Genomic DNA, 44,593 nt, shown 5'->3' with positions numbered 1-44,593 from the left:
ACGGCTGAAACCGGTGCGGAGTTATGCCGCGACGGCGAGTTTCCCGCCGAGGTGGCCGAGATACCCACGGACGTCGTCGGCACTCTTATCAGGAAGACCGAAGACCACCTCGGTGACGCCGAGGTCGGCCCAGCGGGCGAGTTGCTCGGCATCGTGACGACCGGCCAGCGCGATCACCCTCGGGGTGCCCTCGCGGCCCGCGTCCTTCCAGACCCGGTGCAGAAGTTCGACTTTGGCGCCCAGGTCACCTTCGGTCGGGGTGGTGATCCAACCGTCCGCATTGGCCGCCAGCCAACCGAACGATTTCTCGGTACCGCCCGCTCCGAGCAACACCGGAACCCCGGCCCGCACCGGCTTCGGCCAGGACCAGCTCGGCCCGAACTTCACGAAGTCACCGGCGAATTCGGCTTCCTCCTGCGACCACAGTGCCCGCATCGCGTCGAGGTTCTCGCGCAACACCGTGCGTCGCTTGTTCGCGGGAACGCCGTGGTGGGCGAGTTCATCGGTGTTCCAACCGAATCCGACACCCAGCTCCACCCGCCCACCGGACAGGTGATCGAGGGAGGCGATGGTCTTGGCGAGGGTGATCGGGTGGTGCTCGGCGGGCAACGCCACCGCCGTCGACAGGGTGATCCGCTCGGTCACCGCGGCGGCGGTGGCCAGCGCGACCCACGGGTCGAGGGTGCGCAGGTACCGGTCGTCGGGCAGCGAGGAGTCCCCGGTCTGCGGATGGGCCGCGGCGCGCACCACCGGAATATGGGTGTGCTCGGGGACGTAGAACGCGTCGAATCCCGCATCCTCGGCGGCCTTCGCCGCATCGGCGGGCGTGATGCCCCGGTCACTGGTGAACAACACAACCCCGTACCGCACGTCCAGGCCCTCCGACTTCGACAGCAAAACTGAAACAAGTTCTATAAGCTGAAACAAGTTCTACCAGTCTTGCGGCCCGACCGGAAGGCCACAGCTGCGATGACCTTTCCCCGGCCATGCCTGGGGAATAGGCTGGGGTTCGTCCTAGCATCACTTTCGACACGGAGGTATCCGATGTCTGATGTTTCACCCTTCCCTGACGGTTATCCGCGGATCTGTCCCGGGCTGGCGTGCGCGGGAGCGGCTGCGGCGATCGACTTCTACACCGCGATCTTCGGCGCGACCGTGCGCATGAAGATGGATGGCCCCGGTGGTTCCATCGTCCACAGTGAACTGCTCGTCGGCGACTCGGTACTGATGGTCGGCGACCCGGTCCCCGAGATCGGCTTCATCGACCCGAAGGCCGTCGGCGGTTCCCCGGTGAACCTGATGGTCTACGTCGCCGACGCCGACGCCGCCTTCGCCGCGGCGCTCACCGCGGGCGCAACCGCGACCACCCCCATGACCGACCAGTTCTACGGCGACCGCAGCGGCGCCTTCGAAGACCCGTGGGGCCACCGCTGGACCGTGGCCACCCACATCGAAGACGTCAGCCCCGAGGAAATGGAACGCCGCATGTCCGAAATGATGGACGCCGCAGGCTGATCGCATCGCCACACCCGCACCGGCGGCGATGCCGCGGTGCGGGTGTGGTCTGCGTTCGGGTTACCCGGGAACGATCGAATCTCCCTCGACGCGAACAGGTTTGGCGGGTAGCGGCGCGGTTGCGGGACCACCGCGCACCGCCCCGTCGAGCCCGAATCTGCTCCCGTGACAGGGGCAGTTGATGGTGCCGTTCGCCACGGTGGCGACCTTGCATCCGGCGTGGGTGCAAGTCGATGAGAGCCCGACGAAATTGCCCGCGGCCGGCTGGGTGACGACGGTGTCGCCGACGATCACTCCGCCGCCCACCGGCACATCCGCCGCCTTGATCAGCGCGCGGGCGGGTTTCCCGAGTCCGGGTGCCCCGACGGGTGCCACGTCGTTCTTCTCGTAGGTACCGCACGCGGTCAGCGTCCCCGCGGCGGCCAGTACACCCGCGCCCACGACGACGGCGCGGCGGTTCAGCGAGAAATCGTTGATGGTCATCGGTGGTTCTCCGATTCAGTTGGTGAGGCCGCCCGGTCCGCGACGCACGCCGACCGGCTCCTTCCTTGTCAACGGCCCACACCCCCTCCCGGTTCGACCGAATCCGATGTCGAGCGAGGCACTTATTAAAGGTTGACTGATAAACTTTAATAAGGAGGTGTGAGTTGGCCGAGTTACTGTCCTGTCGTTGGGAGAGTGCCCTTGATCGTGGCGGGCTGTCCCGTCGGGACCGAAGCGCCGGTTCTTTTGATGCCTACCTACCGGATCCGCTGATGGGCAGGGCATTCACCTTCGATGGCGCAACGGCCGCCGATGTCGCGGATGCCGAGATCGCCATTGCCCGGCTCGATCGGGACGCGACGGCGTTGTCCGATGCCGAGGTGCTGTCGCGACTGCTGCTGCGCGCCGAGGCTGTCGCCTCCTCTCGCATCGAAGGCCTCGAAATCGGCGCACGACGGTTGCTGCGCGCCGAGGCCGCGGCGTCCTTCGACGGAGTGTCCACGGACGTCACCGCGGTGGAAGTGCTGGCGAACATCGACGCGATGGCACTGGGCGTACGTTCGGTGTCGCGCGGTCAGGAAATCGCCGCTGAGGTGCTGACCGACGTGCATCGGCGGTTGATGCTTGGCACGCACCTCGCCTCTCACGGCGGCAGGTACCGGGATCAGCAGAACTGGATCGGTGGCAGTTCCTACAACCCGCGTTCGGCTGCGTATGTGCCACCACCGGCGCGCTTCGTCGCGGAGTTGATAGCGGACCTGATCGCGTTCGTCAACACCGACGACCTGCCCGCGGTCGCGCAGGCAGCGATCGCCCACGCCCAGTTCGAAACGATCCACCCCTTCGTCGACGGCAATGGGCGTGCGGGACGTGTTCTGATCCACCTCGTGCTCCGTCGCCGAGGACTCTCCGAGCGAGTGATCGCGCCGGTTTCGCTCGTCTTGGCCACGGCGACCCGCAGCTACATCGATGGCCTCACCGCGTTTCGTCACCTCGGTCCACCCGATACCGCCGCGGCTACGGAAGGCGCCAATGCCTGGATCGGCAGGTTCGCCGCGGCGTGTACACAGGCAGTCGTCGACGCCACAGTATTCGAGGCGAGAACCGCCGCCTTGTTGACGCGATGGCGCGCGCGAGTCGCGCCATTACGAGCGGATTCAGCTGCCGCCCTATTGCTTCCGCATCTCGTCGGCGCGCCGATCATCACCGTCGCCACCGCCGCGGCCCTTGTCGAGCGCAGCTTTCCCGCCGCCAACACCGCGATCGAGCGGCTCATCGACGCCGGAATCCTGCGGCAATCGACGGTCGGACGCCGTAACCGTGCCTTCGAAGCTCCCGAAGTTTTCGAAGCGTTCGGCGCCCTCGAACGGTGTTTGGCCAATCCTGCGGGCGAGACACGTTCGCCGCAGCGTCCGGTGCCTCGCGGCTAGACCGAGCACGCTCGCGAAGATCGTGATCTACCGCGTCGGCGAGCTGACCCTACACTTCTACACGACCGCCTGAATGAGCCTCGTAGTCCCCACATTCTGCTGCCTGTCAACCGGTGGGTTCCCCCACGATCTCGTGCATGCATCACCTCTCCTAACGCTGCGGCGGTGACGGGCTCACCGTCTGAACCTCGCAGATTGACCTGCCGGTTCGGCCAACCATCGTCATCGAGTTCGACGAGGAGCCAGATGCCCTCGTCCGCGTAGTTGTCGCGAATCCACCGAATCCGGCGAGTATTTCGGCTTGGTATTCACCGAGGCAACGTACTGCGATGCCGCATATCGCGCCGATGGAACCGACCATGGTCTCCGGCGGGGGCCCGTTATCATTCCCCCGATGCCGCTCTCACCTGATGACGAGATCATGACCAGAGCCGAGTTCGCGGCGTGCGTCGGCGACCTTCGAATCAACCTGCTCGAACATCGCGATCGGTGGAACAACCTCACCCTCGAGTCGTTCTTGGAGGCGTTGGGTGCATGGGTGGACGACTCGAATGGCTGGTACCAGAACCACGGAAAAGAGTTGCCCCGCAACGGTGACTGGACCTTCTTCGCTCGCGCTCTGAACGCGGCGGCGATTTACGAATAGCGCGGTGTTCAGCGTTCCGGGCTTACCCAACGCACCCGCAGGCCGCGCGTTCGCGAAGGTTCGCTCATGCCGAATCGAGGACCACCGCGACAGTGGGCCTGGCGTCCGTCGTACTCGTCTAGATGTTCTCATCGAGCAGCGTGGCGACCAGAGTACCGCCGAGAAGTCCGGCGGCGGTCGCCATCGTCCAGGCTTTGTTCGTCAGTGTCGGCGGTAATTCGCTGCGGTTGCGTGCGATTGCCGTGAGTTCGACAGCTTCGACCGCGGTGCCGATCAGGAACCAATGGCGTATGGGCCTGCCGGTCGCCAGTGCCCAGAGCGTGCCGACACCGAGAACGGCGTCGCGCACTGCGAAGGCCGGTCGCAGCACCGTTGCCGAGCCGTTCTCGGTCGCGCCGACCCAGGTGTCCGCGACGGCAGGTCTTGCGAGGATGCTGATTCCGATCGCGGTTCGGGTTGCCGCGTGCGACCACGCGGTGGCCCGGACCAGCGGCTGTACTCGCTGTCGAAGGTTTCGGTTGCTGTTGATCGTTACTCCTCATGCGGCAGTATCTACTACTACTACTACTACTTGTAGTATAGATACGGACCCATTGTCACGACCCGTGATCGAGGATCGAATGGAATGGTCGTCCTTGTGGTTCGCACTCTCATGCCGCGACGCGCGCGATCCCGAGGGCTGCGGCACCAGCCGATGAACGCACTCAACTGCCGAATATTGGATGTGTAGCCGGTGTGATTGTCGTGCTTCTCCTCCGGCGTACGACGCGCGGCTGACCTCGACAACGGGAATGGTTCGCATCGGTGCCCGTCACCACGGCACTGTTCCGGCATCGTCGAAGAATCCGCCGGTCGGTCCGTCGTCGGGCAGGGTCGCGAGGTGAATCGCGATCGCCGCCCCCTGTTGTGGTGTGCGGACGCCTCGGAAGCCGTTGAGGTCGGTGGCGGTGAAACCGGGGCAGCCGGAGTTGATCAGGATGTCGGTGTCGCTCAGTTCCTTGACGTAGTGGATGGTGACGGCGTTGAGGAAGGTCTTCGATGCCGAGTACGCCACTGGAACCGGGCCCATGTCGATGCCGGGCGTGGTCTGCACGGCGAGCGAGCCCACGCTGCTGGACATGTTGACGATTCGCGGTGACGCCGAGCGGCGCAGCATCGGCAGCATCATGTTGGTGACCCGGATGACGCCGATCACGTTGGTTTCCACGACAGCTCGCACGGTCGCGGGTTCGACCGTGGTGGGTGTCTGTGGCATACCGCCGGTGATCGCGGCGTTGTTGACCAGGACGTCGAGCCCTCCGGCATGGTCGGCGATCAGGTCGGCCGCGGCGGCGACGCTCGCGTCGTCGTTCACGTCCAGTGGCACGCCGAACGCATCGGTTCCGGCCGCGCGCAGCTTCTCCACCGCGGTCTCGCGGCGTTGTCGATCCCTCGCGCCCACACCGATTCGCCAGCCGAGGGCGCCAAGGCCCGCCGCGATCTCGTATCCGATGCCCTTGTTCGCGCCGGTCACCAGCGCGATAGTCCGTTCACTCATGCCGTTGATCATGTTGCGAACTCGGGTGGGGCGTCCAAGACCGATCGGGTGGGCGGCGATACCGCACGGGTATTGGTGGTGGTGAGCGCCGGATACGATGACATGGTGGAGACGCGGGAGTTGCGATACTTCGTCGCCGTCGCCGAGGAGTTGCACTTCGGGCGGGCGGCACAACGGCTCGCGATGGCGCAACCACCGCTGTCGCGGGCGATCCAGCAGCTGGAACGGCGGCTCGGAGTCGTTCTGCTGCACCGTAATTCCCGCGCGATCATATTGACCGAGGCCGGGTCGGTGCTGTTGCGGGAGGCCCGGCTCGCTCTCGAAGCGGTCGAAGCCGCGCAGCGCCGCACCCGCCGCGCCGCTGCCGACCGTCCCGGTGTGGTGCTGGCCGCCAAGGCCGGGGCGTCCAGCGAGCTGTTGTCGAAGCTGCTGAACGCCTACGCCGCCGATCCCTGCGCTGTCGCAGTCGAGGTGGTGCTGTGCGGGCCCGGCGAACCGGAAAGCCTGCTCCGCGACGGACGTGCCGACGTTGCTCTGCTCCACCGGCCCTACGACACGACGGCCGGATTCGACACCGAGGATCTACACACCGAACAGCAGATCGTGGTCCTGCCCGCAGGGCACCCACTCGCCAACCGACCGCACCTGTCGATGGCCGAGGTCAACGCGATAACGGACCTGCCCCTGCCGCGCTGGCCTCGACCGGATGGAAGTTATCCGGACGGCCCCGGCCCACAGGTTCGCGACCATACCCAGTTGACCCAGCTGATCACGCTCGGACGGGCCTGCGCGGTCATGCCGGAGTCGCTCCGAGCCCAGCTCCGCGACGATCACGCCATCGTGCGCGTGCCGGACGCACCGACCGTGACGACTGTCATCGCCTGGCCACCACACAGCAGATCCAAAGCCGTCGCCGACCTCGTCCGTACGGCGATTCGCCCCTAGCCGTCAACATCCGCGAATGCCGCATATCGCGCGGTCGCGAACGTCCGTATCTGCCGATGAGCGGACACTCCCGAGACGGTCCGAATCACACCGAAGCAGCGGAACTACTTGCCGAAGGGGCGGCATATGGTCGAGCAGGCGACGGCGTGACCTGCCCCGCCGATTCGGTCCGGCCTGCGACAAGGTGGCGATCAGCCACACCTTGGGTTCCTGGTGTGGAGCGCCGCTCCGGACGATGGTTTACCTATGAGTGGCATGAAATCGACCGCCGAGGCGTGGCGGGAGAAGTTCCGGGCCCGCGGCCGGACCAAGTTCATCTTGGCTTGCGCAGTGCTCCTCGCGGGCACGGCTGCCGTAGTCATCGTCATTCCCCGACTTGCGTCTGCGATGTCCGGTATGGATGTCTCCACCATGCTGATCTGGCTGGCAATTCCGGTCTTTATCGTCGCCGTTGTGGCGGAGTTCGTGTATCTCGAGCGTCACGGCAAGCCGTACGACTACCGCGACTCAGCTACCTCCATCGCCGCCGGTCTGGGGTACCAACTCCTCAACATTCCGTGGGCGCTGGCGGAACTCGCGATCTTCGCGTCTGTTTCTTCGCTGGTGCCGTGGCACCTCGAGGGTTGGGTCGCGTGGGCCGTCGCACTCATCGGGGTCGACTTCGCTTACTACTGGTTTCACCGCGCCCACCACGAAATCCGGGTGTTTTGGTCAGTCCACGTCGTGCACCACTCGAGCGAGAGCTTCAACCTCACCACGGCACTACGTACGCCTTGGCTGGTTGTCACGTCCCTGCCGTTCCTCGCACCACTGGCACTGTCGGGAATCGATGGCAAGATCATCGCCGCCGCTTACGCGATCAACCTGCTGTACCAGTTCGGCATCCACACCGAGGCCATCGACAAACTCTGGGCGCCTATCGAATTCGTGTTCAATACGCCGAGCCACCACCGCGTGCACCACGGCTCCAACACTGAATACCTCGACCGCAACTACGGTGGTGTGCTCATCACCTGGGACCGCATCTTCGGCTCCTTCGAGCCGGAGGGCGAGCGGGCGATCTACGGCCTCACCAAGAACGTCAACACCTACAACATCGCAAAGATCAACGCCCGCGAGATAGTCGCGATCTGGCAGGACGTCAAGAACGCGGCGAAATTCTCGCACAAGCTCGGCTTCCTGTTCCGAGGTCCCGGTTGGCAGCCACAGGCGACCTGAGAGACCAGCTCCACGACGTCCGAACATGCCGCATGCCGCATCTTCTGCAGCTATGCCCGAGCGACCTCGTCACCTCGGGAAATGGCCTGCTCATCGCCCGGCGGGAACTGCATCTGCGGGAGAACGCTGTGGCGGATGCTGTATGAAACCTGCGTCCCACCTGCGAGTGCGGCCGATACCGGGGGCATCACAGCAGGCGGAACTCCATCATCGCGATCGCGTCGTCGACGGAGGTGGACAGCGTCGCGAGTCGAGTGTGTGGATCCGGGGCGGACAGGGCCGATTGGCGGTCGGTCGGGCCGATCGGTAGTCGAGCGGCCAGTTCGTAGGAGCGGGTGGTGGGATCGTCGGGCAGGTCGTCCAGCGATGCCGAGGGTGGCGGGCGGCGGATGCCGTTGCGGCGCGCGAACTGGGCCGTCAGGTCGTGCAGGCGGTCCGCGCGTTCGCGCAGATCCGCCAGCAACGCGCTGTCGTCGGCGCCGGGGCCGTCCGGCCAGAGCGCGGCTTCGGCCTGGGGGTAGGGGGCGTCGACGAGCCACTTCTCGATGCGAATGCGGTCGGTTCCCTTGCAGCGCAGCCGGTATCGCGAATCGGGCAGTTCGATGACCTCGGTGATCCGGGCGACGGTGCCCACCTCCGTGCGCACCTCACCACCGCCCACCTCGTGCCCGCGCGCGATCAGCACGACCCCGAATTCCGGCTCCCGCCGCCCATCCATGCAGTCCTCGATCAGCGCCACATATCGTGGCTCGAAGATCTGCAACGACAGCGACTCGCCGGGTAGCAGCACCGCACCCAGCGGGAACATAGGTATCTCCACCGTCCCAGCATGCCCGGTGTCGCGCGGGCTTGGTCCATCCGGCGCGCTCACGCGGTGGCGATCGACTCGAACACCGTCGGGTCGACCAGGGTCGAGGTATCGCCGAGTTCGCGTCCTTCGGCGACGTCGCGCAGCAGTCGCCGCATGATCTTGCCGCTGCGCGTTTTGGGCAGCTCCGGCACGATGTGGATCTCGCGCGGCCTGGCGATCGGACTGATCTCCAGCGAGACCGCCGCCTTGAGCTCGGAGACGAGTGCCTCGGCCGCACCGGCCGACCCGGTGAGGATGACGAAGGCGACGATCCCTTGACCGGTGGTCTCGTCGGAAGCGCCGACCACGGCGGCCTCGGCGACGGCCGGGTGCCCCACGAGCGCGGATTCCACCTCGGCGGTGGAGATGCGGTGACCGGACACATTCATGACGTCATCGACGCGTCCCAGGATCCACAGATCGCCATCGGCGTCGAGCTTGGCGCCGTCCCCGGCGAAATACCAGCCTTCGGAAGCGAAACGCTGCCAATAGGTTTCGCGGTAGCGGTCCATGTCGTTCCAGATGCCGCGCAGCATCGACGGCCACGGCTGATCCAGGACGAGCAGACCGGATTCGTCGGAACCCAGCGGCGTACCTTCGTCGTCGACGACCTTGCTGGAGATCCCCGGCAGCGGGCCCATCGCGGCACCAGGCTTGGTGGCCGTGACGCCGGGCAAGGGGGAGATCATGATGGCGCCGGTCTCGGTCTGCCACCAGGTGTCGACGATCGGAGTCTTGTTCGCGCCGATCACGTCCCGGTACCAGCGCCATGCTTCGGGGTTGATCGGTTCGCCGACGGAGCCGAGCAGTCGCAGGGTGCTCAGATCGTGGGCGTCGGGGATCTCGCGGCCCCATTTCATGAACGTGCGGATCAACGTGGGCGCGGTGTAGTAGATGGTGACGCCGTATTTTTCGATGATCTCGAAATGGCGATGCTCATCGGGGAAGTTCGGCGTGCCTTCGTAGACGACTTGGGTGGCGCGGTTGGCGAGGGGCCCGTAGACGATGTAGCTGTGGCCGGTGACCCAGCCGATATCGGCGGTGCACCAGTAGACGTCTTGTCCGGCTTTGTGGTCGAAGACGTTGTGGTGGGTGTAGGCGGTCTGGGTGAGGTATCCGCCGGTGGTGTGGAGGATTCCCTTGGGTTTTCCGGTGGTTCCAGAGGTGTAGAGGATGAACAGCGGGTGTTCGGCGGGGAAGGCTTGCGCTTCGTGGGAAGGCGAAGCGACAGCGACGGTTTCGTCCCACCACAGGTCGCGAACTTCGGTCCACGGCACGTCCAGGCCGACCCGGCGCACCACCAGCACATGTTCGACGCTCGACGGGTCCGAACCCAGTGCCTCGTCGACGGCGTACTTCAGCGGGGCGGGCTTCCCGCGACGCCACTGTCCATCGGTGGTCACGATCAACTTGGCTTGCGCGTCGTCGACCCGCTGACGCAATGCGGTGGGGGAGAACCCGGCGAACACCACCGAGTGGGTGAGGCCGAGCCGCGCGCACGCCAGCATCGTCACGATGGCTTCGGGCACCATCGGCATGTAGATCGCGACCCGATCACCGGCCACGAGGCCTAGCGCGGTGAAAGTGTTGGCCGCCCGGCACACTTCCTCGAGGAGCTCCGCGTAGGTGATCGCCCGGGAGTCGCCGGGTTCGCCCTCCCAGTGGATGGCGACCTGGTCGCCGTGCCCGTCGATGACGTGGCGGTCGACGCAGTTGTAGGAGACGTTGAGTTCGCCGTCGCCGAACCAGCGCGCGACCGGGGCGTCGGCCCAGTCGAGCACCTCGGTGAAGGGTTTGTGCCAGTGCAACCGGTGTGCCTGCTCGGCCCAGAAACCGTCGCGATCGGCGCGCGCCCGCTCGTACAGCAAGGCATCGGCATTGGCCGAGGCGACGAACTCGGAGGCGGGCGGGTAACTGGTCACGAGAGATTCTCCTTCGAAAAACGTGGGGGGTACAGCCCGTGCCGGTGGGGCGAACCACCGGCACGGGCAGGGTTGGCGCTAGTGCGAGATCGCCTTCTCCGCACCGACGCCGGTCAGCGACCGGACTTCCATCTCCGCGGCCTTGGCTTGCTGCTCGCCACGTCCACCGAGGAAGGTGCCGAGCACGCCGAGCGCGAATGCCAGCGGAATGGACACGATGCCCGGGTTGGACAGCGGGAAGTAGTCGAAATCCGCGCCCTTGATCATCGCGGTCTTGTTGCCCGAGACCGCGGGCGAGAACACGATGAGCACGATGGTCGAGATCAGGCCGCCATACATCGACCACAGCGCGCCGGTGGTGTTGAAGCGCTTCCAGAACAGCGAGTACAGGATCGTCGGCAGGTTCGCCGCCGCCGCCACCGCGAACGCCAGCGCCACCAGGAACGCGATGTTCTGGCCGTTGGCGAGGATGCCGAGACCGATCGCGAGCACACCGATCACCACCGCGGTGATCCGCGAGACCCGCACCTGCTTGACCTCGTCGACCTCGCCCTTCTTGAGCACGCTGGCGTAGATGTCGTGGGCGAACGAGGCCGACGCGGTGATGGTGAGTCCGGCCACGACCGCGAGGATCGTCGCGAACGCGACCGCCGAGATCACCCCGAGCAGGATCACCCCGCCGAGTTCGAACGCCAGCAGCGGTGCCGCCGAGTTCTGGCCACCCGCCGCGGCGAGAATCTTGTCCGGGCCGACGATGGCCGCCGCGCCGTAACCGAGCACCAGGGTGAACAGGTAGAAGGCACCGATCAGGCCGATCGCCCAGACCACCGAGCGCCGAGCCTCTTTCGCGGTCGGAACCGTGTAGAAGCGCATCAGCACGTGCGGCAGACCCGCGGTGCCGAGCACCAGGGCCAGACCGAGCGACAGGAAGTTCAGCTTGGACATCTCGCTGCCGCCGTATTGCGCTCCGGGAGCGAGCACATCGCGCGCGGCGACCGCCTTGCTGGTGGAATCACTCACCGATTCCTGTGCGGCACCGAGGATGTCGGAGAAGTTGAAGCCGAACTTGGCCAGCACCATCACCGTCATCAGCGCGGCGCCCGCGATCAGCAGCACCGCCTTGATGATCTGCACCCAGGTGGTGCCCTTCATGCCGCCGACCAGCACGTACACGATCATCAGCACGCCGACGGCCGCGATGACGACGGATTGTCCCGCGCGACTGGAGATATCGAGCAGCAGCGCGACCAGGCCACCGGCGCCCGCCATCTGCGCGAGCAGATAGAACAGCGAGACGGTGAGGGTGGTCAGCGCGGCCGCGGTGCGCACCGGGCCTTCCTTCAGCCGGAAGCTGAGCACGTCGGCCATGGTGAACTTGCCGGTGTTGCGCAGCATTTCGGCCACCAGCAGCAGCGCGACGAGCCAGGCGACGAGGAACCCGATCGAATACAGGAACCCGTCGTAGCCGTAGACGGCGATCGCGCCCGCGATGCCGAGGAAGCTCGCGGCCGACAGGTAGTCACCGGCGATGGCGATGCCGTTCTGCGGGCCGGAGAAACCGCGCCCACCGGTGAAATAGTCCGCGGCACTGGCATTGTTGCGGCTGGCCCGGATCACCACGACCATGGTGACCGCGACGAACAGCAGGAAAATAGCGATATTGGCGATGGGGTTGCCCACCGTATCGGACGCGGCAAGGGTGACGCTCATGCCCGGGCCCCCTCGAGTTCTTCGCGAATGGCCGCGGCGCGCGGATCCAGCTCACGGTTGGCGAAACGGACGTAGAGCCCGGTGATGAGGAACGTGGAGACGAACTGCCCGAGGCCGAGCAGCAGGCCCACATTGACGTTGCCGAAGACCTGCTTGGCCATGAAGTCGTGTGCGTAGGCGCCGAGCAACACATAGCTCAGGTACCACACCAGAAACAGTGCGGTCATCGGGAAGATAAAGCGGCGCAGCCGGTTTCGCAGATCTTGGAACTGTGGACTCGCTTGTACCGCGAGCCATTCGTCGGCACTCGGCGTGCGCGGATCTGGCGCCTCGGTGTCGGTTTGGGTCATGCCGGTCGTCCTAGCGTGAAGGGGGTCGTGCGTGGAGATGACGGTAAGGGGCCGGACGTGCCCGCATGATGGTGTGGCGTGGGTCACTCGGTGAAGGTGGCCGCCCGTGCGGTGAGCGGTCGGTGTGGTGCGACGAACGGTCGTCGCAAGATCACCGGTGGGCGGTGGTTTCGGGGTCGCGGTCGGCGCTCATCCCGAGCCGTTCGGGGGCGTGCATGCGCAGGAAGACGCCCGCTACCGCTCGGGGATCCTGGCCCGTGGTGGCGAGGCTCACCAGGATGGTCACCGCGAAGGCCAGTGGCACGCTGACCGCGCCCGGATAGTCGACGATCGCGGCGGGCCAGCCGTTCGCCAGGTCAGGGGAGACGCCGCCGAGCACCGCCAGCACGGTGGCCCCGCCCGAGGTGATGCCGCCGGTGAGCATGCCGGCGGCCGCGCCGGTCGCGGTGAGTCCACGCCACCAGATGCCGAGGACGAGCAGTGGGCACAGGGTCGACGCGGCCACGGAGAAGGCGAGGGCGACGGTGCGCGACAGATCAAGGGACGCGACGGTCACCGCGAGCGTCAGCGGGACCACGCCGGCGACCAGAGCGGCCAGCCGGAAGTCCCGGATGCGCCCGCGCAGCACGTCGGTGCTGAGCACGCCGGCCAGGCTGACCAGCAGCCCCGACGAGGTGGACAGGAACGCCGCGATCGCCCCGGCCGCCGCCAGCGCGGCCAGCAGCTTTCCGCCGAGTCCGCCGAGCACCGCGCCGGGCAGCAGCACGACCGCCGCGTCGGAGGCGCCGGTGATCAGCAGTTGTGGCACGTAGAGGCGGGCGAAGACGCCGAGCAGGATCGGGAACAGATAGAAGGCCCCCACCAGGCCGATCACCGTCAGCGCGGTCCGGCGAGCCGACGGGCCGTCGCGGTTGGTGTAGAAGCGGACGAGCACGTGTGGCAGTCCCATGGTGCCGAGGAACGTTGCCACGATCAGCGAAAACACCTGGTACTGCGGATGTTCCCCGCCGAAACCGCCGCCGGCCGCCACCCAGCTCGCACCGTCGGCCGGTGCTCCGGCCACCACCGGAACGGCCGCACCCGGCGCGAGGATCAACTCGCTACCTTCGGCGAGGGTGTGATCGCCCGGCGCCAGCTCGACCGGACCAGCGATGGAGTACCCGTCCAGCATTCCGGTGACCGTGACCTGCTGTGAAATATCGAGGTGCACTACGACATCGGTGGAGATGTCGACGGTGGTGCGCTCGTCGACGGTCGGCGGCACGGGTGTGGCGACCGGTCGTTCGTCGGCGAGGAAGTGCATTCCGAGCACCAGCGCAGGCACCGCCACTGCCGTCAACTTCAGCCAGTACTGGAATGCCTGCACCAGGGTCACCGACCGCATTCCGCCGCCGATCACATTCGCCGAGACGATCGCGCCCACCGACACCGCGCCCACCCAGGCGGGCACCCCGAGCAGAATGTGCAAAGTGAGTCCGGCGCCCTGGAACTGCGGGATCAGATACACCGCGCAGACCAACACGACGAGACCGGCAGCCATGCGCCGCAACCGAATCGACCCCAACCGGAATTCGGCGAAGTCCGGCACGGTGTAGGCACCGGACCGGCGCAGCGGCGCGGCCACGAACATCAACAGGCCCAAATAGCCCGCGGTGAATCCCACCGGATACCAGAGGGCGTCGGCGCCGTATTTGGCGATCAATCCGGCGACACCGAGAAAAGAAGCCGCGGAAAGATACTCACCGGAAATCGCCGCCGCGTTCCAGCGCGAACCCACCGTGCGTGAGGCGACAAGGAAGTCGGAAGTCGTGCGGGACAGCCGCACTCCGTAAAAACCGATGCCGACAGTGGCAAGCGCGGCCAGCAGCAGTGCGGCGACCGTGAGCGCGGGGGTGTCGGAGCTCAATGGATCAGTCCCCGGCCAATTCCAGGAAGTCGTCCTCATTGCGCTGAGCGAGGCGAACATACAGCCACCCCACCGCGTAGAGCACCGGGAACGCGACAACGCCGAGAATCAGCCACGGCAGCCGAATACCGAGCACCGCGGCCTCGGCGATCGCGTCGACGCGGAACAGCACCGGCAGCGCGCCGAACCCGATCGCCACCACCAGCCCGAGGCGCAATGCCAGACCGAGCTGCGCCCGAATCAACCCGCCGATCAACGCCGCACCCAGATCGGTCTGCTCGACCATCTCCGTGCGAGTGCGCGCCTGACGTGCTCCCCGCCGCTGCGCCAGCACCACCCGTTCGCGCGGGGGCCGCTGCGGACCTGTCACCGCTGCGACCAGTTCTGCCGGGGCCCGTGCACGAGCCGCTGCTTGAGTTCGCGCACCTGCCGCCGGCTCACCGGCAACTCCACCGCGCCCGCCGCCCCCTCGGCCCGCAAACACACCACAGTCCCATTCCCCGCACTCCGCAACCCGGTCACCATTCGCAACGCCACCAGATACGACCGATGCACCCGGAGGAAACCGGCGTCCTCCCACCGTGATTCCAGCGCCGACAACGGAATCCGCACCAAATGCGACCCACTCCCGGTATGCAATCGCGCGTAATCCCCATCCGCCTCGACCCACGCCACATCGGCCCGATTCACCAACGTGGTCACCCCACCGAGCTCCACCGGAATCACCTCACTGGGATGCGCGGACTCCGCGACCACCGCGGTGGGCACCGAAACCCGCCCCGCCAGAATCCGCCGCACCGCCTCGCCCAACCGAGCCCCCCGCAACGGTTTCAGCAAATAATCCACCGCCCCCAAATCGAAGGCGGCCACCGCGTGATCGTCGTGCGCGGTCACGAAAACCACCGCGGGCGGCTCCGCGAACTCCGACAGAATTCCCGCCAGCTCCATCCCCGTGAGCCCCGGCATATCGATATCGAGAAACACCGCGTCGATCGGATGCGCCCGCAACAACCGCAACGCCGCGGTCGCCTCACCCGCCCGATGAATCTCACCGACTCCCGCCTGCGTGCTCAGCAGATACACGAGCTCATCCAGCGCCGGTTTCTCATCATCGACGGCGAGCACCCGCAGAGCGGTCGAGGGTTCTTCAGTGTTCCAAGTCACAACCTATCCATCGTAACCGGCGCCCTCGGTGCCGGTGTCGAACGCTGCCCTGCGACGCGAATCAAGCGCGGATGCCGGCGCGGAACTTCGGGACCCGCATGCTGACCTTCGTGCCCGCTCCCGGCGCGGTTTCCACGACCAACCCGTAGTCGTTGCCGAAGGCGGCACGCAGGCGGTCGTCGACATTGGCCAGGCCTACGTGGGCGGCCTCGCCGGTGCGGGCCGGGCCGGAATCGGTGGCGACGGCGTCGAGGGCGCCCGAGCGCAGGAGATCGGGGTCCATGCCGATGCCGTCGTCTTCGACGCTGATCAGGCAGTCGGTGCCCGCGTCGCTGGCGACGATGCTGAGCTGGCCGCCTCGGCCGCCGCCTGCGAGGCCGTGCCGGACCGCGTTCTCGACGAGTGGCTGCAAGGCGAGGAAGGGCAGGACGACGCCGAGGACTTCCGGTGCGATGCGTAAGCGCACGTCGAGGGCGTCGCCGAAGCGGGCCTGTTCCAACGCCAGATACCGCTCGATATTGCGCAGTTCGTCGGCGAGGACGGTGAATTCGCCTGCGGCGCGAAAGGAATAGCGGGTGAAGTCGGCGAATTCGAGGATCAGTTCGCGGGCCCGGTCCGGGTCGGTGCGGACGAACGAGGCGATCGTATTGAGCGCGTTGTAGATGAAGTGTGGGCTGATCTGGGCTCGCAGCGCCCGCAATTCGGCCCGGTCGACCCGAGCCCTGGAAGCATCCAGCTCGGCGAGTTCCAATTGCCCACACGCGTACCGCGCGACCTCCGCGGCCGCCCCGAGCATGCCCGGTCCCGGCTTGCCGGTCGTCACCATGCCGAGCACTCCGACCGCCGCCCCCGTATCGATCGGCAAGGGTTGCGCGATCAACGTGTGCTCGTCACCGGTGACCAACACCGGCCGCTCATCGGCGACCGCCCGCCGCGCCGCATCGGCGAACGACGCGAGCATTCCCGTCTGCGGACCGTCCCACGCCAGCAGAGTCCCCTCGGCATCGGCCACACCCAGCGCCTCCGCGCCGGCGAGGGCCCGCAGGTGTGGCGCCGCCTCATTCGCGGACTCCTCGGTCAGCCCACGACGCAACGGCACGGCGGCCAGCGACGCGGTGTGCAGCGCTTGGTGGACGGCACGCTGGGCGGGTGTGGTGACGACACGCTGGGTCCGCCGCCACACCAGCAATGCCACGACCAGGAGGGCAGCGACCACCGCGGCCACGATGAAGGTGGTCAACGGGTGGGCCGATCGGAGTGCACCCACCGATTATGTCGGTGTCGGCACCTGAATCGGATCAGGTCGTCTTCTTCGCGATGTCGAGTGCTCGTCGGTGACCTTCACCACGACACGCCGACCCACACCGAGGTGCGGTCTGGGGCGCGCGCGCCGAGTGCGAAATCTGTCGGACCCCCGTGCATAGAATGCCAAGGCCAACCCCCGCCGACTCTATGGGAGGAAGGACCGTCTTGGCTCCGTCCGGATCGTTCGTTCACCTGCACAACCACACCGAGTACTCGATGCTCGATGGTGCGGCGAAGATTTCGCCGTTGTTCGCGGAGGCGGATCGGTTGGGCATGACCGCGGTCGGCATGACCGACCACGGCAACATGTACGGCGCCTCGGAGTTCTACAACTCGGCGAAGAAGGCGGGCATCAAGCCGATCATCGGCATCGAGGCCTACATCGCGCCGGGCTCGCGCTTCGATACCAAGCGGGTGAAGTGGGGCGATCCGGGTCAGAAGGGCGACGACGTCTCCGGTTCGGGTGCCTACACCCACATGACGATGGTGGCCGAGAACGCGACCGGTCTGCGTAACCTGTTCAAGCTGTCGAGTCTGGCCTCGATCGAGGGTCAGCTGGGCAAGTGGGCGCGTATGGACGAGGAGATCATCGCCCAGCACGCCGAGGGCATCATCGCGACGACGGGCTGCCCGTCGGGTGAGGTACAAACCCGGCTGCGCCTGGGCCACGATCGCGAAGCGCTCGAAGCCGCCGCGAAGTGGCAGGAGATCTTCGGCGCCGACAACTTCTTCCTCGAGGTGATGGACCATGGTCTGTCGATCGAGCGCCGGGTCCGCGAGGGCCTGATCGAGATCAGCAAGCAGCTCGGTATCCCGCCGATCGCGACCAACGACTGCCATTACGTCACCAAAGATCAGTCGACCAATCACGAAGCGTTGCTGTGTATTCAGACCGGTAAGACGCTGTCGGATCCGACCCGGTTCAAGTTCGACGGTGACGGTTACTACCTCAAGTCCGCCGCGGAGATGCGCGCGATCTGGGATGCCGAGGTCCCTGGCGCGTGTGACAACACCGAGCTCATCGGTGAGCGGGTGCAGTCCTACGACGATGTGTGGGCTCACCGTGACCGGATGCCGATCTTCCCGGTGCCCGAAGGCCACGACCAGGCCAGCTGGTTGCGCAAGGAAGTCCTCGACGGTCTCGATCGCCGCTTTCCGGACGGTCCCTCGCGCGAATACCTCGACCGCGCCGACTTCGAACTCAAAGTCATCTGCGAGATGGGTTTCCCGGCCTACTTCCTCGTCGTCGGCGACCTGATCACGCACGCCCTGGAAGTGGGCATCCGGGTCGGTCCCGGCCGTGGTTCGGCCGCCGGTTCGCTGGTCGCGTACGCGATGGGGATCACCAATATCGACCCGATCCCGCACGGTCTGCTGTTCGAACGGTTCCTCAATCCCGAGCGTGTGTCGATGCCCGATATCGATATCGACTTCGATGATCGCCGCCGCGGTGAGATGGTCCGTTACGCCACCGAGAAGTGGGGCAGCGACCGTGTGGCCCAGGTGATCACCTTCGGCACCATCAAGACCAAGGCCGCGATCAAGGACTCGGCGCGAGTGTTGTTCGGCCAGCCCGGTTTCGCTATCGCCGATCAGATCACCAAGGCGCTGCCGCCGCCGATCATGGCCAAGGACATCTCGGTCTCGGGCATTACCGATCCCGATCACGAGCGGTATAAGGAAGCCGCCGAGGTCCGCGAGCTCATCGGCTCCAACCCCGACGTCGCCAAGATCTACGAGACCGCGCGTGGCCTGGAAGGTCTGATCCGCAACGCGGGCGTGCACGCCTGCGCGGTCATCATGTCCTCGGAGCCGCTGACCGACGCGATTCCGGTGTGGAAGCGTGCCCAGGACGGCGCGATCATCACCGGCTGGGACTATCCGTCGTGTGAGGCCATCGGCCTGCTGAAGATGGACTTCCTCGGTCTGCGCAACCTCACCGTCATCGGTGACGCCCTGGAGAACATCAAGGCCAATCGCGGCATCGACCTCGACATGGACAAGCTGCCGCTCGACGACCCGGCGACCTACGAAATGCTCGCCCGCGGCGACACCCTCGGCGTGTTCCAGCTCGACGGCAGCGCCATGCGCGACCTGCTGCGCCGCATGCAGCCCACCGGCTTCGGCGATATCGTCGCCGTCCTCGCGCTGTATCGCCCCGGCCCGATGGGCATGAACGCCCACAACGACTACGCCGACCGCAAGAACAACCGGCAAGAAGTCAAACCGATCCATCCCGAGCTCGAAGAGCCACTGAAAGAGATCCTGGCCGATACGTTCGGCCTGATCGTCTATCAGGAACAGATCATGCAGATCGCGCAGAAGGTGGCCGGGTACTCACTCGGCCAAGCCGATATCCTGCGCCGCGCCATGGGTAAGAAGAAGCTGTCTGTCCTGGAAGAGGCCTATGCGGGCTTCCGCGACGGCATGCTGGCCAACGACTTCTCCGAGCCCGCCATCAAAGCGCTGTGGGACACGATTCTCCCCTTCGCCGGCTACGCGTTCAACAAATCGCACGCCGCCGGCTACGGCCTCGTCTCGTTCTGGACCGCCTATCTCAAGGCCAACTACCCGGCCGAATACATGGCGGGCCTGCTCACCTCCGTCGGTGACGACAAGGACAAGGCCGCGATCTACCTGTCGGATTGCCGCAAGATGGGCATCACGGTGCTGCCGCCGGACGTCAACGAGTCGGAGCTGAACTTCGCCTCCGTCGGCACCGATATCCGGTTCGGCCTCGGCGCGGTCCGCAATGTCGGCACCAACGTGGTCGGCTCGATCATCACCGCGCGCCGGGAGAAGTCGAAGTTCACCGACTTCTCCGACTATCTGAACAAGATCGACGCGATCGCCTGCTCCAAGAAGGTCACTGAATCCCTCATCAAGGCAGGCGGTTTCGACTCACTCGGGCATCCGCGTAAGGGCCTGCTGCTGATCCATTCCGATGCGATCGACGCGGTGATGTCGACCAAGAAAGCCGAGGCGATCGGCCAGTTCGACCTGTTCGGCGGCCTCGACGACGGCGACGACTCGATGGCGTCGGTGTTCAACGTCAAGGTCCCCGAAGACGAATGGGAGACCAAGCACAAGCTCGCTCTCGAACGCGAGATGCTGGGCCTCTACGTGTCCGGGCATCCGCTCAACGGCGTCGAGCACGTGCTGGCCGCCCAGGTCGACACTCCCATCCCGGCGATTCTGGAAGGCGACGTCAAGGACGGCGCGCAGGTAACCATCGGCGGCATCCTCGCCTCGGTGAACCGCCGCATCAACAAGAACGGCCTTGCCTGGGCCTCGGCCCAGCTCGAGGACCTCACCGGTGGTGTGGAAGTGCTGTTCTTCCCACAGTCGTACTCGGTGTACGGCATGGATGTGGTCGAAGACGCCGTGGTGCTGGTGAAGGCCCGCGTCTCCGTGCGTGACGACCGCATCTCGCTGATCGCCAACGATCTTGTCGTGCCTGATCTTTCGGCCATCGGCGTGGCCAAGCCGGTGGCTGTCGTGATGACCACACGCATGTGCACGCCCGACAAACTCGGTGAACTCAAAAAGGTTCTCACCCGCCATCAGGGCACCTCGGATGTCTTCATCCGCCACGTCGGTGCCCGCGAGAAGACCACCATGCTCAAACTCGACGACGCCTGGCGGGTCTCCCCGTCGTCGGCTTTGATGGGCGATCTGAAAGCACTGCTCGGTCCGGGCTGCCTGGGCTGAGCAAGCCGGAAACGGGCGAAACCACCCACATTGCCGCGGGTGGTTTCGCCGTTCCAGGTCTACTGGCGGGTGAACTCGCGCACGCGAGGCTCGGAAGTAGCAGCGGCCGTGCGGGGTTCACGTTCCAGCCGGTGGGACAGAGCCACAGTGGCGAGCATGGCCAGGCCGAGGGCGGCGCCGATCCAGCCGACCGAGGCGAAGCCGAGCCCGGCACCGATGGCAAGTCCACCGAGCCACGGGCCGACCGTGATCCCCACGTTGAACGCCGAGTAGTTGGTCGCCGCGGCCAGCGTCGGCGCGCCGTCGGCCAGTGCGAAGACGCGGGTGTTCAACGCGGGGTTCGTGGCGAATCCGGAAGCGCCGAGCAGCACGACGAGCGCGATCATCGCCGCGGGGGAGTGCGCGGTGATGGCGATCGCGGCCGCGGCGACCGTCATCCCGGCGGCCCCCACATACAGGGTGCGGAACGGGTGCGCGTCGGCGAAGCGCCCACCGATCATGATGCCGATCAACCCGCCGACACCGTACAGACCCAGCACCGCCGGAACCCACACCGCCGCAATGCCGGTGGTATCGGTCAGCATCGCGCCGAGATAGGCGAAAGTGACGAACGCCGAACCCGTCGACAGTGCGGTGGCGCCGTAAGAAACCCATAGTCGCGGGTTCGCCATCACACGCAATTCGCCGCCGAGCGCCGCGACTGTGGTGGGCCGACCGCCGGGAATCTTCGCGAACACACCGAGCATGGTCAGCGCCGACAGTCCGGCGACCGCCCAGAAGGCCGCGCGCCAGCCCCAATGCTGGCCGATCACGGTGCCTGCGGGCAACCCGACGATGGTGGCGATGGTGAGTCCGCCTGCGACGATGCTCATCGCCCGTCCGCGTAACCGCGGCGCCACCAGGCTCACCGCGGTCGCCGCCGCCAGCGCCCAGAACCCGGCGTAGACAAAGGCACTCACCACTCTCGTCCCGAGGATCACCCAGTAGTCGCCGCTCAGCGCGCCGACGACATGAGCGGCCACGAAGATCGCGAGGAAGGCGAGCAGTGCGTCGCGGCGTGGCCACCGCAGCGTCACCACGGCCAGCAGTGGCGCGCCGACCAGCATGCCCAGCGCGAAGGCCGAGATGAGCAGCCCGGCACTGGGTATGGACACGCCCAGGTCGGCGGCCATGTCGGGGAGCAGGCCGGCGAGCATCAGCTCGGAGGTGCCCTGGGCGAAGATGGAAAGGCCCAGGATGTAGATAGCGGTCGGCATGACGAACCCTTCTTATTTTGAATCAATCAGTCCAAAATTGAGGCATGGCGAAAGACGGCTCGGGTCAGGGGATCTCAGAGGCAGCGCAGCGCGGTATCGGCGATGGCGGTGAGGGTGGTGCGGTCCGCACCGCCGCGTGCCGCGACCCGCATGCCGCTGATGGTGGCGGTCAGGAATTGGGCGATGGCGCGTGCGTCGCGGTCGAGGGCGAATTCGCCCGCGCGCTGGCCGCTTTCGATCGTCGCGGTGAGCGCGTCGAGGCGGTGCTCCTCGTCGGCGCGCAGGCTGGCCTTGGCGGCGGCGTCGTGCGGCGCGAGTTCGACAATCGAGTTGACGACGAGGCAGCCCGCCGGTTCGGTATCGGGTGCGTCGGCGGCGCGGTGCAGCACGGCGCCGATTCGCTCCCGGGCCGGTGCGTCGCTGTCGAGGATTTCGAAGAGGGGCGCGTTCTTCGTGGTGATGTAGTGCTGCAGTGCGCGATCGAACAGCTCGCGTTTGCTGGTGAAGGTGTTGTAGATGCTGCTGCGACCCAAACCTGTTGCGTCGCAGAGATCCTGGGTGGAGGTCGCCTCGTAGCCCGCGGACCAGAACGCCCGCATCGCGGCATCCACCGCGCGGTGCTCGTCGAATTCCTTTGGCCGGGCCATGCCGATGACCGTAGCACGTTTTGAACAGATCAGTCCAAAAATGTCTGTGTGCGGGCACGGACCATCGGCGCCACCCCTATGGTGGGTCGTGATGGCCGCCCCGCGAACTACGAGCTAGCGTCGAGAGACGTGACGTCCGTGCCGCTGCTCGACTCGCCACCGCACTCCCGTGACTTGTTACGGGCGGTGCCGTGGCGGATGTCGGGGCGAAGCGTGCTGCTCGTCGCGGCGGCGCTGATCGCGGCGCAGCTGTTACTGCGCGGCTGGGTGGCCGCGTCGGGATTCTTCTACTGGGACGATTTCCTGCTGATCGGCCGGGTGAGCAGTCAGCCGGTGTTGTCGGCGGAATTGCTGTTCACCAGTCACGACGGGCACGTGATGCCGCTCGCCTTGGTGCTGACTTGGCTGGTCACCGCGGTGGCGCCGCTGGACTGGACGGTGGCGGTCGTGGTGCTGGTGGCGTTGCAGGTGCTCGCGTCGCTGGCCGTGTTGCGCCTGCTCGTCGTGCTGCTCGGAGTTCGGGCGCGGATCCTGGGGCCGTTGGCGTTCTACCTGTTCGTGCCGTTGACGGTGCCCGCGTTCGCCTGGTGGGCGGCCGCGGTGAACGCGCTGCCCCTGCAGATCGCCCTCGCCTGGGTGAGCGCGGACGCGGTGCGGCTGGTGCGGACCGGGCGGCGCGGGTATGCGGTGTCAGGGGCTGTGGTGTTCGCGGTGGCGTTGCTGTTCTTCGAGAAGGCGGTGGTCGTGCTGCCGGTGGCATTCGTGGTCACGGTGCTCGCGGCACACGTGTCGGGCGGGTCGGTGCGTGACGCCGCTCGCCGTGGGGCCGCGCTGTGGACGTCGGGCGGCGCCGTATTGCTCGCATGGTCGGCGTGCTTCCTGCTCGTCATCCAACGTCCCAGGGGGCTCTCGGCTCCCGAACATCCCGGGTCCCTGTGGAGTAGCGCGCTGTCCGACGGCTTGGTGCCCGCGCTGTTCGGCGGCCCATGGCGCTGGGAACGGTGGCAACCCGCCACGCCGTGGGCTGACGCACCGGGTGTGCTGGTTGCGCTGAGCTGGATACTGCTGATCCTGTTCGCGGTGTGGGCAATTCACGCTCGTGGCCGGGTCGCCGCGGTCGGGTTGTGCACCGTCGCCTACGCGGTGGTCACCATCGCACCTGTCGTCCTGTTGCGCGACGGGCCGAGCACCGCGGGGATACTTCTGCAGTCCATCCGCTACTTCGCCGACTTCGCCGTCGTTGCCACCATCGCGCTCGCACTGATCGGTTCGGCACCCCGCCGGCGCCGACCGAGGCGACAGCTGGCGGGTATCGCGGCGATCATCGCGTTCGTCGCGAGCAGTGTGTTCTCGACGATCACGTTCACCAGGTCCTGGGAACCCAGCCCGGCCCGCACCTATGTCAGCGGGGTGCGCGCCGCTCTCCCGGGCGCTGCCGACGCGCCATTGCTGCCCCAAGAGGTTCCGTGGAATGTCTTGAACCCGTTGGCTTTCCCCGAGAACATGACCGACCGTGTCTTCGCCCCGATCTCAACCCCCGGCACGTTCGCCCGCTCGACCCCGCGCTTGCGGATGATCACCGATGAAGGTGCCATCGTCGACGCGCAGGTCTGGTGGAACCGCGCCATCGTGGAGGGCCCCGAACCTCGCTGCGGGTACCGCGTGCACGGCGCCACCGGCACCAACCTCCCACTCGACGGCCCCATGCAGATCCGCGACTGGACCGCCCAGGTGAACTACCACGCCGAACGTGACGGCCGGATCGCCGTGTCCTTCGAAGGCGAGACCGAGACGATCGCCGACGTGCGCGCGGGCTTGAACACCGTGTACGTCCGGCTGCTCGGCGGCGGCGACACCCTGCGGATCAGGTCCCTCGACGAGCGGCAGTCGCTGTGTATCGGCGCCGGACCGGTCGGGGTCACCGCGCACGCGCGGTGATTCGTTGATCGAGCACACCGGCGCGGGGCATGCGATGCTGGGCCGATGAGGCAGTTTCGGGTGTGGGCACCGGAGGCGGGAGCGGTGCGGCTGCAACTGGACGGGGTCGAGCACCCGATGCGAAGAAACGGCGGCGGCAACTGGTCGGTGCGCGTCGACGCAGGTCAGGGGGCTCGCTACGGGTTCCTGGTCGATGACGATCCGACAGTATTGCCCGACCCGCGCTCACCCCGCCAACCCGATGGCGTGCACGAAACCTCCGCGGTCCACGACCTCGACCAGACGGCCTGGACCGACCGGAACTGGACCGGCAGAGCACTGGCCGGCTCGGTGTTCTACGAACTCCACATCGGTACCTTCACCGTCGACGGCACCTTCGACGCGGCGATCGCCCATCTCGACCACCTCGTCGCCCTCGGCGTCACCACCGTCGAACTCATGCCGGTCAATGCCTTCGACGGCACCCACAACTGGGGCTACGACGGCGTCCTCTGGTACGCGGTGCAGGAGAGCTACGGCGGCCCCGACGGCCTGCAACGCTTCGTCGACGCCTGCCATGCCCGCGGCCTGGCCGTCTGCCTCGACGTGGTCTACAACCACCTCGGCCCCTGCGGCAACTACCTGCCACGCTTCGGCCCTTATCTCACCACCGGCCGCAACACCTGGGGGCAAAGCCTCAACCTCGATGGCCCCGGCTCGGACGCGGTCCGCGCCTACATCATCGACAACGCCCTGCGCTGGCTGCGCGAATTCCACATCGACGCCTTGCGCATCGACGCCGTCCACGCGCTGGTCGACCGTACCGCCACGCACCTGCTCGACGAGCTCACCGTCGAAACGACCGCGCTGGCCGCACATCTGGGCCGACCGCTCAGCTTGATCGCCGAGAGCGACCTCAACGATCCCCGCCTGATCACCCCGCGTGCGGCAGGCGGCTACGGGCTGACGGGTCAGTGGAACGACGACCTGCACCACGCCGTCCACACGGCTGTCTCCGGCGAAAGGCAGGGATACTACGCCGATTTCGGCTCTCTGGCTTGTCTCACACAGACGCTCACGCACGGGTTCTTCCACGCCGCAACGTATTCCAGCTTCCGCGGCCGCACGCACGGTGCTCCCATCCCGCGCGACCTGATCCCCGGCAGCGCCCTGCTCGGCTACACCTGCAACCACGATCAGATCGGCAATCGCGCGATCGGTGATCGTCCCAGCGACTACCTCACCCCCGGCCAACTCGCGGTGAAGGCGGCACTGGTGCTGCTCTCGGCGAGCACCCCGATGCTGTTCATGGGGGAGGAGTGGGGCGCGCGCACCCCGTTCCAGTTCTTCACCTCCCACACCGACCCGGTGGTCGCCACGGCCACCGCCACCGGGCGTCGCGCCGAATTCGCCGAGCACGGCTGGTCCACCGAGGAGGTGCCCGACCCGCAGGATCCGGCCACCTTCACCCGCTCCAAGCTCGACTGGGCCGAGGTCGGTCGCGAACCGCACGCTCGGTTGCTCGCCTGCTATCGGGGCCTGCTCGCCCTGCGCAAGTCGAGGCCGGAGTTCACCGACCCATGGCTGGAACGAGTTTGGGCCGACTACGACGAGGCGGCGCGCTGGTTCATCCTGCGGCGTGGCCGAATCTCGGTGGTGTGCAACCTCGCCGAGGACGAAGTGCTGATCCCGGTGCACGGTCGGGTACTGCTGGCCTGGTCGCCCGCCACCGAAAGTGGTGCGGGAACGCTCATTTCGGGTCACAGTTTCGCGGTGCTCGAGGAGGGTGACGGCACGGGCGCGGTGGTCACCGAGTGATGACGTCGGGGCACGGGTCGGCCACAGTCCGAAACGCGGCATTGCCGAATAGGCATAACGCCGTATATTCAGATGATGAGCAACGACGCTTACGGGCAGGAAAGCGCTGCCCTCCCGGCCGGTGTGGGGGGCTACGCCCCGGCCGGATTCGGCCCGCTGGTGCGCGCATTCGCCGCCTTGATCGGCCATCGCCGCGACGCGGGCGGTGCCATCGCCATCTATCGGCACGGTGAACCCCTCGCCCATTTCTGGACCGGCAGCGGGGGCGACCGGCCGTGGAACGCCGATACCGGTGCGATCGTGTTCTCCGCGACCAAGGGCGTCACCGCCACCGTTATCCACCGGCTCGCCGATCGCGGACTGATCGATTACCAGGCGCCGGTCGCCGAGTACTGGCCGCGCTTCGCCGCACACGGCAAGGGTTCGATCACCGTCGCCGACGTGCTCACCCATCGCGCCGGACTGTCGTCGCTGTCCGCGGTCGCGAACACCGCCGCGGAAGCCCTCGATCACGAGCTCATGGAGGACCGCCTCGCGCTGGCCACTCCGGACCGCATGCTCGGCACCCCGACCTATCACGCCCTGACCTACGGCTGGCTGCTCGCCGGCCTGGCCAGGGGTGTGACCGGGCGGAGCATGAGCGAGCTGATCCGCAGCGAGGTCACCGATCCGCTCGGTATCGATGGCATCCATCTCGGGCGGCCCGCCGCGGACTCGTCGACCGAATACGCCCGGCTGGCCGGCGCGCACATGAGCTTCGCCGCGCACCCGATCGCCGCGGGTTTCCTGTCGAAGGTCGGATTCCGGCTGCCCGGACCGCTCGGTGCGGCCGCTCGCTGCCTGTTCGTGCCCGGCCTCGACGGCATCCTCGACGGTGACGACCCGACGATCCTGAACACCGAGATGCCCGCGGGCAACGGTGTCGCCACCGCCGCCGGGCTGGCGAAGATGTACGCCGCGCTGGCCGACGGCGTCACCGTCGACGGCGCACCGTACCTGCGGCCGAGCACGCACGCCGCGATCCGCCGGGTCCAGACCTACCGGCTCGACCACGCGCTGTTCTACCTCCCGATGATGTGGCACCTGGGCTACCACTCCCTGCCCGTCCCCGGCGCACGGCACGGCTTCGGCCACATCGGGCTGGGTGGTTCGTTCGGCTGGGTCGACCCGCAGTCGGGCCTGTCGGTGGCCTACGTCCACAACCGCCTCGACCAGATACTGCTGCCCTACGACCAGGTCGCCATGGGCTGGCTGCTGCCGCTGGTCCTGTCGAGCGTGCGCGCGAGCCGCGAATCCGGATCCCGCGTCGACCGCGCGGCGGCTTAGCCGCTACCGGGTGTGGGTCAAGTACGCCACCCTTCAGGGTGGTGAAGGTCAACGTGGGAGGCCGACAGGGCAGAGCGTGCCCTGAACGCGATGGTCCTGCACGGCTTTCGGGATCAGGTGTTTCCCGGTGGCTGGTTTGTTGTCGTACCCCGGTGTCACACTGTCGGTTATGCAGTTGCGATATAACTTCCGCCTCTACCCCACTGTGGGGCAGCAGCAGTCGTTGGCGCAAGCATTCGGTTGTGCCCGGGTCGTGTTCAACGACGCCCTGGCCATCCGGCAGCAGGCGTTCCGGGAGGGCCGTCGGGTTACTGATGCGGAACTGTCGAAGTTGTTGACGGAGTCGAAGAAGACCCCGCAACGATTGTGGCTGGCAGAAGTGTCGGCGGTGGTGCTGCAGCAGGCCCTCGCCGACCTGAACACCGCGTACCGCAACTTCTTCGGCTCGGTCACCGGCGTACGGAAGGGCGGTAAGGTCGCGCCACCGCGTTTCCGGTCTCGCAAGGACAATCGGCAGGCTATCCGGTTCACGAAGAACGCCCGATTCGCGGTCACGACCGGCCGAAAGTTGCGTTTGCCGAAGATCGGTGATGTCGCGGTTCGCTGGTCGCGGGATCTGCCGTCGGATCCCTCGAGTGTGACCGTGGTGAAGGACGCGGCAGGCCGGTATTTCGCGTCGTTTGTGGTGGAGGTGGACGGGCAGCCGTTGCCTGTGTCGGATTCCGAGGTCGGTATCGATCTAGGTTTGACGACGTTCGCGGTGTTATCGAACGGTCAGACGATCGATAATCCGAGGTTCTTGCGCCGGGCGGAACGCAAGCTCGGCAAGGCGCAACGAATGTTGTCCCGCAAGGAGAAAGGCTCGAGGAATCGGGCCAAGGCGCGTGTCGAGGTCGCTCGGGCGCATGCGAGAGTGGCTGATACGCGTAGGGATTGGGCGCACAAGCAGTCCACGATGATCATCCGTGACAACCAAGCGGTGTTCGTCGAGGATTTGTGTGTGAAAGGTCTCGCGCGCACCCGGTTGGCGAAGTCGGTCCATGATGCCGGGTGGGGCATGTTCACCCGCATGCTCGAGGAGAAAGCGGCTCGGTACGGTCGGGTCTTTTCGAAGGTGGACCGGTTCTTTCCGTCGTCTCGGCTGTGTTCGGTATGCGGGGTGGTGGATGGCAAGAAGCCGTTGCATGTGCGGGAGTGGTCGTGCGTGTGTGGCACTGTCCATGACCGGGATCTCAACGCTGCGATGAATATTCACGCCGCAGGACGTGCGGAGTGGTTAAACGCTTGCGGAGGGACCGTAAGTCCCTCCGCGTAGCGGAAGGCAAGTCCCGGTGAAACAGGAACCCACCAAGAGCGCCCGTCAGGGCGTTGGTAGGAATCCCTGGCCTTCAGGCCGGGGAGGACGTCAAGTGAGGTAGCGGTAGGCGGGGGAGCCCGGTTCCAGGCGTTCGGCCTGGATCGGGGACTCCTCGATGCGGTGCATCAGCGAGGCCAAGTCGTCGGTGGCGCCGAGTTCGATGCCGACCAGCGCGGCCCCGGTATCGCGGTTGTTGCGCTTGACGTACTCGAACATGGTGATGTCGTCGTCGGGGCCGAGGACATCGTCGAGGAAGCGGCGCAGTGCACCGGGTTCCTGCGGGAAGTCGACCAGGAAGTAGTGCTTGAGGCCGCGGTGCACCAGCGAGCGTTCGATGATCTCGCCGTAACGCGAGACATCGTTGTTACCGCCCGAGACCAGCACCACAACGGTGCTGCCGGGCTCGACGTCGATCTCGGTCAGTGCCGCGGTGGCCAGTGCGCCCGCGGGCTCGGCGATGATGCCTTCGCTCTGGTAGAGGTCGAGCATCGCGGTGCAGATGGCGCCCTCGTCCACCAGCATCACCCGGAAAGGTGCTGTGCCGGTGTGGGTTTCGGGTGTGGTGAGCAGTGGCAGGGAGGCGTGCGAGACCATCCGCCCGCCGAACGAGGCCGCCGCCCGGTAGGGCAGGTCGCCGATGCGGCGCACGGCGGCACCGTCGACGAACGGGTCGATCTCGGGCAGCGTCACCGGAGCACCGGCGACCAGCGCGGCGGTGAGCGAGGCCGCGCCCGCGGGTTCGGCGCCGAGCAGACCGGTGTGCGGTGCTCGTTCGCGCAGGTAGGTGCCGATGCCGGCGAGGCAGCCGCCGCCGCCGACCGGGACGATCACCAGGTCGGGCGCGCTGCCGAGCTGCTCGAGGAATTCCGCGGCGATGGTGCCTTGACCGGCGGCGGTGCGCGGGTCGTCGAACGGCGGCACCATGGTGGCGCCGGTGCGGGCGACATCGTCGGCGGCGGCCGCGGCCGCGGCGTCGTAGGTCTCGCCGACGGCGATCAGCTCCACGAACTCGCCGCCGTGCACGCGGATGCGGTCGCGCTTCTGCTTGGGGGTGGTGGTCGGCACGTAGATGCGCCCGCGCACACCCATCGCCTGACAGGCGAAGGCCACACCCTGCGCGTGGTTGCCCGCGCTGGCGGCCACCACACCGGCCGCGCGCTCGGCGGCGGTGAGCTGCACCATCAGGTTGTAGGCGCCGCGCAGCTTGTAGGAACGGACCGCGGTCAGATCTTCGCGCTTGAGGTAGACCTGCGCACCGGTGCTCGCCGACAGTCGCGCGCTGTACTGCAGCGGAGTCGGCTCGATGATGTCGGAAATTCGCTTGGCGGCGGCGTCGATCTCGTCCGCGGTGAGCGGCGGACGGATTACGGACACGTCGGCGACGTCAGCGATGGGGGACACCCGGACAATGCTACCGAGGCGGTTCGGGTGCTCGGTGAGCGGAACCACCCGCCGTGGCAGCCACGGCGGGTGTGCTCGGACCTGCGGGTTCAGTGCGGGGTGAGGACGAAGACCGGGATCACGCGATCGGTCTTCTTCGTGTACTCGTGGTAGTCGGGCCACACGGCGACCGCGCGCTCCCACCACTGCGCTCGCTCGTCGCCGACGACCTCGCGTGCGGTGTAGTCCCCGGTGGTGGTGCCGTCGCGCAGTTCGACGTGCGGATCGGCCTTGACGTTGTAGTACCAGACGGGGTTCTTCGGCGCCCCGCCCAGCGAAGCGACGACGGCGTACTCACCGTCGTGCTCGACCCGCATCAGCGGCGTCTTGCGGAGCTTGCCGGACTTGGCGCCCTTGGTGGTGAGCAGGATGACGGGCTTTCCCTGCAGCGAAGTGCCCTCGGCGCCGCCGGAATTCTCGTAGGTCTCGGCCTGTTCGCGTGCCCAGTCCGAGGTGCTCGGTGCGTACTCTCCTGTCAGTGGCATGACCTGCACAACGAATCGACGCTGTGTGATGTTCCCGACAGGGTGAGCCGGGAAAGTTCGGTGGCCCGAACTTCGATGTGCGCCTATCCTGGTCTGCATGGCAGTACTCACCTCATCGGCAGCATCCGCGACCGTCGACATCGCGGGTAGCGCTTGGCCGGTCTACAAGCTCGAGGCGCTCGTCGCCGCGCTCGTGGTCGGTGCGCTGTTGCTGCTGATCGTCGGGTCGCCGCAGGTCGCGGTGCTGGCCGCGGCAGCAGTCGCCGCCCTCCGCTGGACCGTGGGCGCGACCCGCACCGCCTCGCTTCACTGATTCGGCCCGCCGTGGCGGAGTCACTCCGTCAGGTCGAGCGCGCTCAATTCGCCGCGCGACAGCACGCCCAGCTTCGGATATGCCTTGTACAGGTGATGGCCGACCGTGCGGTGGCTGAGGAACAACCGCGCCGCGATTTCCCGGTTCGACAAGCCCTGCGCCGCCAGCCGCACGATCTGTGACTCCTGCGGGGTGAGCAGGCGCAGCGGGCCGCCGCTCGCGCGGGCCCCGGTGCCGACGCCGAGCGCACCCAATTCGGTGCGGGCGCGCTGGCTCCACGGTGTCGCGTCGAGCCGATCGAACACGTTCATCGCCTGCTCCAGTTGCGCCCGCGCGTCGACCTTGCGTTTGTCGCGGCGCAGCCACTCGCCGTAGAGCAGCCGGGTGCGGGCTTCGTCGAACGGGCGATTCGCGGCGAGCGCGGCGATGAAGTGCTGCTCGGCGTCCGATCCGTCGGCCAGCAGCGCACGTCCGCGGGCCGCCAGCGCCGCGATCCACTCCTGTCCGGCCCGCTGCGACCAGTGGGTGAGCCGATCCAGCGCGTCGGTCGCACGGTCGGTCTCGCCGAGGCGAACCGCCACTTCGATCTGATCAGGGAGCGTGCGCAGGCCGATCACGTGATGTCGAGCCGGCTCGATCGTCATATGCGCGAGCTCTGTCCGTGCCTGCTCCAGTCTGCCTTCCCCGAGTGCGAGCAGCGCCATGGCCGCGTGCGCCCACGACGCACCGACCGCGCCCGGCCCACCGAGTTCCTCGGCCACCGCACGATCGGCGTGGTCGCGGCAGGATGTCGAATCACCGTGCAGTGCCGCGAGATAGGCGAGAAACGCGTGGATCTGACTGACCCACTGCGCCTGCCCGATGTCGCGTGCGATCCGCAACCCCTCCTCGGCCGCGATCCGGCTCTCCCGCGGGCGCCCACCGAACGACAACCCCTCGGATCGGAAGAACAACAGTGGCGCCAGCAACCCGATCCGCCCCTGCTCCCGGCATTCCCTGATCAACTCACCCGACAGCTCCTCGACCTGCTCGTCTTGGCCGACGACCAAGCCGCTGCCACACAGTTGCACGAGGTCGGCCGGACTGTCCGCCCCGCTTGCCTTCGCCGCGGCCGCCGCGTCCCGCAGGTCGGCGACCCGCTGTCCCGCCACCGACCCGGACAGGTACCGCACAATCGGCGTCGCGGGATCGTCCTCCACCAGCCGCAGCGTGGTCAGGACGGCGGCGACCTCGTCGAGTTCATCGGATCCGAGGTACCACGCGGTGTGTACGGCCTTGGTCAGAATGCGGGCAGCGCCGCGGGGATCCGTCGCGCGCGCTGCGACGGCCGCCGACATCAGCCGCCGATGCGCGGAACCCGGTTTACCACCGGCGAATTCGGCCTGCGCGCGCACCAAGTCCAGCCGCAGCTCGAACTCGGTCTCCTCGGACCCGAACGTCGCTCCTTCGCCCGGCCGGCTCGTCGGGTCGGTCTCCGCTCGGTCGAACTCGCGCTTGGCGGCATCGAATTCAGTTCTGTGGGACAGTGATTCGGCCCGATCAGCCAGTCGCTCGGCTCGGTCGCCGAGGCCGGCTTCGGTCGCGGTCTCAGCGGCGAGAACGAGTCTGCGTACCCGTGCACCGGCGTCGGTGCTCAACGCCGCCGCGCGATCGTAGGCGGTCATCGCGCCGTGGTAGCCGTGGCGGCGACGGGCGCGATCGGCCGTTCGCTCCAGCGCGGTCGCGGTGTGCTCGTCGGGACCTGTTGCCGCGCAAGCGAGGTGCCACGCGCGCAGGTCGGCGGCGTCGTCGTCGACCAGCGCGTCGGCGAGCGCACGATGGGCGGCGAGGCGGTCGGTGAGCGCTGAGCCCTGGTAGACCGCGGAGCGCAACAGTGGATGGCGCCAGGTGAGCGACTGACCGTCGGTGGCGACCATGCCCGCGTCCTGCGCGGGTTGCAGGTCTTGGAGTGACGTGCCGAGCGCGGACGCGGCACGCAGCACCGGAGCGAGGTCTGCCGCGCCGGCGGCCGCGGCGACCAGCAGCACGGTTCTCGTCGCCGCGGGCAGTCGGGTGACCCGCCCGTGGAAGGCCAGCTGCAACCGTTGCGTCAACGGCAGCGGATTCGTCTCGCCGACGATGCCCGCGCCGACGACGGACGGAAGTTCCAGCAGCGCAAGCGGGTTGCCGTCCGATTCGGCGAGCAGCCGATACCGCACGGCCGGACTCAACGGGGTCGTACCGGCATCGAGCAGTGCCGCCGCCGCGTCGGGACGCAACCCCGGCAGCACGAGTTCCGTCAGCCCGGGAGCGGGAAAATCCTGCGGACCCGAGCGAGTCGCGAACAGCATCACCACCCCCTCGGCGTCGAGTCTGCGTGCCGCGAACAGCAGTGCCGCCGCGGTTGCCCGGTCCAGCCAGTGCGCGTCGTCGATCAAGCACAGCAGCGGTCCCTGCGCCGCCTCCTCGGCGAGCAGTGTCAGCACCGCGAGCCCGATCAGCATCTGATCGGCAGGGGTGCCCTCGCCCAGCCCGAACGCCGCCTCTAGTGCGTCACGCTGCCGCGACGGCAATCGGCGGACCAATTCCATGCCGGGCCGGACCAGCAGATGTAGTGCCGCGAAAGGCAATTCGGCCTCGGACTCGATGCCCGCACTGCGCACAGTCGGAATACCCTGCGCCGCTGCGTAATCCAGCAGTGCCGTTTTACCGATCCCGGCTTCACCGCGCAGTACCAACGCCCCGCTCCGGCCCGCGCGCGCCCCACTGAGCAGGTCATCGATCCTGGCCTGTTCGCTGTCGCGTCCGTGCAGCATGGGCTCCACCGTATCGCCGTACCGGTATCGGCAGTAGTCGCGTCGGAAAAAGTACCTATAGGCGACTGATTCGACCGACCCCCCTCGCGCCATAACGTTGGTGTCATCGCAGGAACAACCCGCGAAATACCAGCTCAAAGCCCATTTCGGAGGTCGAGATGAACACCGTCGTCGCACAGTACCTGGAAGCCTGGAACACCCGCGAGCCCGCCGCCCGCCGCTCCGCGGTCGCCCGTCTGTTCACCCCGGACGCCCGCTACGTCGATCCGTTGGTCGCGGTCACCGGTCATGCCGAGCTCGAGGCCGCCATCGCGGGAGTGCAGTCCCAGTTCCCCGACTGGACCTTCACCCTGGCAGGCCCGGTCGACGCCCATCACGACCAGGTCCGCTTCACCTGGGGCCTCGGCCCTGCCGACGCCCCCGCCGTAGTGATCGGCTTCGACGTCGCCGTCCTCACCGACGGCCGCATCGACAGCGTCTACGGCTTCCTCGACCAGGTCCCCACCACCACCTGACAGGCGCACTCGCCTAACCCCTTTCGCAGCCGAGGAGATCAGCCATGACCACCACCGCCCCATCCCGCCTGTCCGCACTGTTCGCCTCCGGCGAGAACCTGCTGCGGCTGTCGTTGCGCCTGGACGCCGTCGTCACCACCGCCAACGGCCTGGCCTATCTGGCACTGGCGCAACCGCTGGAACGGCTACTCGGCCTCGAGGCCGGCGTCGGCCTCGCGATCGGCGCCTTCCTCACCGTCTACGGCCTCGCCGTCGCGGTCGTCAGCCGATCGGCGCCCGTCAACCGTGCCGCGGCGTCGGTGGTGGCGATGGGCAACACCGCCTGGGTCGTGGCCAGCCTTGCCGCGCTGGTGACCGGCGCACTCGGTCTCACCACGGTGGGTGCGGTGTGGGCGGTGATGCAGTCGGTGACCGTCGGCGGTTTCGCCGCCCTTCAGTACCTGGGTCTACGCCGAGGCCGCTGAGCTGGACACAGGGGCTGAGCCGATACGAGGGACCGACGCACGCTGCGTCGGTCCCTCCGCTTGTGCCCGGCCTCCCGGACCGCGTACGAGACCCGTCGCTCTGGCCCACGACTGCTGCCGCGGCAGCAGCGCTGTGGAGCGCCATCGCGCTGTTCAGCGCACCAGCAGTGCGACAGGCAGGCGGGCGAACAGTTTGTCCACCCGAGCACTACCCGAATAGCTGATTCCGGTGAGTCGGTCAGTCCAATTCCCTTGTGGCAACGGCAAAGTGGTGTCGAGCCAGCCCGTCGTGCCGAGCCCGACCGAATGCCTGGTCGCCGCCACGATCACCTCCGGCGCTTCTCCCGCGGGACCCCGCCCATAGGCGATGAACCGTTGCGCGTGCTCACCGCTGGCATAGAGCGGCCGATACATCCCGCCGACGAAGCACTCCGGCCGCTCCCTGCGTAACCACAGCGCATAGGCGACCACCCACATCTTCGCCGCCCCAGTGGTATCCAGAGTCGGTGTGTCGGTGAGTGATTGGAGCATCCCCACCCGGGTCGCGAAGTTGACCGGCCGCCGATTGTCGGGGTCTACGAGGGAGTCCTCCCACAACTCGGTGCCCTGGTAGATATCGGGAATCCCCGGCGCGCCCAGCTGCAAGAGCTTCTGCGCCACCGCGTCCGACCATGCGTGCGGCGCGAGCTCATGCGCCAAGTCGCCGATGCCGGTGCCGACCGGCCCGTCGATCACCGCGTCGAGCCAGCCGTGCACCGCCGATTCGAACTCCCCGTCGGGCTCTTCCCACGACGTCTTGGTCCCGGCCTCGCGAATGGACTTCTCCGCGAACAGGTGCAGCCGATCTCGCAGGCCGGGCACCGACGAGGCAGGCCGGCCGTCGGCAGGCCACACCCCGAACATGTTCTGCAACAAGAACAATGCCGTCGCACCGTCGGGCGCGGGGGTGGTCTCGAGCCAGCCTCGAACCCGCTGCGACCAGACCTCGGCGACCTGTGACAGCACCCCGATCCGGGCGCGCACATCCTCGCCACGCTTGGTGTCGTGGGTCGAGATCGTCGTCATTGTCGCGGGCCAGCGCTGCGCGCGTTCGCTGTTGGACAGGTGGAAGTCGTTGACGGAATGGCCGAATCGCGCCGGATTCCCGCCGACCTCCTGCAACGACACCAGCCGCGCACCCTGATAGAACATGGTGTCCTCGACCGACTTGGCGGTGATCGCCCCGCACACCTGCGAGAACCTCCGCGCCGCTTCACCACCCACCGACAGCGCGGTCACCAGTACCGAAAGTGGCGCCGTCAGTTCGGCATTGCGCTTCTCCACCTCCGCCACGACCGCGGCCGTCATCCCGGCCAGCGGCGCGTAATCCACCCGGTACACCGGCATGAAAGCCAGCACCTCGATGGTCGCGTTGCTCACCGCGAGGGTGTCGAAACTGCCCGCATTGCCGTCGCGTTTGATCGCGGCGACCAATCGCCGGATCTCCGGCGCCAGAATGGTTTCGGCCACAGCCCGCTTGATCCGGTGCTCGGTCTCGCCGAACCAGGCCCGGTCGCTACCATGCCCCGCGACGTGCTGGGACAGCTCGGTCAGCGTCGACTCACCCGCCGGATCGATCAGTACCCCGCCGAGATCGGCCAGCGCGTCATAGCCGGTGGTTCCGTCGACCGGCAGCGTCGCGTCGAGGGGCTCGCGATTGGCGAGGATCTTCTCGATGAGCAGCAACCGCTGCGGCCCGATCAGCCTGCGCAGCCGGGTGAGATACGCACTCGGATACGACAATCCGTCCGGATGGTCGATCCGGACACCGTCGATCAGATCGTGTTCGCACCAGGCCGCCAGCTCCCGGTGCGTCGCCTCGAATACTTCCGGGTCTTCCTGCCGGATCGCGGCCAGACTGCTCACCGCGAAGAACCGCCGATATGTGCACACTCCCGCCTTCCAGCTCACCAGCCGGTAGTGCTGGCGGTCATGGATGCGCAGCGCGTTGTCGCCGTCGGTACCCGCCGCGATCGGGAATCGCAGATCGTGCAGCGCCAGCATCGGCTCCGCCCCCGACCGGTCGACGGTCAGCGCGGCCGGGTCGTTCTCGTTCTGCAGGACCGGCAACGCCAGCCGCCCGCCCGCGCCGTTACCCGAGCTCCAGTCGATGTCGAAATACTTGGCGTACGGCGACTTCTGGCCGTTGCGCAGCACATCCCACCACCACGGATTCTGCCGCGGATCAGCGACACCCACATGGTTGGGCACCATGTCGACGATCAATCCCATGCCGCGACTACGCACTTCGTCGGAGAGCGCCTTGAGTCCCGTCGGGCCGCCGAGCGCGGCCGAGACCGTGGTCGGATCGGTGACGTCGTAACCGTGCGTCGACCCGTGCGTCGCGGTCAGGATCGGCGACAGGTACAGGTGTGAGATGCCGAGCTGCTGTAGGTATTCGGCGATGGCGCGGGCGTCGGCGAAGGTGAGCGCGTCGGGGCGTAGCTGCAATCGGTAGGTGCTGCGCACCGTGCCGGCCCGTACGGGTGCGCGATGCAGCATGGTCAGCGGGTCGGTCACATAGGTCTCGGTCATCGTCTCGCTCGGCGGCTAGGCGGTTCGGCGCAGTACTAGCAGGCAGCGGCTGGCAACCGGCAGCGTCGCCGCGGCGGCGTACACCGCGTCGGCCGCGCCGGTCGGGGTCGAACAATCCAGGGCGAGCGACCATTGCGCACCGAACTCCGGGTCGGGCAGCACGAAATCGATCGCGTCGTCGTGCGCATTGAAGCACAGCAGGAACGAGTCGTCGGTGATGCGCTCACCACGCGGACCCGGTTCGGCGATGCCGTCGCCGTCGAGCAGCACGGCCAGTGACTTCCCGAAGCCGCTGTCCCAGTCGTCGTTGGTCATCTCGGTGCCCGCGGGTGTGAACCAGGCGATTTCGCGCCGGTGACCCTGGTCGTCGCTCGGACCGGCGGCCAGGAAACGGCGCCGCCGGAAGATCGGATGCTCGGTGCGCAACGTGATCACGGCCCGGGTGAACGCGAGCAGGTCGGCATTGGTCTTCGCCAGCGACCAGTCCATCCACGCCAGCGGCGAATCCTGGCAGTACACATTGTTGTTGCCGAGCTGAGTGCGTCCGATCTCGTCGCCGTGGGCCAGCATCGGCGTGCCCTGACTCAGGATCAGCGTGGCCAGCAGGTTCCGTTGCTGACGAGCACGCAGCGCGAGGACTCGGGAATCATCGGTCTCGCCTTCGACCCCGCAGTTCCACGATCGATTGTGGTTTTCGCCGTCCCGATTGCCCTCGCCATTGGCGTCATTGTGCTTCTCGTTGTAGGACACCAGGTCTCGTAGCGTGAAGCCGTCGTGCGCGGTGACGAAGTTGATGCTGGCGCCCGGCCTGCGCCCCGTCGACTCGTACAGATCCGACGACCCGGTGAGCCGCGAGGCGAACTCGCCCAACGTCGCGGGCTCCCCACGCCAGTAATCACGCACCGTGTCCCGGTATTTGCCGTTCCACTCGGTCCACAGACTGGGGAAGTTGCCGACCTGGTAGCCGCCTTCGCCGACGTCCCACGGTTCGGCGATGAGCTTGACCTGACTGACCACCGGATCCTGGTGCACCAGGTCGAAGAACGCGGAAAGCCGGTCCACATCGTGCAATTCGCGCGCCAGAGTCGCGGCGAGGTCGAAGCGGAAGCCGTCGACGTGCATGTCCAGAATCCAGTACCGCAGCGAATCCATGATCAGCTGCAGCGTGTGCGGATGCCGGACATTGAGGCTGTTGCCGGTGCCGGTGTAGTCCTTGTAGTGCTCGGGGTCGGTCTCGTCGAGCCGGTAGTAGGCCGCGTTGTCGATGCCGCGCAGGCTCAGTACCGGCCCGTTGTGGTTGCCCTCGCCGGTGTGGTTGTAGACGACGTCGAGAATCACCTCGATGTCCTCGGCATGCATCGCACGCACCATCGCCTTGAACTCCGCCACCGCACCATCGCCACGCGGCCGGGCCGAATACTGGTTGTGCGGCGCGAGATACCCGATGCTGTTGTAGCCCCAGTAGTTACGCAAACCCTGATCGGTGAGTACGTGATCGTGGAAGAACTGGTGCACCGGCATGAGCTCGATCGCGGTGACGCCCAACGATTTCAGATGTCCGATGATCGCCGGATGCGCCAGGCCCGCGTAGGTGCCGCGCAGATCCTCCGGGATATCCGGGTGCGTCATCGTCAGGCCCTTGACGTGCGCCTCGTAGATCACCGTCTCGTGATAGGGCCGGTGCGGCGGCCGGTCGGGACCCCAGTCGAAGAACGGGTTGATCACCACCCCGGTCATCGTGTGGCCCAGCGAATCCAGCCCGTAGGTATAGAGCGAGGGGTCGTTGACGAACTCGCCGTCGAACGCCTTCCCATACGGGTCGAGCAGCAGTTTGCTGGGATCGCAGCGCAATCCGAGCTCCGGATCGTACGGGCCGTGGACGCGAAAGCCGTAGCGCTGACCCGGCGTGACGGAGGGGAGATAGGCGTGCCGGACATAACCGTCGACTTCGTCGAGGTCGATGCGGGTCTCGGAGCCGTCCTTGGCGATCAGGCAGAGCTCGACCTGCGTGGCGACTTCGGAGAACACCGAGAAGTTCGTGCCCCCGCCGTCGTAGGTAGCGCCGAGCGGATACGCGGTGCCCGGCCACACCTCGGGTCGGTCGTTCGGGCTCGACATGCTACGACAGTAATGGAACCAATGGCCGCGCCGCGCACGATGTGACTGGGTGCTCGCTGACCGCTGCTCAGGCGGAGGTGGCCGCGACCAGTTGCCGGGCGTAGCCCGTGCGGCGCGCGAGCCGGGCCAATCCGCCGAGGATCAGCCGCTGCAGGAATACGGGCGGACCGACGAGATAACCGTCTCCGTACTCCCACAGCAGCCCGAGGGCTAGCGGGTTGCGGGGGAGTCTGTTCGACGTCGTCTTGCCCGCGTTGTCCAGGCCACTCCAGAACGCGAACATCTCCCAGTGGTGCAGCGGCGGCCGGATCAGATGTTCCATCACGGTGTCGTTCGCTTCGTTCCAGAACTCGTGCACGACGCGCGGTGCGGCGGTGACGGAGTCGCCAGGCCCGGCCACCACCTCTTCCCCATCGATGCGAAACCGCACCCGGCCGGTGCGAATGGTCCAGGTTTCAGCGAGCTCGGGATGCCAGTGCGGGCCTGCTTGCCTGCCGATTTTCGCTGTGCGGTGTTCGAGGAGCAGGAAGGGGCCCTGCGCGTCGGTGCCGCGATCGACGAGAGTGACCCGACTCCCGTCACGGAAAGTGAGGACCGTACCGATGTCAGCCATACTCCAGGTATAAAGGTAACCTTCCTATTATGTCAATGCCCGAGCGGTCCTCATTGTTGAAGCTTCTCGTCCAGGCTGCCGATGCGTACGAGCGCGCGCTGAATCCGTTGCTGCGCGCGGAGCTGGGCACCGACCTGCGCCCCGCGCACTACCCGGTATTCCGGTACCTGGCGCCCGGCGGATCTCGGGTGACCGAATTGGCCGAGGCCGCCGGGATGACCCAACAGTCGATGGGGGAGCTGGTCACGCACCTGGAAAAGTCCGGATATGTCGAGCGCACATCCGACCCTGCCGACCGGCGCGCGCGGTTGATCCTCCTCACGGCAAGAGGGCGGGATGCGGTGGCGCTGGGCGGGCAGCTCCTGGCGCGCATCGAACAGACGATCGCCGCCGAACTCGGCGCTGACTCGGTGGTCATGCTCCGTAACGCGCTGGCTCGGCTGCCTGCCGTGATCGCGAATCACTCCGACGCCAGGTCCGCGAGCGACGGCAGGTGATAACTTGAACGGCGTTCAAGGCTGTCGTCTCGGCAGCCCCGGGCGACGACGAGGAAACCTGTGGACCTGAGCCCCGAGCAGATCACCGCCCTCGATGCCGAATACGTCTGGCATCCCTACGGCGGATTTCCCGCGACCACCGAGCCGCTGGTCGTGGCCAGTGCGGCGGGCACGCGACTCACTCTCGCCGACGGCCGCGAACTCGTCGACGGGATGAGCTCGTGGTGGGCGGCCGTCCATGGCTACTGCCACCCCGTCCTGGACGCGGCCCTACTCGCGCAATCGCGGCGGATGAGTCACGTGATGTTCGGCGGCCTCACCCACAAACCGGCCACCCGTCTGGCCCAATTGCTGGTCGAACTGACGCCCGCCGGCTTGGACAAGGTCTTCCTCTGCGATTCCGGCTCGGTCTCGGTCGAGGTCGCGACGAAGATGTGCCTGCAGTACTGGCGCAGTGTCGGGCGCCCGGCGAAGAACCGTCTGCTCACCTGGCGCGGGGGATACCACGGCGACACTTTCACGCCGATGAGCGTCTGCGACCCCGACGGCGGTATGCACTCGCTGTGGACCGACGTCCTCACCGAGCAGGTCTTCGTCCCCGCGCCGCCGCGCGACTTCGAACCCGACTACGTCGCCGTGCTCGAACGCGCGGTCGCCACCCATCGCGACGAGCTGGCCGCGGTGATCGTCGAACCGGTCGTGCAGGGCGCGGGCGGCATGCGCTGGCACGACCCGCGCTACCTCGCCGAACTACGCCGGATCTGCGACGACAACGACGTCCTACTCGTGTTCGACGAGATCGCCACCGGATTCGGCCGCACCGGTGCACTGTTCGCCGCCGACCATGCAGGCGTCGCGCCGGACGTGATGTGTGTCGGCAAGGCGCTGACCGGCGGTTATCTCACCTTGGCCGCAGCATTGTGCAGCACGCGGATCGCCGAGACGATCAGTGCGGCGCACGGCGGGCTGATGCACGGGCCGACCTTCATGGGCAATCCGCTGGCCTGCGCCGTCGCGGTCGCCTCGATCGAGTTGCTGCGCTCGCGAGACTGGAAGGGGGAGGTGGCCAGGATCGAGTCCGAACTACTGGCAGGCCTCGAGCCGCTCGCCGAGCTGCCCGGCGTCGCCGAGGTTCGTGTGCTCGGTGCGATCGGCGTCGTCGAACTCGATGAACCCGTCGACATGCGCGCCGCGACCGATGCCGCCGTCGACGCGGGCGCCTGGCTACGCCCGTTCCGCAACCTCATCTACACGATGCCCCCGTTCATCAGCAGCACGGCCGACATCGCCACCATCACCGAGGCCGTGCGCGCGGCGGTGAAGGCCTCGGTCGCATGAACCGCCGGGGCCGTTCGCACCACGGTGACATCGTCGCTCATGTGACCGCCTGGTCGAGAGGTACCGGAGTTATGCCGACCGTAGTAATGGCAGCGCTCGGATGAGTGCGCGGCCAACCGTCCTGAACGGTGTTCAAGTATGCTGCTCAACTGTGAGTACGGATCCGTTGAGCTGGTTGGACGAGCGTGCGGCCGAACGGGTCGACGCCGGGCTACGCAGGCACTTGCGCGTGCGTGCCGCTGAGTCGCCCGCGATCGACCTTGCCTCCAACGACTACTTGGGCCTGCACCGGCACCCCGAGGTCGTCGAGGGTGCGATCGAGGCCGTGCGTCGGTGGGGAGCGGGGGCCACGGGATCCCGGCTGGTCACCGGAACGACCGCCGAGCACGCGCTTCTCGAGGCCGAACTGGCCGAATTCGTCGGCGCCGAAACAGGATTGGTCTTCGCCACCGGCTATGCCGCCAACCTGGGTGTGGTCACCGCACTGGCCGGACGCGGCACTCTCGTGGTCTCCGACGCGGGCTCGCACGCCTCGCTGGTCGACGCGTGCAGGCTCTCCCGCGCCAGGGTCGCGATCGCACCGCACCGCGATGTCGCCGCGGTCGAGCGGCTGCTCGCCGACCGCACCGAGGAGCGCGCGCTGGTCCTCACCGATTCGATCTTCAGCGCCGACGGCGACCTCGCGCCACTGGCCGATCTCCATCGCGTCACCCGGGCGAACGGCGCCATCCTGATCGTCGACGAGGCCCACGGACTCGGTGTGCGCGGCGCAGGCGGACGCGGACTCGTGCACGAGCTGGGCTTGGCCGGCGAACCCGACCTCGTCGTCACCGCGACCCTGTCGAAGGCATTCGCCGCCCAGGGCGGGGTAGTCCTGGCCGATGCCAGGATCCGCGCCCACCTCATCGACGCTGCCCGCACCTTCATCTTCGACACCGGGCTCGCGCCCGCCGCGGTCGGTGCGGCGCGCGCCGCCCTCGCACTGCTGCGCCGCGATCCCGCGATGGCCGGCCGCGTCCTCGACCGCGCCGCCGACATCGCCCGGATCGCCGGAGTGCCCGACCCTGATTCCGCGGTGGTCTCGGTGGTTCTCGGCGAAGCCCAGGTGGCGTTCGATGCCGCGCAGGCCTGCCGCGCTCGCGGTCTCGACGTCGGCTGCTTCCGCCCGCCCTCGGTTCCCGAAGGCACCTCACGGCTGCGTCTCACCGCCCGTGCCGACCTCACTTCCGCCGAACTCGAGACCATCGCTGAGGTACTCGGCGATGTTCTCGCGTCGGCCCGCGGCAAGGAATCGGTGACGGCATGACTGTCCTGCTGATCAGTGGAACCTCGACCGACGTCGGCAAAACCGTCGTCACCGCGGCACTGGCCGCCGCCGCACAGGCCGCGGGCCGCACCGTCGCGGTCTGCAAACCCGCCCAGACCGGCATCGCCCCCGGCGAACCCGGCGACCTCGCCGAGATCACCCGCCTGAGCGGGGTAACCCGCACCCTCGAGCTCGCCCGCTACCCGGAACCGCTCGCTCCCGACACCGCCGCACGCCGCGCGGGGATGCCGCTACCAACTCTGAGCGACACCGTCGCCGGCGTCGATTCGCTCGGCGACGCCGACCTGGTGCTGGTCGAAGGCGCGGGCGGCCTGCTGGTCCGGATGGGGGAGTTCACCCTGCTCGACCTCGCGCAGAAGATCGGTGCCCCGGTGCTGGTTGTCGCCGCGGCCGGACTCGGCACCCTCAACCACAGCGAACTCACCACCCGCACGCTCGCCGCGGCCGGTGTTCCCTGCGCCGGCTTGGTCATCGGCTCTTGGCCGACCGACCCCGACCTCGCCGCCCAGTGCAATCGCGATGATCTTCCGCGCGTCACCGAGACCCCGGTAGTCGGCACAATCCCCGCAGGCGCGGGACAATGGGATCGCCACCGCTTCACCGCGGCGGCGCCGGGTTGGTTCACCACCGGCCTGCTGCTTGGAAACCGCCCTTGACCAGCCGATTTGACTTCGTGTTTGTCGGCACGTAACTTTATTCGAGTCAGAGCGACACGGACACCGACTCAGCCGCCAAGCGGGTGAGACACGAGGTAGGACGTTGAGCGCCTGACTGATCATGTGTTCAGAGGAACTCCGGTCGGATTTGCTTCCGGCGGGTTGTCTGAGCTAAGTTTGAACCCTTGCCTCACCGAAACCCCTACTAGATGTTGTGGGTAGAAGTGTGTGCGTGTGTTCTTTGAGAACTCAATAGTGTGTCGATGAATGTCAGTGCCAATAATTATTATTGGTTCCAACCTTCGCGTACCCCCCGGTCGTGGGAGGTTGGACATAAACAACAGCGAAACTTTTTTGCTGGTGTTTGGCTTTGCTAGGTTTTCGGACTCTAGTCTTTAGATTATTCTGATTGACCCTTCGGGGTTGGTTGAGAGTCTTCAACGGA

The 44,593-nt window shown here is 67.1% G+C and carries 37 protein-coding genes; 17 read left to right on the top strand and 20 right to left on the bottom strand.

The window, feature by feature from the left end; all coding sequences use genetic code 11:
• Positions 1–21 precede the first annotated feature (21 nt).
• Positions 22–870 carry a TIGR03619 family F420-dependent LLM class oxidoreductase gene (locus ACFXKN_RS23325; protein WP_379433800.1) on the bottom strand — a complete coding sequence of 283 codons (849 nt, stop codon included), beginning with the start codon at positions 868–870 and terminating at the stop codon, positions 22–24.
• Positions 871–1,044: 174 nt separating this feature from the next.
• Between ACFXKN_RS23325 and ACFXKN_RS23320 the strand changes: the two genes are divergently transcribed.
• On the top strand, positions 1,045–1,515 hold the full coding sequence (locus ACFXKN_RS23320; protein ID WP_378969577.1) for a VOC family protein: 471 nt from the start codon (positions 1,045–1,047) through the stop codon (positions 1,513–1,515).
• 60 nt (positions 1,516–1,575) lie between these two features.
• Here ACFXKN_RS23320 and ACFXKN_RS23315 read toward each other — a convergent pair whose 3' ends face one another.
• Positions 1,576–1,998 (bottom strand): ubiquinol-cytochrome c reductase iron-sulfur subunit, encoded by a 423-nt coding sequence (locus tag ACFXKN_RS23315; protein WP_378969574.1) that lies wholly within the window; start codon positions 1,996–1,998, stop codon positions 1,576–1,578.
• Between the two features lie 272 nt (positions 1,999–2,270).
• On the opposite strand from ACFXKN_RS23315, the gene ACFXKN_RS23310 reads away from it, so the two are divergent.
• Positions 2,271–3,428, top strand: coding sequence for a Fic family protein (locus ACFXKN_RS23310; protein WP_379433799.1), 1,158 nt, complete (start codon positions 2,271–2,273; stop codon positions 3,426–3,428).
• A gap of 394 nt (positions 3,429–3,822) precedes the next feature.
• Positions 3,823–4,074: a hypothetical protein gene (locus ACFXKN_RS23305; protein ID WP_378969564.1), complete on the top strand. Its 252-nt coding sequence runs from the start codon at positions 3,823–3,825 to the stop codon at positions 4,072–4,074.
• Positions 4,075–4,192: 118 nt separating this feature from the next.
• On the opposite strand, the gene ACFXKN_RS23300 is transcribed toward ACFXKN_RS23305, so the two are convergent.
• Positions 4,193–4,444, bottom strand: a complete 252-nt coding sequence (locus ACFXKN_RS23300; protein WP_378969561.1) for a hypothetical protein — start codon at positions 4,442–4,444, stop codon at positions 4,193–4,195.
• Between the two features lie 441 nt (positions 4,445–4,885).
• On the bottom strand, positions 4,886–5,611 hold the full coding sequence (locus ACFXKN_RS23295; RefSeq protein ID WP_378969558.1) for an SDR family NAD(P)-dependent oxidoreductase: 726 nt from the start codon (positions 5,609–5,611) through the stop codon (positions 4,886–4,888).
• Between the two features lie 102 nt (positions 5,612–5,713).
• Here ACFXKN_RS23295 and ACFXKN_RS23290 point away from each other — a divergent pair, with 102 nt between their 5' ends.
• Together ACFXKN_RS23290 and ACFXKN_RS23285 are read left to right on the top strand one after the other, a co-directional pair.
• A complete protein-coding gene (locus ACFXKN_RS23290) occupies positions 5,714–6,556 on the top strand; it encodes a LysR family transcriptional regulator (protein ID WP_379433832.1) in 843 nt (280 codons plus the stop codon).
• A 246-nt stretch (positions 6,557–6,802) separates the two neighbouring features.
• A complete protein-coding gene (locus tag ACFXKN_RS23285; RefSeq protein WP_379433798.1) occupies positions 6,803–7,774 on the top strand; it encodes a sterol desaturase family protein in 972 nt (323 codons plus the stop codon).
• Positions 7,775–7,961: 187 nt separating this feature from the next.
• On the opposite strand, the gene ACFXKN_RS23280 is transcribed toward ACFXKN_RS23285, so the two are convergent.
• The 8 genes from ACFXKN_RS23280 to ACFXKN_RS23245 all read right to left on the bottom strand — a co-directional run bounded on the left by ACFXKN_RS23280 (position 7,962) and on the right by ACFXKN_RS23245 (position 16,904).
• The gene (locus ACFXKN_RS23280; protein ID WP_378969536.1) at positions 7,962–8,582 is read right to left on the bottom strand and encodes an LON peptidase substrate-binding domain-containing protein; all 621 of its coding nucleotides are present in this window, start codon (positions 8,580–8,582) and stop codon (positions 7,962–7,964) included.
• A gap of 59 nt (positions 8,583–8,641) precedes the next feature.
• Positions 8,642–10,546 (bottom strand): acetate--CoA ligase, encoded by a 1,905-nt coding sequence (gene acs, locus ACFXKN_RS23275; RefSeq protein WP_379433797.1) that lies wholly within the window; start codon positions 10,544–10,546, stop codon positions 8,642–8,644.
• 78 nt (positions 10,547–10,624) lie between these two features.
• Complete coding sequence (locus ACFXKN_RS23270; protein ID WP_378969521.1) at positions 10,625–12,256, bottom strand: cation acetate symporter; 1,632 nt, start codon at positions 12,254–12,256, stop codon at positions 10,625–10,627.
• A complete protein-coding gene (locus ACFXKN_RS23265) occupies positions 12,253–12,606 on the bottom strand; it encodes a DUF485 domain-containing protein (RefSeq protein ID WP_378969516.1) in 354 nt (117 codons plus the stop codon). The genes ACFXKN_RS23270 and ACFXKN_RS23265 overlap by 4 nt, the downstream gene beginning before the upstream one ends.
• A 151-nt stretch (positions 12,607–12,757) precedes the next feature.
• Positions 12,758–14,551, bottom strand: a complete 1,794-nt coding sequence (locus ACFXKN_RS23260) for a cation acetate symporter (RefSeq protein ID WP_379433796.1) — start codon at positions 14,549–14,551, stop codon at positions 12,758–12,760.
• Entirely contained in the window at positions 14,517–14,882 is a 366-nt protein-coding gene (locus ACFXKN_RS23255; protein ID WP_379433795.1) for a hypothetical protein, read from the bottom strand. The genes ACFXKN_RS23260 and ACFXKN_RS23255 overlap by 35 nt, the downstream gene beginning before the upstream one ends.
• Positions 14,879–15,676 (bottom strand): LytR/AlgR family response regulator transcription factor, encoded by a 798-nt coding sequence (locus tag ACFXKN_RS23250; RefSeq protein WP_378969498.1) that lies wholly within the window; start codon positions 15,674–15,676, stop codon positions 14,879–14,881. Before ACFXKN_RS23250 ends, ACFXKN_RS23255 begins: the two co-directional genes overlap by 4 nt.
• Before the next feature lie 61 nt (positions 15,677–15,737).
• Positions 15,738–16,904 carry a sensor histidine kinase gene (locus ACFXKN_RS23245; RefSeq protein WP_378969956.1) on the bottom strand — a complete coding sequence of 389 codons (1,167 nt, stop codon included), beginning with the start codon at positions 16,902–16,904 and terminating at the stop codon, positions 15,738–15,740.
• Between the two features lie 242 nt (positions 16,905–17,146).
• On the opposite strand from ACFXKN_RS23245, the gene dnaE reads away from it, so the two are divergent.
• Positions 17,147–20,692 (top strand): DNA polymerase III subunit alpha, encoded by a 3,546-nt coding sequence (gene dnaE, locus ACFXKN_RS23240; RefSeq protein ID WP_379433794.1) that lies wholly within the window; start codon positions 17,147–17,149, stop codon positions 20,690–20,692.
• A 59-nt stretch (positions 20,693–20,751) separates the two neighbouring features.
• On the opposite strand, the gene ACFXKN_RS23235 is transcribed toward dnaE, so the two are convergent.
• The gene (locus ACFXKN_RS23235) at positions 20,752–21,948 is read right to left on the bottom strand and encodes a Cmx/CmrA family chloramphenicol efflux MFS transporter (protein WP_379433793.1); all 1,197 of its coding nucleotides are present in this window, start codon (positions 21,946–21,948) and stop codon (positions 20,752–20,754) included.
• A 74-nt stretch (positions 21,949–22,022) separates the two neighbouring features.
• Positions 22,023–22,595, bottom strand: a complete 573-nt coding sequence (locus ACFXKN_RS23230; RefSeq protein ID WP_379433792.1) for a TetR/AcrR family transcriptional regulator — start codon at positions 22,593–22,595, stop codon at positions 22,023–22,025.
• A gap of 129 nt (positions 22,596–22,724) precedes the next feature.
• Between ACFXKN_RS23230 and ACFXKN_RS23225 the strand changes: the two genes are divergently transcribed.
• From ACFXKN_RS23225 to ACFXKN_RS23210, 4 genes are all read left to right on the top strand, one after another.
• The gene (locus ACFXKN_RS23225; protein ID WP_379433791.1) at positions 22,725–24,533 is read left to right on the top strand and encodes a hypothetical protein; all 1,809 of its coding nucleotides are present in this window, start codon (positions 22,725–22,727) and stop codon (positions 24,531–24,533) included.
• Positions 24,534–24,578: 45 nt separating this feature from the next.
• Positions 24,579–26,330 carry a malto-oligosyltrehalose trehalohydrolase gene (treZ, locus tag ACFXKN_RS23220; RefSeq protein WP_379433790.1) on the top strand — a complete coding sequence of 584 codons (1,752 nt, stop codon included), beginning with the start codon at positions 24,579–24,581 and terminating at the stop codon, positions 26,328–26,330.
• Positions 26,331–26,405: 75 nt separating this feature from the next.
• Entirely contained in the window at positions 26,406–27,656 is a 1,251-nt protein-coding gene (locus ACFXKN_RS23215; RefSeq protein ID WP_378969444.1) for a serine hydrolase domain-containing protein, read from the top strand.
• Between the two features lie 169 nt (positions 27,657–27,825).
• Positions 27,826–28,971, top strand: coding sequence for an RNA-guided endonuclease InsQ/TnpB family protein (locus ACFXKN_RS23210; protein WP_378969422.1), 1,146 nt, complete (start codon positions 27,826–27,828; stop codon positions 28,969–28,971).
• A 90-nt stretch (positions 28,972–29,061) separates the two neighbouring features.
• Here ACFXKN_RS23210 and ilvA read toward each other — a convergent pair whose 3' ends face one another.
• Both ilvA and ACFXKN_RS23200 read right to left on the bottom strand, forming a co-directional pair.
• Complete coding sequence (gene ilvA / locus ACFXKN_RS23205; RefSeq protein WP_378969417.1) at positions 29,062–30,414, bottom strand: threonine ammonia-lyase IlvA; 1,353 nt, start codon at positions 30,412–30,414, stop codon at positions 29,062–29,064.
• A gap of 89 nt (positions 30,415–30,503) precedes the next feature.
• Complete coding sequence (locus tag ACFXKN_RS23200) at positions 30,504–30,938, bottom strand: nitroreductase family deazaflavin-dependent oxidoreductase (RefSeq protein WP_378969410.1); 435 nt, start codon at positions 30,936–30,938, stop codon at positions 30,504–30,506.
• Between the two features lie 97 nt (positions 30,939–31,035).
• Between ACFXKN_RS23200 and ACFXKN_RS23195 the strand changes: the two genes are divergently transcribed.
• Positions 31,036–31,251 (top strand): hypothetical protein, encoded by a 216-nt coding sequence (locus ACFXKN_RS23195; protein ID WP_378969403.1) that lies wholly within the window; start codon positions 31,036–31,038, stop codon positions 31,249–31,251.
• Between the two features lie 20 nt (positions 31,252–31,271).
• Here the strand turns inward: ACFXKN_RS23195 and ACFXKN_RS23190 are convergent, their stop codons facing one another.
• Positions 31,272–34,046: an AAA family ATPase gene (locus ACFXKN_RS23190; RefSeq protein WP_378969398.1), complete on the bottom strand. Its 2,775-nt coding sequence runs from the start codon at positions 34,044–34,046 to the stop codon at positions 31,272–31,274.
• A 158-nt stretch (positions 34,047–34,204) separates the two neighbouring features.
• Here ACFXKN_RS23190 and ACFXKN_RS23185 point away from each other — a divergent pair, with 158 nt between their 5' ends.
• A complete protein-coding gene (locus ACFXKN_RS23185; protein WP_378969391.1) occupies positions 34,205–34,561 on the top strand; it encodes a nuclear transport factor 2 family protein in 357 nt (118 codons plus the stop codon).
• Between the two features lie 44 nt (positions 34,562–34,605).
• On the top strand, positions 34,606–35,025 hold the full coding sequence (locus ACFXKN_RS23180) for a hypothetical protein (RefSeq protein ID WP_378969381.1): 420 nt from the start codon (positions 34,606–34,608) through the stop codon (positions 35,023–35,025).
• Positions 35,026–35,178: 153 nt separating this feature from the next.
• Here the strand turns inward: ACFXKN_RS23180 and treY are convergent, their stop codons facing one another.
• The 3 genes from treY to ACFXKN_RS23165 all read right to left on the bottom strand — a co-directional run bounded on the left by treY (position 35,179) and on the right by ACFXKN_RS23165 (position 40,330).
• Positions 35,179–37,566: a malto-oligosyltrehalose synthase gene (gene treY, locus ACFXKN_RS23175; protein WP_379433831.1), complete on the bottom strand. Its 2,388-nt coding sequence runs from the start codon at positions 37,564–37,566 to the stop codon at positions 35,179–35,181.
• Positions 37,567–37,614: 48 nt separating this feature from the next.
• Positions 37,615–39,717: a glycogen debranching protein GlgX gene (glgX, locus tag ACFXKN_RS23170; protein ID WP_379433789.1), complete on the bottom strand. Its 2,103-nt coding sequence runs from the start codon at positions 39,715–39,717 to the stop codon at positions 37,615–37,617.
• Between the two features lie 67 nt (positions 39,718–39,784).
• Positions 39,785–40,330: a cupin domain-containing protein gene (locus tag ACFXKN_RS23165; RefSeq protein ID WP_378969368.1), complete on the bottom strand. Its 546-nt coding sequence runs from the start codon at positions 40,328–40,330 to the stop codon at positions 39,785–39,787.
• A gap of 29 nt (positions 40,331–40,359) precedes the next feature.
• Between ACFXKN_RS23165 and ACFXKN_RS23160 the strand changes: the two genes are divergently transcribed.
• The 4 genes from ACFXKN_RS23160 to bioD all read left to right on the top strand — a co-directional run bounded on the left by ACFXKN_RS23160 (position 40,360) and on the right by bioD (position 44,148).
• A complete protein-coding gene (locus ACFXKN_RS23160; protein WP_379433788.1) occupies positions 40,360–40,827 on the top strand; it encodes a MarR family winged helix-turn-helix transcriptional regulator in 468 nt (155 codons plus the stop codon).
• A 60-nt stretch (positions 40,828–40,887) separates the two neighbouring features.
• The gene (locus ACFXKN_RS23155) at positions 40,888–42,165 is read left to right on the top strand and encodes an adenosylmethionine--8-amino-7-oxononanoate transaminase (protein ID WP_379433787.1); all 1,278 of its coding nucleotides are present in this window, start codon (positions 40,888–40,890) and stop codon (positions 42,163–42,165) included.
• 100 nt (positions 42,166–42,265) lie between these two features.
• Entirely contained in the window at positions 42,266–43,471 is a 1,206-nt protein-coding gene (locus ACFXKN_RS23150) for an 8-amino-7-oxononanoate synthase (RefSeq protein WP_379433786.1), read from the top strand.
• Complete coding sequence (gene bioD / locus ACFXKN_RS23145) at positions 43,468–44,148, top strand: dethiobiotin synthase (protein ID WP_379433785.1); 681 nt, start codon at positions 43,468–43,470, stop codon at positions 44,146–44,148. Before ACFXKN_RS23150 ends, bioD begins: the two co-directional genes overlap by 4 nt.
• Positions 44,149–44,593 lie beyond the last annotated feature (445 nt).

The sequence above is a fragment of the Nocardia sp. NPDC059195 genome, assembly GCF_042754695.1.
Lineage (GTDB): Bacteria > Actinomycetota > Actinomycetes > Mycobacteriales > Mycobacteriaceae > Nocardia.
The sequence above is the reverse complement of the archived record's forward strand: the minus strand, read 5'-3'. Positions and strand labels throughout refer to the sequence as shown.

What these genes read in the sequence shown, in the direction of transcription:
- ACFXKN_RS23320 (WP_378969577.1), top strand. Translation starts at nt 1,045, where the DNA reads ATGTCTGATGTTTCACCCTTCCCTGACGGTTATCCGCGGATCTGTCCC.
- ACFXKN_RS23315 (WP_378969574.1), bottom strand. Translation starts at nt 1,998, where the DNA reads ATGACCATCAACGATTTCTCGCTGAACCGCCGCGCCGTCGTCGTGGGC.
- ACFXKN_RS23310 (WP_379433799.1), top strand. Translation starts at nt 2,271, where the DNA reads ATGGGCAGGGCATTCACCTTCGATGGCGCAACGGCCGCCGATGTCGCG.
- ACFXKN_RS23305 (WP_378969564.1), top strand. Translation starts at nt 3,823, where the DNA reads ATGCCGCTCTCACCTGATGACGAGATCATGACCAGAGCCGAGTTCGCG.
- ACFXKN_RS23295 (WP_378969558.1), bottom strand. Translation starts at nt 5,611, where the DNA reads ATGAGTGAACGGACTATCGCGCTGGTGACCGGCGCGAACAAGGGCATC.
- ACFXKN_RS23290 (WP_379433832.1), top strand. Translation starts at nt 5,714, where the DNA reads ATGGTGGAGACGCGGGAGTTGCGATACTTCGTCGCCGTCGCCGAGGAG.
- ACFXKN_RS23285 (WP_379433798.1), top strand. Translation starts at nt 6,803, where the DNA reads ATGAGTGGCATGAAATCGACCGCCGAGGCGTGGCGGGAGAAGTTCCGG.
- ACFXKN_RS23280 (WP_378969536.1), bottom strand. Translation starts at nt 8,582, where the DNA reads ATGTTCCCGCTGGGTGCGGTGCTGCTACCCGGCGAGTCGCTGTCGTTG.
- ACFXKN_RS23270 (WP_378969521.1), bottom strand. Translation starts at nt 12,256, where the DNA reads ATGAGCGTCACCCTTGCCGCGTCCGATACGGTGGGCAACCCCATCGCC.
- ACFXKN_RS23265 (WP_378969516.1), bottom strand. Translation starts at nt 12,606, where the DNA reads ATGACCCAAACCGACACCGAGGCGCCAGATCCGCGCACGCCGAGTGCC.
- ACFXKN_RS23260 (WP_379433796.1), bottom strand. Translation starts at nt 14,551, where the DNA reads ATGAGGACGACTTCCTGGAATTGGCCGGGGACTGATCCATTGAGCTCC.
- ACFXKN_RS23235 (WP_379433793.1), bottom strand. Translation starts at nt 21,948, where the DNA reads ATGCCGACCGCTATCTACATCCTGGGCCTTTCCATCTTCGCCCAGGGC.
- ACFXKN_RS23230 (WP_379433792.1), bottom strand. Translation starts at nt 22,595, where the DNA reads ATGGCCCGGCCAAAGGAATTCGACGAGCACCGCGCGGTGGATGCCGCG.
- treZ (WP_379433790.1), top strand. Translation starts at nt 24,579, where the DNA reads ATGAGGCAGTTTCGGGTGTGGGCACCGGAGGCGGGAGCGGTGCGGCTG.
- ACFXKN_RS23215 (WP_378969444.1), top strand. Translation starts at nt 26,406, where the DNA reads ATGAGCAACGACGCTTACGGGCAGGAAAGCGCTGCCCTCCCGGCCGGT.
- ACFXKN_RS23210 (WP_378969422.1), top strand. Translation starts at nt 27,826, where the DNA reads ATGCAGTTGCGATATAACTTCCGCCTCTACCCCACTGTGGGGCAGCAG.
- ACFXKN_RS23200 (WP_378969410.1), bottom strand. Translation starts at nt 30,938, where the DNA reads ATGCCACTGACAGGAGAGTACGCACCGAGCACCTCGGACTGGGCACGC.
- ACFXKN_RS23195 (WP_378969403.1), top strand. Translation starts at nt 31,036, where the DNA reads ATGGCAGTACTCACCTCATCGGCAGCATCCGCGACCGTCGACATCGCG.
- ACFXKN_RS23190 (WP_378969398.1), bottom strand. Translation starts at nt 34,046, where the DNA reads ATGCTGCACGGACGCGACAGCGAACAGGCCAGGATCGATGACCTGCTC.
- ACFXKN_RS23185 (WP_378969391.1), top strand. Translation starts at nt 34,205, where the DNA reads ATGAACACCGTCGTCGCACAGTACCTGGAAGCCTGGAACACCCGCGAG.
- ACFXKN_RS23180 (WP_378969381.1), top strand. Translation starts at nt 34,606, where the DNA reads ATGACCACCACCGCCCCATCCCGCCTGTCCGCACTGTTCGCCTCCGGC.
- treY (WP_379433831.1), bottom strand. Translation starts at nt 37,566, where the DNA reads ATGCTGCATCGCGCACCCGTACGGGCCGGCACGGTGCGCAGCACCTAC.
- glgX (WP_379433789.1), bottom strand. Translation starts at nt 39,717, where the DNA reads ATGTCGAGCCCGAACGACCGACCCGAGGTGTGGCCGGGCACCGCGTAT.
- ACFXKN_RS23165 (WP_378969368.1), bottom strand. Translation starts at nt 40,330, where the DNA reads ATGGCTGACATCGGTACGGTCCTCACTTTCCGTGACGGGAGTCGGGTC.
- ACFXKN_RS23160 (WP_379433788.1), top strand. Translation starts at nt 40,360, where the DNA reads ATGTCAATGCCCGAGCGGTCCTCATTGTTGAAGCTTCTCGTCCAGGCT.
- ACFXKN_RS23150 (WP_379433786.1), top strand. Translation starts at nt 42,266, where the DNA reads ATGAGTGCGCGGCCAACCGTCCTGAACGGTGTTCAAGTATGCTGCTCA.
- bioD (WP_379433785.1), top strand. Translation starts at nt 43,468, where the DNA reads ATGACTGTCCTGCTGATCAGTGGAACCTCGACCGACGTCGGCAAAACC.